Below are 57671 nucleotides of genomic sequence, written 5' to 3' on the forward strand. Positions count from 1 at the left end.
GGGCACGAGCCGCGTCGGCGAAGCCACCGGTTGGCGCTGGGAGGCGTACGGGGACGCCCAGATGACCGTTCGACCGGGCGAGCGCTGTCCGCGCAGTGGCACTTGGCTGCCCACGTTGCCGCTGGGGCGCCCGAGTACTTCCATGCGCAGGTGCGGCCCACGCGCATGGAGGCCGGGCGGCCCGTACTCAAGTTCGGCTTGCCCAGCGCGGCGCAGGAAAACCAGGTCGTGTGGACGTGGATCGGTGCGTAATCACACATCGCGTTAGGCTGCATCGATTTCGCGCATCTTCCCTGCGAAGGAGGCGGCGCGCTTCTAAAGTTGCGGGATGCGCCACGCCTTGCGCGCGGCGCATCCGTCTCTGGCGCTTACTTGGCGCTAAGCACCAGATGCGCGTTCACCTTCACCTCGGCGCCGATTACCGAGGTATCGGCGTACTCGCCGCCGCCCACGCCGAAATCCAGGCGCTTCACGGAGCCGGTGACATCGAGCGTGGCGCCCGTGCCCTGCGGTTTGAAGCTCACGTTGAGGCTTATGGGCTTGGTCACGCCGCGCAGGGTGAGGTTCCCGTCCGCCACTACCTGCGCGCCGTTCTGGCGAAAGCCGGTGGTGACGAAATGCGCCTTGGGGAATTTCGCCACGTTGAAGAAGTCCGCGCCGGGCAGGGCGGAATCGCGATCGTTGTCGCCGGTTTTTGCGCTGGAGAGATCCACTTCCACATCGAACTTGGAGCTGGCGAGCTTGGCGGCGTCATAGCTGATGGCGGCGGTCCATTTGCTGAAGCTGCCGTCGAACGCCTGGCCCTGGAAGCTGCTGGTAAAGCCGAGTTTGCTGCCGGCCGGCTGCACCGTGTATTCGGCGGCGCTGGCAAGGCCCGGCAGCGCCAGGGCGAGCAGCAGGGGCGCGATCAAACGAGGTTTGAAAAGCGCGGGAGCGAGGTTCTTCATGTGCGGTCTCCTTGGGAGGTGGCATCGGCGCGCACGCGGCTAAAGGGGAGCATGCGGCGCAAGGTGTTGTCGCGATCGAACAGGTGATGCTTGAGCGCACCGCCCACGTGCAGCACCAGCACCGCCACCAGTATCCAGAACAGCTTTTCGTGGATGCCGTGCGCGAGATGGCGCATGTCCGGGTTGGCGGCCGCGATCGCGGGCAGGTTGAACAGCTTGAAGAACTGCAACGGCTTGCCGGCGACGGAGTTGAACCACCAGCCGCTCAGCGGCAACGCCACGATGAACAGGTACAGCAGGCCATGCACCGCGTGCGCGGCCAGTTGCTGCCAGCGCGGGGCGGGATCTTCAGCGGGGCGGCGATCGCCCATGCGCCACAGCAGACGCAGCAGGAACAGGGCAAGCACGGTCAGGCCGATGGATTTGTGCAGGGCCAGCCAATTGATCTTCTGCATAGGCGAACTGGCCAGATCCATGGCCAGGCCGAACACACCGTTGCCGAGAATCAGCAACGCCGTGGTCCAGTGGAAGAATTTGGCGACCGAGCCCCATTGGCGGTCGTTACTGCGCAAGCTCATGGATGCTCCTTGTTCGTTGAGTCGTGTTTATCCTCGATGGCTTCCAGCACCAGCCAGATGCTGACGTTGTGACCGATCGAGTTGGCATTGGCGGTGATGCCGAAATCATCTCGCTGCAACTGGGTGGTGGCGGAAAACCCCACGGCCGTATGCAGGCCATAGATCGTTGCACCGAGTCGATTGAAGGTGAATGACACCGTCACCGGGCGGGTGACGCCGCGCAAATTGAGGTTGCCATGGAGCAGGCCGTGCGTGCTGTCGGTCTGCTCCACCGCGGTACTGACGAAATGGGCATAGCGTGCGGTCGCGCTGTCGAGAAAGGCGGGCTTGAGCACGGCGGCGTTCCACTCGGCATCGCCCATGTCCAGGCTGGCCAGGTCGATGTCCAGTTCGGTGGACGACTGGCTCCAGTTGTCCGGGTCGAAGCGCAGCCAGCCCCGGGCGATATGCAGTCGGCCAAAGGGACGCGAAAAGCCGTTGTGATCGATACTGAAAAGGATCTGGCTGTGGGTGGTGTCGTAACGGAACATCGTGGGCGCCGCGTGCGCAGCCGCGAGCGGCAGCCAGGCGCAGGCCAGCGCGAAGAACCATCGATTGAACCGGCGTAGATGTGACATGGGCGAAGCATGGAGGAACGCCCACGCAGGCGCCAGCCGCCATGCCGGAACGGATTGTTTCCACGGCGCGCCTTTCACGCAGCCTTGATGCGGAGGCGCCGATACCGCCTAAAGCCTGTGGCCGCTGCGCGCGTTCTGGCATCATCCTCTGTCTTGGGGGAGACCATGCTGCCGTCCTTGCTGCTCAGCGCCTTCCTGTTTGCCAACATGCCCGTGCCGGCTGGCGCGGTGGCTGGCCCTGTCTCCGCGCCGGCACCGGCGCCGACGGCCGCCTTGCCCACACCGCAGTTTCGCCGCTATGGCACCGCCGAAGGCTTGCCCAGCAGCAGCGTCTACACGGTGGTGCAGGCGCCCGATGGCGCCATGTGGTTTGGCACCAAGGGCGGTATTGCGCGCTATGACGGCGTGGGCTTTAAGGTGCTCCGCCATGGGGAAGGCGACGCCCGGTCGTTGTTCAACAACGGCATTTCCGCGCTGGTGTTCGACCGCAGCGGCTCGCTCTGGGCGGGCGGTCTGGAGGCTGGACTCAACCGCTACGACGAGCGCTCCAACACCTTCGAGCATTGGGGGCACGACGCCAACGACCCGGCCAGCCTGCGCAGCGACAAGGTCTGGACGATGGCGCAGACGCCCGATGGCGTGCTGTGGGTGGGCACCGCGCAGGGGCTGGATCGCATGCGCCCCGATGGCCGTGGTTTCGATCACGTGGATATCAGCAGCCCGGAGAACGGTCCGGTCGGCACGGTTGGCGCGCTGTTCGTGGACCCGCGCGGCCAACTGTGGATCGGTGGCGAGAACGCCATCTATCGGCGCGATGCGGCAGGTGCGATCCATACCATCCACACCGAGTCGCCGGATCAGCCGATCGATGCGTGGCGCATCGAAGGCGACGACGCGCAGGTTCGCGTGTCGTCCTCGCATGGCCTGTTCCTGATCGGCGCCGACGATATCGCGCGGCAGGCCGGTGCCGGCGAACTGCCCGAAACCAATATCCTCAGCAGCGTGCGTGACCAGGCAGGGCGCCTATGGGTGGGCACGCAGCACGGGCTTTATTTGCAGAACGGCGCCGGCCGGCCGATTCAGGCGGTAACCGATCAACCACTGGTCTACGGCAACCTGCCGGGCACCTGGGTATGGCAGATCCAGTCCGACAGCGAAGGTGGCCTGTGGATCGCCTTGCTCGATGGCGGCGTGGGTTACCTGGCGCCCGGCTGGAACAGCGTGAGCCGTTTCACCCACGTGCCGGACGACGAACGCAGCCTGCGGGACTCGATGGCGTCGGCGGTGGCGCGTGGCAGTGGCGACACCATCTGGGTGGGCGAGCGCCGCGGTCGCGTGGATCGGCTCAAGCCGGCCACCGGTGAGGTCGAGCACGTGCTGTCGGGGCTGCGCGGTGACGTGGTGGGCTTGACCGAGGATCCCTCGCAGCGATTGTGGATCACCGTGCAGGGCGCCTTGTTCCGCTATGACAAGGGCAAGCTCGACCTGGTCAAGGCGAGCGGGCAAGGCATGAAGCACCCGCTGGAGGTCGAGGTCGGCCCTGACGGCAAGTTGTATGCGCGCACCTTCGGCGAAGGTCTGTTCCGGGTGGATCAGGACACCCTTGCCGTGACGCCGGTGCCGTTTGTCGATGCACAGGAAAAGGCGCGCTGGGGCAGCCAGATCACGCTCAAGAACGGCACCTTCTGGTACGCCAGCGACGGCGGCATGATGCGGCTGAATCGCCAGTACTCCGCCTTCGAGCCGGTGCCCGGCGTAACGGGCGACAAGGCGGTGGACGCGTTCGACTTTACCGACGATGGCCTGTGGATGGCCCGCCCCGATGGCCTGGAGCATTACCACTATGACGGCGACGGGCTGGCGCTCGATGACAAGATCGATGCCGCGCATGGCTGGCCGTCGATCAACGTGGTCGACCTGGCGGTGGACAAGTATCACCGCGTGTGGGTATTCGGTCGCGACGGTCTGTGGCGCTTCGATCCACGCAACAATCGCTTCCATGAACTTGGCCTGCAAGATGGCCTCAGCAATGGCGAGTTCCTGCGCGGCTTCAGCCGTACGGCGGACGGCACCATTTACGCACCCACACTGGGCGGCGTGATGGGTTTCAACCCCAATCGCATCGACGCCAGGCTCAAGCCACCCGCGTTGGCGATCACGCGCGTCAGCGTTTTGCGCGATGGGGTAAAGCGCGAGTTGGTCATACCGCCATCCGGCGAGCTGTCCTTGGGCTGGAAGGATCGCGGCCTCAATGTCGAATCGCGGGTGTTCTCGTACGTGGACCCCGCCGCCAACCGTTACCGTTTCCGCCTGAAGGGCGTGGATACCAGCTGGATCGACACGGGCACCCGCGGCGAACGCGACTTCGCTGGCGTGGGTACCGGCGATTACACCTTGGAGGTGATGGCGGCGGGTGCCGACGGGGTGTGGACGCATTTGCCGCAACCGCTGCACCTGCATGTGCAAGCGCCGCCGTGGGCGCGCTGGTGGGCCTGGTGTATGTATGTGGCGCTGGCGGCCGTACTGGTGTGGCTGGGGTTGCAGGCGTGGCGCCGTCGCCTGGCGCAGCGGCACCAGATCCAGTTGGCCGAGCAGCGCAGTCGCATGGCCGAACAGGCCAGCGCGGCCAAGACGCAGTTCCTTGCCACGCTAAGCCACGAGATCCGCACGCCGATGACCGGCGTGATGGGCATGGCCGAGCTGTTGCTCAGCACACCGCTCAGTCATACCCAGCGCGAGTACGCCGAGGCCATGCAGCGGTCCGGCGGCATGTTGCTCAAATTGCTCAACGATGCGCTGGATCTGGCGCGCATCGAAGCCGGCAAGCTCGAGCTGGAATGCACGCCGTTCGATCCCGTAGGCCTGGTCAACGATGTCGCGCAGTTGGAGCTGGGGCAGGCGCGCGCCAAGGGGCTGCGTTTCCAGGTGGAGATACCCGACGAATTACCGCATCGCATGATCGGCGATGCGCTGCGCATCAAGCAGGTGCTGTTGAACCTTGCCAACAATGCGTTGAAGTTTACCGAGCGTGGCAGCGTGATCTTGCGCGTGCGGCGTACCGACGACGGCGTGTGCTTCAGCATCATCGATACCGGCCCGGGCATTCCCGAATCCAGTCAGGCACGCCTGTTCCAGCGTTTTGAGCAAATCACCGGCCCGCAGCGCCGCGCGGGCAGCGGATTGGGCCTGGCGATCTGCCGCGAGCTGGTCGCCATGATGGGTGGCAGCATCGAGCTGGAGTCGAAGGTGGCCCACGGCAGCAGTTTCCACGTATGTCTGCCCTTGACGGTGGCGCACGAGCCACTGGCGCCGGCGTTGGCGCGCGGCGACGACGATGTGTCCGAGCAATGGAATGTGCTGCTGGTGGAGGACGACCCCATCGTGGCGGCGGTGATACGCGGGCTGCTCGAGCGTGTGGGTCATCAGGTGCGCTACGTAGCCAACGGCTTGGCCGCTCTGGCCGAGCTGGCGCAGGCGCCGTGCGATGTGATGCTTCTGGACCTGGATTTGCCGGGTATCGACGGCTTTCAGATTGCGCGCTTGATTCGCCAGCGCGAGGAAGCGGGCCATCGCATGCCAATCGTGGCGATTACCGCGCGCTCCGGTGGCGATGAGGAACTGCGGGCACGCGAGGCCGGCATGGATGGTTTCCTGCGCAAGCCGCTCACGGGTGAGCAGTTGTTGGACGCAATTCGCGCCCAGTTGGCCAACGTCATCGACGTGGCGGGCAGTGCGGCCTGAGCGCCGCAGCGCTTACATATCGAATTTGTTGACCTCGAAGCCGCGTCGCTTGTACTCGGTCCAGCGCGTGCGTGAACCATCGCGCTCGGCCGGATCGGCGGCAACCACCTCCAGCACGCGGTCGTAGCGGCCAGGTGCGCATTCCTCGCGCAGGTTGATCAGCAAAGGACGATCGGCCGTTTCGATGCCCGGGGGCACGATCAGCACGGCGGTGTACTCGTCGTCGTCGTCGCCGGCCAGCTGATGCGTGATGAAGCCATCCGGGTCGAACTCCCACAGCAGCTCGTCGATGGCTTCGGCCTGGCCAAAGTCGCGGGCCAGCACCAGCGAAGGCTGCTGCGCGGCGAACGCGCGCTTGGCCAGTTCGCATACCAGCAACAACGGTTGCTCGCGAAAGCGCGGCTTGTCGATCAGATAGAAGTCGGCGCGAGGCATGAGATGACGGCTGTGAGTGGAGAGGAGGGAGAGAGGGCCGGGGCCCTCTCTCGTGGCTCACTGCATGGACTTAGGCGGCGCTGCGGTCGATCAGCCACTGCACCAGCAGCGGCACCGGGCGACCGGTGGCCAGGCCCTTGCGACCTTCGTCCCAGGCGGTGCCGGCGATATCCAGATGCGCCCAGCGCTGGCCTTCGGTGAAGCGCGCAAGGAAGCAGCCGGCCGTGATGGCGCCCGCGTTCTTGCCGCCGATGTTGGCGACGTCGGCGAAGCCCGACTCCAACTGCACCTGGTAGTCGTCCCATAGCGGCAGGCGCCATGCGCGATCCAGCGTGGTTTCACCGGCGGCGATCAGCTCGGCGGCAAGGTCGTCGTGCTTGCTCATCAGGCCGCTGGCGTGCTTGCCCAGTGCGATCACGCAGGCCCCGGTGAGGGTGGCGGCGTCGATCAGCACCTTCGGCTGGAAGGTCTGCGCGGTATAGGTAAGCGCATCGCACAGGATCAGGCGGCCTTCGGCATCGGTGTTGAGCACTTCGATGGTGAGGCCGGAAAGGCTGGTGAGCACATCGCTCGGACGGTAGCTGTCACCGTCGGGCATGTTTTCCACGGCCGGCACCACGCACACCAGGTTCACCGGCAGGCCCAGCTTCACCGTGGCCACGAAGCTGCCGAGCACGCCGGCGGCGCCGCCCATGTCGAACTTCATTTCTTCCATGCCCGGGCCCGGCTTGAGGCTGATGCCGCCGGTGTCGAAGGTGATGCCCTTGCCGACGAAGGCATACGGCTTGTCGCCCTCGACGCCACCCTTGTATTCCAGGATCACCAGCTTGGGCTTGTTGGTGGAGCCACGGCCCACCGCCAGCAGCGAGCCAAAGCCCAGTTCGCCCATCTTCTCGTGGTCGAGCACGGTGCAGTTCACCTTGTCGTGCGCGGCGGCGAACTGTTCGGCCTGGGTGGCGATGTAGGCCGGGTTGCAGATGTTCGGCGGCAGGTTGGCCAGTTCGCGGGCGAAGCGCACGCCTTCGGCCACGGCGGCAGCCTGCTGCAGGCCTGCCTGGGCGTCGTCGTTGGCGACGAAGGTCATGGCGGCCAGCTCCGGCTGCGCGGACTTCTCGCGCGGCTTGAACGTAGCGGTGTAGCGATAGGCGGCGTGGTCGGCGGCAAGGGCGGCGGTACGCACGCGCCAGGCGGCGTCATGGCCGGGCACGTCCACTTCGGTGAGGAAGGACACGGCGCTGTCGATCGGCAGGCGACCCAGGGCGCGGGCTGCCTCGTTATTGACCTTTTGGTAGCGTGCACCGTCGAAGGTCTTCTGCGTTCCCAGTCCAATCACCAGCACGCGCTTGGCTGCGACACCCTCGGGGGCGAACAGTACGGCGGTGGTGCCGGCCTTGCCGTTGATGTCCCCGCTTTCGACCTGGCGCTTGATGGCGCCGTTCGCGGCGGTGTCCACGCGAGCGGCGGCACTGGTGAGCACACCGTTCTCATAGACGCCGACCACCACGCAGGGGGTTTCGACGGTTTCGGGAGCGGCGGAGCCAAGGCTGAACTGGAGAGTCATGAAGATGTCCTGCAGAAAGGTCCGGTACGGCCCGGACAGGCTAGACTTGGGGTTTGCCGGTCCCCAAAGGGGGCGGCACGGAGCCCTTCATCTTATCGCATGTCGAGAATCTGTCCCCATGAGCCGGATGAGAGCACGTACACTAGACGGTCTTTTCCCGCGCCGGGACGGTTCCGGCTGGGCGGGCCACGGCGTGCGTGAGGGCTGGTTCTGAGCATCCTCGATCGATATTTCCTCCGAGAGCTGGCGCAGACCATCGCCGCCACCGCGATCGTGCTGCTGGCCATCATGGCCGGCACCTCGTTTGCGCACGTGCTTCAGCAGGTTGCCAACGGCAGCTTTCCCGCCAGCGTGATGTTCCAGGTGCTGGGGCTGAACATGCTGGATGGCCTCACCACCCTGTTGCCGCTGGCTGCCTTCCTGGGCGTGCTCAATGGCCTGGGCCGCATGTATCGCGAAAGCGAGATGCACGTGCTGGCCTCGTCGGGCATGGGTGCCGCGGGCCTGTTGCGCCCTATGTCCATCCTGGGCGCCAGCGTGGCCATCCTGGTCGGCCTGGTGTCGATGTGGCTGGGTCCGTGGGCGGCGCGCACCTCCGACCAGTTGGTGGCGGAGGCCAATCGCTCCGTGATCGCCGCCGGCCTGGATGCCGGTCGTTTCACCGAGCTGCCGGGCAAGGGGGGCATCATTTTCGTGGACGCCCTGAGCCGCGATGGCAGCACGTTGGGCAACACGTTCATCGCCACCGAGCGCACCGGCAAGGACAACGTGCCGCATGTGAAGCTGGTGACCGGCAAGCACGGCCAGCTTTATCAGGAGACCGACGGCAACGGCCGTTTCCTGGCGTTGTGGAACGGCTTTCAGTACGACATCCCGTTGGGCGCGGACAACTGGCGCAAGATGCAGTACGAGCGCAACGATGCCTCGCTGTCCAGCATCCAGTCCGACGACGACAGTGAAGATCCAGCGCACTCGCTGACCACCCTGGCGTTGTTGCGCGTGGACAACCCCGACGCGCGCGCCGAGTTCGCCTGGCGCACCATTGCGCCGGCGATGACCCTGGTGCTGTTGGCGCTCGCATTGCCCATGTCGCGCCAGAGCCCGCGTGAGCCGCGTTTTGGCCGCATGTTCCTGGCAGTGCTTACCTTCTATCTCTATTACTTGCTGCTGGCCCTGTGCCGCGGCCAGATCATCAAGGGTCACTGGCATCACTCGGCCCCGATGTGGGGAGTGACCTTTGTCGTGTTTGGCATGGCCGCCTGGATGTTCCGTAGCCAATACATCGAGCGCAAGCCGCGCAAGGCGGGTGCCTGATGGCTAGCTTGCGCATCCGCCGCGTCGACTGGCTGGTCGGCACCTCGGTGCTGGCCTCGATGCTGATGGTATGGCTGGTGATTACCGGCCTCGACGCGGTGGTGCAGTTCCTGCGCCAGCTCGGCAACGTCGGCAAGAACGGTTACACGGTGACCAACGCCGTGGTCTACGTGCTGGTGACCTTCCCGCGCCGCCTGTACGAAATGTTCGGCAACGCGGCGCTGATCGGCGGCTTGCTGGGCTTGGGCGGCCTGGCTTCCACCAACGAGATCACCGCTTTGCGCGCCTGCGGCCTGTCCAAGCTGCGCATCGCCGCATCCGCGGTGGGCGTGGTGGCGATTCTGATCGTAGGCGTGGTGATCCTGGGCGAAACCGCGGCGCCGTGGGGCGACCAGCAGGCCCAGGCCATGCAGTTGCGCCTGAAGACCAACAACGTGGGTATGGGCGGTTCTTCGGGCCTGTGGGCGCGCGATGGCGATCGCATCATCAATGCCAAGGGCTGGATGGCGCATCGCACCGGCACGCACAGCACCGTGCAGCTGCACGACGTGCGCGTGTTCACGCTGACGCCGGATGGCCAGGTCACTCGCTTTGACTGGGCCAAGACGGCCGAGCACGATGGTCGCCAGTGGGTAATGGCCGAGGTGCGTTCCACCACGTTGGATGAGCAGGGTACGCACAGCACCACGGCGGCGAGCCAACGCTGGGATTCCAGGCTCAATCCGCAGGTGCTGGAGCAGTCGGTGATCCAGCCGCAATACCTGCCCATGCGCGACCTGCGCCGCAATATCAGCTACCTGGAACAGAACGGGCAGAACCCCGGCGTATACGCCATCGCCTTCTGGGCGCGCGCGTTGTACCCGCTGAACGTGCTGGTGCTGGTGCTGTGCGCCATGCCGTTCTCGTTCGGCACGCTGCGTTCGGGTGGCCTGGGCAAGCGCATGTTCATCGGCATGCTGTTGGCCATCGGCTGGTACTTCCTGCAGAAGGCCATGGTGAACTTCGGCACCGTCTACGGCGTGCCGCCGCTGCTGGCCAACCTGTTGCCTGCGGTGATCCTGGCGGTCATTGCATGGCTGTACTTCCGCAAGCACGGTTAGCGTGCGCAACCGGCAGGAGCGCGCATCGGCGCTCCTGCAACGGGCTTCACTCGTCCGTAGCGGACGTGTGCGACTGCGCATCCGCCACGAACTGACCATCTTCGGCCAGCCGCGCGAACAGGCCGCCATGGCGGATCAGCTCGTCGAAGCGCCCCTGTTCCACCAGCCGTCCTTGATCCAGTACCAGGATCAGGTCGGCGTTGCGCACGGTGGACAGGCGGTGGGCGATCACGAAGGTGGTGCGGCCTTGGGTCAGGCGATCCAGGGCGCGCTGGATGCGTACCTCGGTGGCGTTGTCCAGCGCGCTGGTGGCTTCGTCAAGGATCAGGATGGGCGCATCCTTGAGCATGGCGCGGGCAATGGCCAGGCGCTGGCGCTCGCCGCCGGAGAGTGAGCGACCGCGTTCGGCCACCATGGTGGCCAGCCCTTCCGGCTTGCGCGCGATAAAGGCGGCCGCTTCCGCAGCAGCCACGGCCTGTTCGATGTCGGCCAACGCCGCGTCCGGATTGCCCACGCGCAGGTTGTCCAGGATCGAGCGGTAGAACATGCCCGGTTCCTGGAACACCACGCCGATATTCTGTCGCAGCGACTCCAGCGTCACATCACGCACATCATGTCCGTCCACGGTCACTCGTCCCGCGCTGGGATCGTAGGCGCGATAGAGCAGGCTCAACGCGGTGCTCTTGCCGGCGCCGGTGGGGCCGACCAGCGCCACCGTGCTGCCTGGGGCCGCGCGAAAGCTCAGGTCGTGCAGCGCGGGTTGTACCGGGTCGTAGCCAAAGCTCACCTGTTCGAACACCACTTCGCCACGCACGCGCGGCAGCACGAGGGCGCCGGGCTGGTCCTCGATCTCGGGGCGACGGTCCAGCACCGCGAAGAAATCGCGCAGCGACTGCGTCTGGAAGAACATGCTGGAGATGAAGGTGGCGAATTGCTCCAGTCGTCCGATCAACAGCATCGAAAAGCCGACGAAGCTCACGATGCCGCCCACGCTGATCTCGCCACGTGCATGCAACGCGGCGCCCAGCGCAAAGATCGCCACGATGGTGAGTGTGCTGGCGGCGCGATTGAGCACCGACAGAATGGCCCAGCCACGCAATACCGGATACTGCGCATCGAGCACGCGACCCATCATGTCGCGCAGCGCGCGCGACTCCGCCGCCAGGCGCGTGAAACTCTGCACCACCGTGACGTTGCCGAACACGTCGCCCGCGCGGGTGGCGATTTCGTGGTGCAATTCCTCCACCTCGCCCTGCGCCTTATGCGTGCGTTGCACCGCGACCGCGTTGAAGATCGAGAAGCACAGCAACAGGGCGATCATCAGCAGGGCGAGTTTCCAGTTCAGCCACAAGGCCACCGGCACCATCACCACGATGGAGAGCAAGGTCGCCAGATGCTCGCGGAAAAAGCTCAGCCACAGGCCGAACAGATTGGTCACGCCGTTGTTCATGATGCGGCCTAGCCGGCCGGTGTGGTATTCGCCATGAAACGCCTGTGGCAGCGCCGCCGCATGTTCAAAGAACAACGCGATGGCCGCCAGCCGGCGCCGATGCGCCAGTCGATCCGCGTGCAGCGACACCCACACATTGGCCACCACGCCAAACAAGCCCACGGCCGCCCACAGCGCGATATAACGCGAGGCATGGCCCTCGCCCGTGGCGGCCAGCGCATCCACCACCTTGCCGAACAGCATCGGCTCGAGGAAGAACACGCCAGCCAGGGCCAGGTTGGCGATCGCCAGGGTGATCGCCAGGCGCCGCTCGGGCGCGAGCAGGCCGATGACGCGTAGGTACAGACGCAGGAACGACATGCCGCAGCCCCCGTGGCCATGGGCCGTCCAGGCGGCCACCGTGGTGACAGGCTAGCCGATGGACCCGGCGCCGTCAGCGGCTTGCGATGGCGAAACAGAGCAAGCAAGCTGCGTGCTTGCCTTTTCGCCCGAGTGAACCCCGTGGAAACCATCGACCTGCGCAGCGACACCGTCACCCGTCCCACCCTCGCCATGCGTGCGGCCATGTTGGACGCGCCGGTGGGCGATGACGTGTACGGCGAAGATCCCAGCGTGAATGCCTTCCAGCAGCATCTGGCCGATGAACTGGGTTTTGAGGCGGCATTGTTCGTGCCCACCGGCACGCAATCCAACCTGCTGGCGTTGATGGCCCATTGCGAGCGCGGCGATGAGTATCTGGTCGGCGCCGATGCCCACACCTACAAGTTCGAAGGCGGCGGTGCGGCAGTGCTCGGCTCTATCCAGCCGCAGCCCATTGCGCATGATGTCGACGGCACCCTGCCGCTGGACAAGCTGGCGGCGGCCATCAAGCCGATCGATCCGCACTTTGCCCGCACCCGCCTGCTGGCGCTGGAAAACACTTGGCATGGCCGTGTGCTGCCGCTGGACTATTTGCGTGCCGCGCAGGCATGGGCGCGCGAACGTGGGCTGGGCTTCCATCTGGACGGCGCCCGCTTGTTCAATGCGGCCGTGGCCAGCGGCGTGCCGGCACGCGAGATTGCCGGCTTGTTCGACAGCGTGTCGGTGTGTTTCTCCAAGGGCCTGGGCGCGCCGGTAGGTTCGGTGCTGGTGGGCTCGGCGGTCTTGATCGACAAGGCGCGCCGCTGGCGCAAGGTCGCCGGTGGCGGCTGGCGCCAGGCCGGCATGCTGGCGGCGGCCGCGCAGTTTGCGCTGGAGCACCACGTGGCGCGCCTGGCCGACGATCATGCGCGCGCCGCGACGCTGGCGGCCGGGCTCGGCGAGATCCCGGGGGTGCATCTGCTGGGCCACTTTACCAACATGGTGTTCGTCGATGTGCCGGCCGAACGGCTGCGCGATCTGGACGCCCATCTGCGCACCGCGGGGGTGCGCATCAGCATCGGCTATTTGCCGACGCTGCGGCTGGTGACGCATCTGGACGTGGACGATGCCGCTGTCACGCGGGTGATCGAGGCGTTCCGCCGCTTCTTCGCTTAAGCCCTTCAGGTCACGACGGTGCGTGCCTGGAGAGCCGGGCATAGCCGTCGAGCGCGGGCGCGGGACGACGGTGCTCGACCTGCACCGCCGTTATGCGCGCCGGCTCAGGCTTCGCGCCGATCGAACTTGCGGATGAAGTCACGTACCTGCGGATACACCGTTTGGCGCCAGCGGCGGCCACTGAAGATGCCGTAGTGACCGGCGCCTTCCACCACGCGATGCGCACGGTGTTCGGCGGGAATGCCGCTGCACAGGTCGTGTGCGGCTTCGGTCTGGCCCAGGCCCGCGATATCGTCCAGTTCGCCTTCCACGGTGAGCAGGGCGGTCCGGGTGATCGCCTCGGGCTTCACGCGCTCGCCCGATACGTCCCACAGGCCGCGCGGCAACAGGAATTGCTGGAACACGGTGGCGATGGTGTCGAGGTAATACTCCGCCGGCATATCGAGCACGGCGTTGTATTCGTCGTAGAACTTGCGGTGCGCCTGGGCGTCGTCTTCGTCGCCGCGCAGCAGGTTCTCGTAAAAGTCCCAGTGCGAATTGACGTGGCGGCCCGGGTTCATGGCGATGAAGCCGGCGTGCTGCAGAAAGCCCGGATACACCTCGCGACCGCTGCCCGGATAGTTGGGCGGCACGGTATGGATCACGTTGCCCTTGAACCAGCTCAGCGGCTGCGTGGTGGCGAGGTTGTTCACGCCGGTGGGGTTGCTGCGCGGCTCGATCGGTCCGCCCATCATGGTCATGCTGAGCGGCGTCTCTTCGCCGCGCGCGGCCATCAGCGATACCGCGGCGAGCACCGGCACGGTGGGCTGGCACACCGATACCACGTGCACCTTCCGCGCGCCGATGAAGCGGATGAATTCCTCGATGTAGGCGACGTAGTCGTCCAGATGGAACGGGCCGGCGCTGGTCGGCACCATGCGCGCATCCACCCAGTCGGTGATGTACACCTTGTGGTCGTGCAGCAAGGTGCGCACGGTGTCGCGCAGCAGCGTGGCGTGGTGGCCCGACAGTGGGGCCACCACCAGCACCACCGGATCGTTCTTGAGCTTCTCGATGGTGTCCGGATCGTCGCTGAAGCGCTTGAAGCGCTTGAGCTGGCAGAACGGCTTATCCAGCACCACGCGTTCGATCACGGCGATTTCCTGGCCGTGCGCGGTGACCTGCGGCAGGTTGAACGCGGGCTTCTCGTACTCCTTGCCCAGCCGATGCAGCAGCTCGTAGCCGGCGGCCAGTCGCGGTGCACCCGGCAGGTGCGAGAGCGGGCTGGTGATGTCGCTGAACATCTTGGCGCTGGCTTCGGCGTAGTGACTCAGCGGGCCAAGGAAAGCACGCTGCCACTCGTGGATCTGATAAAGCATGCGGCGGAACCGGAGGCGTCGGAAGGGCAATATCTTACCCGGTTTGGGTGGCGCGTGCTGCGCTGCCGCATCGTCTCAGGCCATTTTGAATCAGTTGCTTAGATTCACTGGTCTGGTCTTATCTGGTCCGGTAGTGGTCTGGTGGTGGCGTCAGCCCAGGCGGCGCAACTCGGTTCCGGCGACACGGTCGTGTAGAGCGCGTTGGCGCGGATCGAAGGCGGCCATGCCGAACCACAACGCCCACGCAATGGCCGCGGCCCAAAGCGCGCCCCGCACGCCCAGCCAAGGCGCCAGGGCGAGCAGGAGCAGCGGCGCAGCCGCCACCAGTAGACGCACCAGGGCTTGCGAGAGGGACAGCGCATGGCCGCTGCCCGTGGTCAGGCGAATGCGCCACGGCCGCATGCCCAGGGTCTGGCCCCCGCGCAGCCATGAGGCCAGGAAATACGCCGAGATCACCGCGCCTTGCAGCGGCTGGTACCACCAGGCGATATGCACATGGCCATCGTCGGTGACCACGCCGCCGCCCGTGAGTCGCTGGCAGAGGTAGCCCACCACCATCACGATGGCCAGCACGGCCAACTGGTCGTAGACCAGTGCGATCAGTCGGCGCCAGAGTGGGCAGATCGGCGCGGTAGTAGCGGCGTGTGGCGGGGTCACTATGGCATTCCCGTGTCGATGGAAAGCTTGCACGCGAGGAAGCCCGCGGCGAGCATCGCTTCCATGCAGGATGAAACCCCAAGTATTACCGAAGCGGACCGTCGCAGCATCGATGCCTTTGTGGAACGGGTGTGGTCGGAAGATGGCCTCGCCGATCGCACGCTGGATGCGTATCGCCGCGACCTGGAAGGCCTGGCCCGTTGGCTGGCGGCGCGCGGCCTGAGCCTGCGCACCGCGCAGCGCCAGCATCTGTCGGCGTATCACGGCAGCCAGCCGGTGGCGGTGCGTTCGCTGGCGCGGCGGCAGTCGGCGTTCCGGCGCTACTACGCCTTCCTGGTGCGCAACGAGCCGGGTTTTGACGATCCCACGTTGTTGATCGAGCGCCCCAAGACCCCGCGCAGCCTGCCCAAGGCGCTGGCCGAGCGCGAAATCGAAGGCCTGCTGGATGCGCCGGACAGCGCCAGCACCCTGGGCCTGCGTGATCGCGCCATGCTGGAGCTGATGTATGCGTCGGGCCTGCGCGTGTCCGAACTGGTCGAGTTGCCGCTGGCGTCGCTGAACCTGCGCCAGGGAGTGGTGCGCGTGACAGGCAAAGGCGGCAAGGATCGGTTGGTGCCCATCGGCGAAGTTGCCGCCGAGCGCATCGAGGCGTATCTGGCGCAGGCGCGTCCGGCGCTTGCCAAGGGGCGCCAGCCGGCCGCGCTGTTCCTGAGCAATCGTGGCGAGGGCATGACCCGCCAGATGTTCTGGACGCTGGTGAAGCGCTACGCGTTGCAGGTGGGCATCGTGCCCAAGCGCATCTCCCCGCATGTGCTGCGCCATTCGTTCGCTACGCACTTGCTCAATCACGGGGCTGACCTGCGCGCCTTGCAGATGCTGCTGGGCCATAGCGCGTTGAGCACCACCCAGATCTATACCCTGGTGGCGAAGGAAGGGCTCAAGCGGCTGCACGCGCAGCACCATCCGCGCGGGTGATTGGCCGTGAGCGGGCATGCCAAAGGCCCGACGGAACCGTTCAGTCGCCTATGCGAGAATGCCTTGTCCCCAACGTTTCCGACGAGCGGAAACGTGCACCCACGAGGTTTGTGATGTCCAAGAAATGGTTGCTGGCGCTGTGCTTCAGCGTGTTCGCCCTCAACGCCTGCGCTGCGCCGGACGATGCCGCCACCGGCCCGGAAAGCGTGGTGCGCAAGGCCGTGCTCTCGCTGGAGCCCAGGCTCAGCATCGACTCGATCAAGCCGGCGCCCATGCCTGGCTATTACCAGGTGATCGCCTCTGGCCAATTGGTGTACGTCAGTGCCGATGGCAAGTACCTGGTGAACGGCGACCTGATCGACGTCGGCGTGAAGAAGAACCTCAGCGATGCGGGTTGGGCGGAATTCCGCAAGGCGGAGCTGGCCAAGCTGCCGGCAACGGATCGCATCGTGTTCGCGCCCGCCAACCCGCGTTATCGCGTGACGGTGTTCACCGATGTCACCTGCGGTTATTGCCGTGAGCTGCACAAGCATATGGCCGAGTTCAACAAGGCCGGTATCGCGGTGGAGTACGTGGCATGGCCGCGCGAAGGCGTGACCAATCCGCTGGGCGGCAGCACCGACACTTATAAAGAGATGGTGTCCGTGTGGTGCGCTGCCGATCGCAAGACGGCCTTCACTGCGGCCAAGGAGGGTAAGACGCCCAAGGCCGCCACGTGCACCAATCCGGTCAAGCAGGAGTTCGACCTGGGCCTCAAGCTGGGCGTCAATGGCACGCCGGCCATCATTTCCGAGGACGGCACCATGCTCGGCGGTTACGTGACGCCAGACCAGCTCTTGCAGCTGCTGGAAAAGGACAAGAGCAAGGCCAAGGGCGGCTGAGTCCGCTGTTACGTTGGCGCCAGTGAAAAGGCCGGACTTGCGTCCGGCCTTTTCGTTTCAGTCGATGCCCAGCTTCTTGAGCTTGTAGCGCAAGGCGCGGAAGGTGATGCCCAGCTTCTTGGCCGCCGCGGTCTTGTTGTAGCGCGATTCTTCCAGCGCTTTGATGATGGCGGTGCGCTCGAGATTGCTGATGTAATCGTCAAGGCCGCCATCGGCGCTGGGCGGGGCCATGGTCGGTGTCGGCGCAGCAGGCATCACGCCAGGCATCGCCGGTGCGGCGGCCATGGCGGGCGCCGATTCGCCCACACGCTGGCTGCGCTGCGGCAGCATCAAATCGCTTACGTCGATCTGGTCGCCATCGCACATCGCCATGGCGCGTTCCAGGATGTTCTCCAGCTCGCGCACATTGCCCGGGAAATCGTAGGACTCCAGCGCCTGTTGTGCGGCCGGCAGCAGGCGGCCTATAGCGCCGCCGCTCTTGGTGGCCAGCTGGCGCAGCACGAAGCTGGACAGCAGCGACACGTCGCCACGACGCTCGCGCAGCGGCGGCACGCGCAGCTCGATCACGTTGATGCGATAGAACAAATCCTGGCGGAACTGACCCTGCTCGACCAGCGCGGCAAGGTTCTTGTGCGTGGCCGAGAGGATGCGCACATCCACCGGCACTTCTTCGCGCGCGCCGATCGGGCGCACGGCCTTCTCCTGAATCGCACGCAGCAGCTTCACCTGCATGTGCAGCGGCAGCTCGGCCACTTCGTCCAGGAACAGGGTGCCGCCGTGAGCCGCCTGGAACAGGCCTTCCTTGTCGCCCACCGCGCCGGTAAAGCTGCCCTTGCGGTGACCGAAGAACTCGCTCTCCATCAGCTCGGAAGGAATCGCGCCGCAGTTCACCGGCACAAACGGGCCGGTGGCGCGCGGGCCTTGTTCATGGATGAGTCGGGCCACCAGCTCCTTGCCCACCCCCGATTCGCCGGCGATGTACACCGGCGCCTGGTTGCGGGCGAGCTTGGTGATGGTGGAGCGCACCTGCTGCATGGCCGGCGATTCGCCGATCAGGCGCTCCTGTCCATCGGGCTTGGCGGCGCCCTGGCCGCTGCGCTTCTCTTCCGCCAGGCGTAGCGCGGTGCGCACCAGACGGCGCAGCATTTGAATGTCTACCGGCTTGGAAACGAAGTCGAAGGCGCCGGCTTTGAGCGCACCGACGGCAGCGTCCACGTTGCCGTAGGCGGTAATCATGGCGACCGGCGTATCCGGATGCTCGGCCGAGATCAGCTCGACGATCTCATGGCCGGTCCCATCCGGGAGGCGCATGTCGGTGAAGCACAGATCGTAGTGCCGCTCGGCGAGCGCGCGACGGGCTTCAGACACGGTACCCACCGCATCGACCAGCAAGTCCATGCGGCCGAGGGTGATGGTGAGAAGCTCGCGGATGTCGCGTTCGTCGTCAATGACCAGAACGGTCTGTTGGCTCATGTCGTCACGATGGGCTGAGGGCCGGCCTAGGATAGCTGTCCGCTACGCAAGGGGCAAAGTCTGAAACTGCGTAGCGCGCCGGACTCAGTGAACGACGGCCTCGGGATGGCCCAGGTGGCGATCGAAGAATTTCACGATAACTGTATACGCCGCCTGCGATTCCGGCAGTTCCGGGTCGGAGAAAAACGAGTGCCACATGCCTTCCCATACGTGCAATTCGGTGGGCACTCCGGCCTGGTCAAGCAGTGCCTGGCTGCGCAGCACGGAGCTCAGGGCCATGTCGCGCGTGCCGGAAATCAGCAGCGTGGGGGGAAATTGGGCCAGCCATGCGGGGGACAGTCCGGGAAATACCCGCGGATCGCGGGCGTTGGTGCCCTTGAAGTAGGGCAGTTGCTCTATTCGCAACGGCTGGATGGGCGCGGGAGCGCCATTGAGCAGCGGTGCAACGTAGGTCGAATCACCTTCCATGTTCACCAGGGAGCCGCAAAAGGTGCCGATGGCGCCCGGTACCGGCAGCTTGTGGTCGATCAGTCGGGCCACCGCTTCGCCGGTAAGCACGCCGCCCGCGGAGCAACCGTAGATGCCGATATCGGTCGCCTTGTGGTGCTTGAGCAGCTCGCGATAGACCGCCTCCACATCCTCGCTGGCGGCGGGAAACACGTGCTCGGGGGCCTGGCGGTAATCCACCGAGATCACCTGGATGCGTCCCAGGCTGGCGATCGGAATGGATTCGACCAGCCCGCCGCTGTGCGCACCCCACAGGAACGCGCCGCCGTGCAGGTTGATCAGCACACGCTCGCGGTTGCGCGGCGTGATGCCTTGCGCAGGCTCGATGACATCCACGCCCACGCCGGCGATGGTGTCGTGGTGTGTCTTCACCGGATAACGCTTGGCCATGCGGGCGGCGCGGTCGCGGTTGAGCTGGTCGTAGAACGCACGGCTCTGCTCGATGGGCGCCGTGATGGGCGGTGCCTTGCCACCAGCGGCGAGCATCTGCGGAAAGAACCGGCGCGCCTCGGGCGAGGCCAGCACGGAGTAGGGCAGCGTGGCGGCCGGCGCCTGGATGGTGCCATCGGCTTCCACGCGCGGTGTGGTCTCTTGCGCTGCGGTTACACCGGCGATCACCAGCATGAGCGGTACGAGCAGGCGGATCATGGTTGATGCTCCGGTGTCGGCTGGGTGGTTTGCACGCTGCCGGCAGTGAGTGCCTGCATGTTCAGATAGACGCCATTGGTCCAGCCAAAGCCGACCACGTTCTCGCTATAGCCGGCGCTGACTTTTACATCGGCGTTGCCCAGGACCATGTTGTATTTCTCACGGATGGTGCCGTCGTCCGCCAGCCCCTGATCCACCGTGGCCATGAACTTGCCGGCGATGCGGCGGGCATCGTCGTGGAAGCCATAGGCGTCCAGGCCCGATACCGCCAGCCAATTGGTCGGCGCCCAGCCGAACGGCTCGCCCCACTGCACGCCGGCGGCCCGGTTATCCATGCTCAAGCCGCCCTTGCGTTCGAACACCGGCAGCGTTTTGCGCACGGCCTGCGCTTGCGCCGGCGAGGCCGCGCCAGCCCAAAGTGGGTAGAACGTGGTGACGTAGGGATAGGGGGAGGGCTTGCCGGCCACGACGTCGTAATCGCGATACATGCCGTCCTTGGGCTGCCACAGGTATTTGTCCATCGCCGCCTTGCGCGCGGCGGCGGCCTTGGACCAACGCCCGGCGTCCGCTGTGTGGCCCAGTTGCAGGGCGAAATCGTGCAGATCGCGCTCGTAGCGATAGAGCAGGCTATTGAGGCTTACATCGGCATAGTGATGATTGGAGCCGCCGAACGGGCCGTAGTGCGCGTTGGTATCGAAGCCCGATTCGCGCATGGCCCGGTCGCCACGGTAATAGTCCGCGGTCAGGCGATAGCCATCGAACCAGGCGCCGGCACATACCTTCGAGGCGCGCACGTCGCAGCTGCTCGCCTTCAAGGCCGCTGCTTCGGCATCACCCGGATGTTCGGAAGCCTTGATGAGATAGCCCGGATCGTCCTTCGCATGAGCGCGCAACCAGCGGATCACGCCCACGTAGTAGGCGCTGTCGCGCGCTTCCAGCACGGGGCCCTCACCGAGGTCGAAGTAACGCGCCAGGCCGGTATCACCAGCGAGGTGCTCGGGGCGCGTCCAGATACCGTAATTGCGCACGGCGAGCGGGTAGGCCTGAGCGAGCCAGTGGCGCCGGGCTTCGGCGTTGGGGAAGCTCTGCGGGTCATCGAGCACCGCTGTCATCATCGCGGTGAGGAACGGCGGTTGCGAGCGACTGAGGTAATAGGTGCGATTGGCGTTGAGCACGCCCCCGTAGTGCGCCACTTCAAACAGTGCGTTGTCCACCATGTCCTTGGCCAGTTCGGTGCGATGGTCGGCCACCAGCCCAAGCACGATGAAATAGCTGTCCCAGCCGTACATTTCGTTGAAGAAGCCACCGGGAACCACGTAAGGGCGCGGTAGATACAGCAAGCCCTGCTGCGCCAGCGCGGTGGCATCGATGTCGCCCAGTCGATCCACTTTGCGCGGCAGCGGCTTCACTTCCACGCCGCAGCGCTTGCCGATATCGGCCTGTGCGGGCGGAAGTGCGAAATCCACCGGCACGTAGAGCACCGGATGATTGGCGACCTTGCTGTCGGTCAGCGCGGCGCAGTCGTCCATCGAGCGTGTGAGGGTGCTCCAGGCACGGTCGATGTAGGCACGCGTCTTGGCTGCATCCGGCGCGGCGGCGCAGGCCGTGCCGGTGATGCTGCACGTGAGCGCGAACGCTGCCACGCGCAGGGCGATACGTTGCGACCGGCATGCGGCGCGTGCGGAGAAGAATCCAGTCATGTCGGCTCCTTAGTAGGTCTCGGGGAACGTGGGTGCACGCGAGGGCATGCGATGCAAGATCACCTTGCCGTAAGCATCGCGTTCGAGCGTGATGTCCAGGTATTCGCCGCGCAGGGCCACGTGCCGCAGCGTCATGGCGCGCCACTGCGCGGGCAGCATCGGCTCGTAGGCCTCCACCAGGCCGGGTTCCTGCAGGCGCAGCCCGGTGAAGCCGTAGAGCAGGTTCTGCAGGAAGCCGCCGCTGGCGGTGGTGAAGTAGCCGGTGTTGTTGCCTGCGGTCTCGGTGCGCACATTGAAGGGCGGCTTGAGTACCTTGGCAGTGAGGTTGCGTTGGAACCAGTCGGCGGCGGCCGCCGGGTCGCCCGCGGTGGAGGCGGCAATCGACAGCGGTGTGAAGCCCATGCTGTTGGGATCCTTGCTGGAACCCTCGATCGGCGCGATGGCATAGGCATAGTTGCGTCGCCGCGTGGACGGGTCCATCGGTACGTCCAGCGAGGGATAGCTCAGCATCGGCAGCGAGCTTCCGCCCCACGAATCGATGTCGTGGGGCACCGAAGCGTCGAAATCCAGGTGATGGCCGGCTTGCGCATCGAAGGGGATAACCAGCCCATGCGCCACCTTGCGCCATTGCGGATCGCTGGCGGCACCGAGTTCGCGTGCGGCTGCATCGGCAATCTGCAAGGCCTTGCGCGCGGAGAGATTGGTGAAGGTGTCGTTGGGCACGTCGTTGTAGTCCTCGTCCACCGAGGCCACATGTTCGATCGCATAGCCTGATGTGCCGACGACGGGGCTGGCGCGACTCACCCAGAAATCGGCGACCGCGCGGATCACCGGCCAGCCGTGGTCGGCGAGCCAGCGGCGGTCGTGGGTGGCGAGGAAGTACTGCCACTGTGCGATGGCGATATCCGCGTTGACGTGGATCTCGCGCTCGTCCAGCAACTGAGCCGAGTGCGGCGTTTGCGAGCTGCCATTGTCCGGATCGGCTTCCCACGGATACATGGCGCCGCGCAGGCCACGCGCGCGCGCCCGCTGTTGGGCCTGCGGCAAGCCATGACTGCGAAACATCGCGAGCGATCTGGCACGCTCGGGATGTAACAGCAGCAGGGCAGGAAACACCCAGGAGTCACTGTCCCAGAACACATGACCGGTGTAGCCCGGTGTCATGCCGCAGGCGCCGATAGGCCATGCGGTGTCCGGCGCGGCATTGACCAGCAGGTAATACAGGTCCGAGTGCACGATCTGTTGGGCCCGGGCATCGCCATCGATCACGATGTCGGACTGCCACAGGGCATGCCATGCGGCGCGGTGCTCGGCCAGCAAGGCATCGAAGCCGTGGCGCCGCGCGGCCATCGCCAGCGCGCGATTCTCTTTGGCATCGCCGCCCCAGCCCTCGCGCGACAGCGCCACGATTTTGTGGAAGACGTAGCGTTGCCCCTTGCGCACGGGTACGCGCATGTCCAGCGAGAGCTTATAGTCGCTGCGATACAGCGTTACGTCGCGTGGCGTGAGGCCTGCGGGCAGGCTCACCGCCACCGCCTGGGCCATGCGTGCTCCGTGCGCCGCGCGCCCGTCCAGCCACAGGGTGAGTTCGCGTACGTCGCCATCGGCGGCCAGCACCTGGGTGTCACCCGCGTACCACACAGCCGCGCGATCCGCTCGATCGGGCGGCTGTGCTTGCAGGCGTTGCTGGTTGGCGGCCAGCGCTTCCATCAGCGACGGTCCATCGAGCGTGGCCATGGCAAAGCGCGGCTGGTGCGGCGCCCACAGATCCAGCGGAAACGACAGTTCGATATCGCCGTCGAAATCAGGCGTGAGCGCGAGCTGCGTGGCGGCAAGGTGCGGCGCGGCCTGACTGACCAGGCTGGTGACCTCGATCTGCGTGGCCTTGTGACCATCCACGTAGCGATAGCTCGTGCTGAGCGTGCCGTCGTACATGTCCAGCACTTGCTGGTAATCGCGAAAGCGCGCGGGTGAGAGATCGACCTGATTGAGCCAGAACGTGCCGGCATGCGAAGGGCCGGTGCTGTAGTCGATGGCGCTCCATCCAGGCACGGCGGCCGGGCGTGAGACATCGCCGGGGGTGTAATCCATGAGACCGGCAAGAAAGCCGAGGTTGCCTTCGGTGCCGCGCGGGCCGGTCAGCGTGGAGGCGTAGCCGTTGCCGAGTTGGCCCGGAAAATACGTCGCCCAGTTTGCGGCGGTGGCGGTGAGGCGGAAACTCGCATCGCTGGCATGGGTCTGCCAGGTACATACCGCGGTGAGGAGGAGAGCAAGGCAGCGGCCAGGTACATGCATGACGACTCCGTGGGAAGGCGCGAATGTCCCGCTCGATGTCCTTATTCGGCGGAAAGCGGCATGGCGTCCGATTCGGCGGGCACCATGCGATCGGTTTCGCGCTTGAAGAAGAACAGCGTGACCAGTACCAGGCCCATCGGCACCAACGAGAAATAGAACGCGTGGATGCCGCCAAAGCTGGAGAACACCAGCGCGGTGATGCGCGAGCCCAGTGTGCCGCCGAGCGCGGAGAAGATCACGATCAAGCCGGTCATGGCTGCATGCGACGGCTTGGGCAGGGAACTCAGTGCCACCGAATTGATCACCGGGTAGATCGGCGCCATCAGCAGGCCGATAAGGGGAATCAGATAAGCGGCGAGCGGGGCGTTGAACCAGCCGACATCCGGCGTGACGCGCGCCTCATGGGCCAATGGCAATACCAGCAGGATCAGTACGCCCATGCCCACCACGCATAGGTTGAGCAGCACATGCCAGGGCATGCGGCGCAGCAGCTGGCCGGCGACGATACGACCCAGTGCGGTGGCGCCGGCGAGAATGCTCGCCATCTGGATGCTCATCGCGTTCGGCAGCTTGAGAATCTCGTTGTTGAACGTGGGCAGCCAGGTGCTGAAGCTCTGCTCAATCAACACGTAGAGAAAGGCCGAGAGCAGGAACACATAAACCAGCGTGCGCATCAGCAGGCGATACATCTGGCGCAGCGCACCCCCGAGTGAAACGACCATATCGCTACGTGCAGCGGATTCGTCCAACTGCGCGCCAGCGAGCAGCAGCACCGTACCGAAGCACATGGCGGCCAATACCCAGTACACATTGAACCACGAGGGGTTGGCCGGGTCGGCGTGATTGATGAATGCGCTGAACAGCCAGCCGCTGGCGAGTACGCCCAGCATGAACAGGCCTTCGATGGTGTTGGTGAGGCGGCCGTGCTCGGCCTTGTCGCTGGTCAAAAGTCCAATGGAGGAATACACGGCGACCTTGGCCAGGGCAAACGACACACCCACGCAGGTGAACAGTAATTCCGTGGTGTGGAAGCTCGGATACAGCGGCATCAGCACGCAGGCGCCGCCAACCACCACCAGCGAAAGCATCATCGCGCGGCGATAGCCCAGGCGCGGCAAAAACGAGGCCACCAGGAACGAGGTGATGGCGATGGGCAGGTCTTTGAACAGTTCCAGCAGGCTGGCCTGCGGCTTGTCGACGCCGAAGGTATGGATGGACTGCAGGATCACCGTGCCCACGCTGTTCAGCAGGATCGCGAAGACCATGTAAATCGTCGCCAGCGCAACGATCATGCGGTACCGGTTCATCCCCACCTCGCGTAGCGGCTTTACTAAAAAGGTTCCTGGCCGCCACGCTACGGGCGGCCAGGAACAGTCGAGGGAAGTGCCTCTCTTACGACATCAGAACTTGTACTTGACCTGGAAATTCACCTCGCGACCTTCCAGCGGACGCGCCAGGATTACACCACCGGCACCAGCGGCCGAGCCGAAGATGCGCGAGTTGCTCTCGGTCAGGCCCAGCTGATTGGTGATGTTGGTGCCTTGCAGGCGCAGCTCCCACGTCTTCTGGATGTCGGCGACAATACCGAAATCCAGCGTGTAGTACGTGCCCAACTGCTGCAGACCCGTCTGATCCTGCGTATGCGGGCCCACATGGGTGTAGGTGACGAAGGCCATCACGTCACCCCACGAGAACGGCATGGTGTAGCTGGGCGTGAACATGTAGCGGAACTTGGGCTGACGCTGCAGCTGCACCCCGTTGATATAAGCGCAGCCGTTGCCGGTGACCTGGTTCACATACGGGATGCAGGCGGCGTAGTGGCTGTAGTGGCCATCCAGGTAATTGGCGACCAGCTGCAGCTTGAGGTTCTCTACCGGCGTCACCGCGCCGACCATGTTGATGCCCTTGGAATCGGAGCCATATAGCAGCGGCGAGCCGACCGGCACGCCTTCGCCGTTGGTGGGCTGATACGGCAGGCCACTGAACTGACGATGGTAGGCGCTGATATCCGCGTAGACGTACTTGTTCTGGAACTTGTAGCCGAATTCGAAGTTCTGGACCTTCTGCAGCGGCGGCGTGTTGCCGGTGGTGTTGCCACGCAGCGCATTGTCGAAGTCGCCGAAGTGGGCACCCTTGTTGGCACGGGCATATACCGACATGTTGTCGGCCAGCTCGTAGTTCACACCCACCGTCCACGACGTATGCGTCTTGTTGTAGTCGGTGGTGGCGAAGGTGCCGTTGCATACGGGCACTTCGTTGTCATACAGCGTGAGCGGATTGCCGTCGAGATTCTGATTGGTCAGGTTGCACACGCGCAGCGAGGAATCCTGGTTCTCGATGCGTGCGGAGGCATCGATCAACCAGCGGTCGATGCGCCACGAGTCGGACAGGTAGAACGCCTTGTTGGTCGAGCGGCCGCTTTCGGTGATGTTGTACGAGCCGTAGTCGAGCAGGCCCTGGTAGTCCGTGAGCTGATAGGTCTTGCCGTCCGTGCCCACGTAGCTGACCTTGATCGGGCGCGCGTTGGGCGTGTTGGTCATCAGCATCTGGTTGCCCAGATTCCACGCATCGTCGTCGGTGTAGTGCGCCAGGTAGACACCCGCCGTCAGCGTGTTGCCGTCGAACAGTTCCTTGCTTAGGCGGAAGTCGTTGTTGATGTTCTTCAGGTGCTTGTGGATGTACCACCAGCCCTGGTGGATCACGCTCTGGTTCGGGTCTACCGCGCCGCCGCCATTTACATAGGTGGCCGTGGCCGAGCCCGGCGGGAGCTTGAAGCCACCGAAATCGGTACCGAGGTTGTAAAGCTCATCGGTGAGGCTGGCCGGGTTGGTACCGGAGAACAGCGCGTTGGTGTCGGCGTCGCCGCCGTTCATCAGGAACTTGTCGGAGAGGTTCCAGCCGTCGCCCAGGTCGTAGTCGAAATTGAAGCCGAAGAAGCTGAACTTGGCGCCGCGACCGTTGGCCAGGTTGGCGCTCGTACCGCCGCCCGGGTAGCCGGGCAGGTTAACGTGCTGGATGTCCTTGCTGTAGTACGTATCGGTCAGCGGATCGAAGCCCGGGTACGCACTGAAGTTGTCGCTGCCGCGCTGGATCAGCGGAATCGGCGTGATGAACTGGTTGCGGTCGTTGAGCTGACGCGCATAGAACACCAGCGTGCCGTTATCCATGTCGTGCGACAAGGTGGCGGTGAACTGGCCGCCCTTGTCCGCCGAGTAACCGGGACTGCGCACGCCATCGGAATCGCGGTAGAAGCCGCCGATGCTGCCGTACCACTTGTCGGCGATCTTGAAGCCGAGGAAGGCGTCGGTACGCCACAGGCCTTCGCTGCCGTAAGTGACACCGATGCTGCCGCTGGGTACATCGGTGCCCTGCTTGAGGATGAAGTTGGCGGTGGCGCCCATCTGGCCGTCGCCGTACACCACGGACGGGCCGCCCTGCAGGATTTCGGCGCGCTCCACCGTATCGTCCAGGCGGAAGATCGAGGTGGTTTCGAAGAACGACAGCGTGGGCATGCCGTACAACGGCGAGCCCATCATCTGCGTGGTGAAGAACGGCGCGTCGCCACCGCCCGGGAAACCGGCGATTTCGATATTCGCGCCGGTCTGGCCGCCGGTGGATTCGGGCCACATGCCCGGCGAGACTTTCAGCAGGTCGGCCGTGCTCTTGGGGTTGGCCATCTTGATGTCGGCCGCGCTGACGCTTACCACCGAGTAGCTGGCGTCGATCTTCTTCAGGCCGCCGGCCGCCGAGGTACCGGTCACCACCACCTGATCGAGCGTCTTGGCCGACTTCTGGTCGGATGCCTGGCCTTTGGCCGGCGCGGAATCCTTGGTGGGCGCCTGCGCGCTGGAGTTAGCGTCCTGCGCGTAGGCTGCGCCGGTCGCGAGAGCTGCCGTGATAGCCACTGCCAGCCATTGCCGTGTGAAGTGCTGCCTGTTCATTCGTGCCTCCCCGCCCGAAAAATGGGCCACTTATTTGTTGGAATGCGACGCTTCGGCACGTTAGGCCGTTGCGTTGTCTTGGTTTTCTACGTAGTCCCTGATGCGGAACGCGGTCAGGCCGGGCAGCACGGTGTCTGCCTGATTGAGGGCCTCGCTATGGCCAATACCGATGGCGACCATGCCCGCAGCACGGATGCTGGCGATGCCTGCGGCGGCGTCCTCGACGCCCAGGCAAGCGGCCGGTGCTACGTTCAAACCCGCAGCGGCGGCCAGGAAGATTTCCGGATCCGGTTTGGAACGCTCGATCAACGCGGCGTCCACGATGTAGTCGAACAGTTCCGCGATGCCCAAGCGTTCGAGCAGCAGCGTCGCGTTGCGGCTGGCCGAGGCCAGGCCGACACGCAGGCCTGCGGCACGCACGTCCTCCACCGCTGCGCGCGCACCGGGCAACAGCTGGTCCGGGCCGAAGCTCGCGATCTGTTCGCGGTAGTAGTCGTTCTTGCGCTCGCAGAGCGCTTCCTTCTCGGCGTCCGAGTACGAGCGCGGCGCCTGTTCCAGCAAAATTTCCAGGGAGCCGAGTCGATCCACGCCCTTCATCCGCTCGGCCGTGGGCTCGTCGAACGGTGCGCCGATCTCCTGCGCGAGGCGCTCCCATGCCGCGCGATGCACCACGGCCGTATCGGCGATGACGCCGTCGAGATCGAAGATGACCGCGCGCAGCGCCGCGTGCTGGCGATGCGGCAGCGACAGGTGTTCGCCGCGCTGCAGGTGCACGGGCTGGCCGGCGTGGCGGAAGCGCAGGGCGTCGCCGCTCAGCAAGCGGTACTCCACGCCGGTGGCGTTCACCGTCACGCGCAACTGCGCGCCCTGCCAGTGCACGCCGAAGCGGTAGCTGCGCCATGCATCGGGCAGGCGCGGCGACAGGGTGAGTTCACCCGCGTGGATGCGCACGCCGCCGTAGCCCCAGCCCAGGGTGAGCCAGCTACCCGCCATCGCCGCCATGTGCACGCCGTGCGCGGCGTTGCCGTGCAGATCGTCCAGATCCACGCGCAGGCTGTCCTGGAAGTAGTGCCACGCCTTGTCCATCGCACCGACTTCCGCCGCCAGGATGCCGAAGGTGGAGGCGGACAAGGTGGAGTCGTGCGCGGTGACGCCTTCGTAGTATTGGAAGTTGCGACGCTTGGCCGCGACACGCACGTCCTCACCGGCCAGCACCAGCGACAGCACGGTATCGGCCTGCTTGCACACTTGATGGCGATAGATGGTGAGCGGATGCAGTTCCAGCAGCAGCGGTCGCTTGCTGTCGCCGGCAGGGCGGGGCGGCATGCGCGGCTTGTCGAGGAAGGTGTCGTCCTGGGGGAAGATGCCCAACGCGGCGTCTTCGCCCAGATACATGGCATCGGCTGCGCGCTGCCATTGCAAGATTTCGAACGGCTCCAGGTCAAGGCGACGCGCCAGTTGCGCGTAGGCCTCCGGGGCACTGTCGGCGAGCCAGCGAGCCACCTCGGCAGCGTGGCGCAGATGCCGCTGCGCCATGCGATTGGTGTAGTGGTTGTTGTCGACCAGCGCGGTGTACTCGTCCGGACCGGTGACGCCGTGGATGCAGAACGCACCCTGGCGACGCGGGTTGAAATGGCCGATATCCAGCCAGATGCGCGCGGTCTCGAACAGCATTTCCGCGCCGTATTCGCGCAGAAAATCCATGTCGCCACTGGCGTCGATGTAGTGGCGGATGGCCCAGGCCACGGCTGCGTTGATGTGGTACTGCGCCGAGCCGCTGGGGAAATAAGCCGAGCATTCATCGCCGCTGATGGTGCGCCATGCGTACAGGGCGCCGCGTGCGTGATTGAGTTCGCGGGCATGGGCCCGGGCGCGTTCGAGCGTGCCGAAGCGATACATCAGCATGCCGCGCGCCAGTTCCGGTGCCAGCGTCACCAGGGTGGGCAGCATGAAGGCTTCGGTATCCCAGAAATAGTGGCCTTCGTAGCCTTCGCCGGTGAGTCCCTTGGCCGCTGTGCTGCCACTGCCGTCGCGGCTGCTGGACTGGAACACGTGGAACAGATTGAAGCGCAGCGCCTGTTCGCTGCGGGCGTCGCCCTCGATGGCGAGGTCGGCGTGCTCCCACAGGCGGGTGAAACCGGCCGCGTGCTGCGCGCTCAGGGCGGCGTAGCCGGCGGCCTGTGCGTGCGTGAGGCTGGCGTGCGCGCGCGTGAGCAGGGTGTCGTCCGACTCGGTGCCGTGCGGCTCGCTCCAGGCGTAAGCGACGTACTTCTCCAGGGTCACCGCCTGGCCCGGGGCCAGCGAGCCTTCGTACACCTGCAGCACACCGTGCTGCGCCAGGTTGGCGAGACGGAAGTCCAAGCTGTGGTCGATCACGGCGTGCTGCTGCACGCAGGCCACGCGGATGCCGCTATGGGTGGTCTGTTGCAGCACGTAGGCGCGTGTTTCGTCGGCGGCGCTGCCACGCGGCGCAAAACCGCCGTCGAGACGCGTGCCGATGCGCGGGTCGTCACCTTGTTCGGTGGCGTGGCGTGCGGTGGAAATGGCCGATTCCAGCGTGATCGGGCCGGTGTAGTCGACCGAGCGCACGCAGTAGCGGATGGCGAGCAGGCCCGGATGATCCAGGCTGGCGATGCGCTCGGCCTCGATCAGCAGCGTGGCGCCTTCCGGCGAACGCCAGCGGAGTTGCCGGCGGTAGCAGCCGTTGCGCAGATCGAGCTGACGCTCGAAGTGTTGCCATTCGCCTTCACGCAGGCGTACCGGGGTGTCTCCCAGGCGCAGATGGATGCGGGTGCCGTCGGCGACCGGAATGCGGGTATCCGTGTGGGCGGCAAAGCCGGGGAAGCGCTCGTGGTACTCGATAGGGGTGCGTTCCCAGGCGGCCGCCAGGAAACAGCCGTGACTGGGGCTGTCATCCTCTTCCAGGCCGCCGCGCACGCCCAGTGCGCCGTTGGCGACGGCGAACAGGCTTTCGTCCTGCGCAAAGGCGGCCGGGTCGGCATGGTGGCTGGTCACCATCCAGGGATCGCAGGTTGCACCCTGCGTCGGCAGCGTCACCGTGGCCGTTTCTTGATGCTCCAACACGCTCTCCCCAGGGCTTCGATCGTAGTGCCTATCGCGAGATCCTGCGTCTGGCGCGGCTCGCAATTTCTATTGGGCGCGGAGCTTGGCAGTAATTGATATCGATATCAAGGTATCGATATCAATTGTTGTATCGCAGCATAGTTGCGATTGTTATCGATATCATCGATGGTGCGCGCGCAGCCGCCGAGGCGTAGGAAATTCAGGGCTTGCGGCTCGGGATGAAGGAAATAGCGGGTGCTCGTGCTGCCGTGCAGCGTTGGACGCATGACGCGCAAACCGGGACACTGTGGTCCGTTGCCACGGTCGGCCGTTGTGCTGAAGCGCTGCACAATCCATCACAAGACATTGGGGCAAGGTCTTGAGTCGTCTTCACAAGAAGTCACCGGGCGCCACGTCGTCCGCCAGTCTCACCATGGCGGATCTGGCGCGGGTAGCCGGCGTATCGAAAATCACCATTTCGCGGGCGCTGAGCGACAGCCCGCTGGTGAACAAGGAAACGCGCGAGCGCCTGCAGGCGCTCGCGCACCAGTTGGGCTACAAGCTCAATGTGAGCGCGCGCAATCTGCGCTTGCGGCGCAGCCATACGGTGGCGGTGATCGTGGAGATGAAGCCCTCCAATGACCGCACCATGCTCGATCCCTATCCGCTGGTGTTGCTGGGCGGTATTTCCCAGGAACTCACCGCCAACGGCTATAGCGTGCTGCTGACCACCCGCCAGGGTGCTACCGCCGCGGCGGTGCAGGCCGCCGATGGCTTGATCCTGCTTGGCCAGGGTTCGCGCCAGGACGCGGTGCGCCGCTTCGACAAGCTCGGCTTGCCGATGGTGGTGTGGGGCGCGCCTGGCGAGCGCGACGAGCACATTGTGGTGGGCAGCGACAATCGGCAGGGCGGCAGCGTGGTCGCCGAGCATTTCATCCATCAGGGGCGGCGCCATCCGGTATTCGTGGGTAACCCCAACCATCCGGAAATCTTCGAGCGGCTCAATGGGTTCGTGGATGCGCTGGCGGCCCACGGGATCAAGCCGCTATTGATTCGCCGTGATGAGTTCACCCTGGCCTCGGGCATGGATGCGATGCATTCGCTGGTGGAGCGGCAGGTACCTTTCGATGCGGTGTTTGCCTGCAGCGACCTACTGGCGATGGGCGCCATCCGTGCGCTCAATGAGATGGGCCGTTCGGTGCCGGGCGACGTGTCGGTGGTGGGTTACGACGATATGCCGCTGGCCGCCAGCTTCCTGCCGCCGCTGAGTTCGGTGCGGCAGGATTGGCAGGAGGGCGGCACCTTGCTGGCGCGCAAGGTGCTCGCGCTGATCAATGACGAGACGGCGCAGTCCGAGACGTTGCCGGTGGAATTGATGGTGCGCGCGACCTGAGTCCGACTCAGCCGGTGGCTGCCGCGTCGCCGGTGGCGCGGCCGGCGCGTGCCGGCGTGAGCACCAGGCGGAAGCAACTACCGCCGCCCGCCACGCGCACGTATTCCAGCGAGGCCTGGTTCGCCTCGCTCATCTGGCGGGCCAGGTATAGACCCAGGCCAGTGCCGTATTCGTGGGTGGTGTAGAACGGCTCGAAGATCTGCGCGGCCACCTTGGGCGCGATGCCCGGGCCGCGATCGATCACTTCGAGGATGGGCACGCCGTGTTCGCCATGGCGTGCCACCACCATCACGCGTGCCGGCTCACCGGGCATGCGGCCGTAACGCAGGGCGTTCTGCACCAGGTTCCACACTACTTGCTGCAACTGCTGCGGATCGGCCACGGCGGCCACCGGCGTGCTGGCCTGGATCACCCGCAGCGAGTCCTCGCCCAGGTCGTTGCCTTGGCGATACTCCTCCACGAATTCATTGGCCCACAGGCCCAGGTCCAGCGTCTCCGGGCGCGAACGCTCGCGGCGGGACAGCTGCAGGATGTTCTCGATGATTTCGTTCAGGCGCACGCAGTGGTTATTGATGATCTCCACCATGCGCTGATCCGTGGGTGGCAGGTCCTTGGATTCGGCCAGCAACTGGGCCGAGTAGCGGATGGCGGCCAGCGGGTTGCGGATTTCATGCGCGATGGATGCCGACAGCCGCCCCAGCGAGCTGAGCGTGAGTTCCTCGGCGCGGCGCGACACCAGCGAGGTGTCGTCCAGGAAGATCAGTACGTGCGAATCGTCGTTGGGCGCCAGGCGACTGAAGCGGGGCACCACTTCGGGCACGCCGTCGGCAAGCTGGGTGGCTGACTCGTCCAGTTTGCCCGAGGTCATCCAGTGGTACAGGCGACGGGAAAGCTCCGGCGCTACGCGGCCCAGGTCGCGCTGGTCGGCGGCCGGGTTGCCCAGCAGCATCCAGGCGGACTCGTTCATCTGGTGGACGCGGTTGGCGTCATCCACCAGCAGCACGCCGGTTTTCATGCGGCGAATGATCAGTTCGTTCACCTGGGCGAGGTTGGCCAGGTCGACGCCGCGCTGCTCGGCCAGCGCCTCGCTGGCGCGAATTTGCCGGCTGAGCACGTAACACAGCACGGTGATGGCGAAATAGGCCAGGCCAAACAGGCTCGATTCCAGCAGCTCCCGATCCATGCCGGTCTGGCCGTGCTGCATCTCGAACACCGCGTGGCCAATCACGCCCAGGGTGGCCAGCGCCGCAAAGAAGCAGGACAGGCGCAAAGGCAGAATCAGCGCGCCGGCGGCCAGATTCACCGCCAGCATCATGGCGATGCCGATACGGGCGTCGTGCATGGTGGTGATGGCCAGTACCGCCGCCATGATGTCGACCACCAGGGCGCCTGAGACGATCCAGCGGATCCACGGGGTGGAGCGCCGGGTCAGTGACAGCAGGCCCAGGGCGAACAGCAGAAACACCACCGCCACGCCGCGCGCCAGGCCCACATCGGTCAGCTTGGGCCAGCCCAGGGCATTGGGGCTGAGTGCCAGGCCCACGTAGACCAGGGCCTGGGCCAGGCGGAAGCAATTGAGGAAGAGAAGCTCGTGCCGCGCAACCTCGGGGGCCGGGCGGGCATGGGGGTACGCGGGTTGCATGGTGCTGGACACGCGGCTGGGCTCTCTCGGCTGGGCCGGCGGGACGGTCCGACCCAGTATAGACGCGCGCTTCACGGACGGTAGGGGGTGGCCGTCGCCGGGATGCCGGCGGGGCCCCGGCCGGCGCGCCCCTTTCCATCGGGGGCCGGTTCCGCGAAAATAGTTGGCCGTATTGCGCGGTTTTCGTCATGTCGACAGGCAGACGGCGGCGCACTGCATCCGGCAGCGCTCGTACCGCCGTCGTTCCCCTGACCGCCCGGGCCCCACAGCCCGACGCGGCCGCTTTGTTTCCCCCGTTCGCTCGAGGTATCGAATGAATTTCCACGAGTACCAGGCCAAAGAACTGTTCGCGAAGTACGGCATTGCCGTTCCGCCGGGCAAGGTCGCCAACTCTCCCGATGCCGCTGTCGACGCCGCCAAGCACCTTGGTGGTTCGCAGTGGATGGTTAAGGCACAGATCCACGCAGGTGGCCGCGGCAAGGCCGGCGGCGTGAAGTTCTGCAAGAGCCTCGATGATGTGCGCGCTGCCGCCAAGGGCATGCTGGGCACCAACATGGAAACCTACCAGTCCGCCGGCCGCGCGCTGCCGGTGAACCTGGTGCTGGTGACCGACGCCACCAATATCGCCAAGGAACTGTACCTGTCGATCCTGGTGGACCGTGACACCAAGTCCGTTTCGTTCATCGCCTCCAAGCACGGCGGCGTGGACATCGAGCAGGTCGCCAAGGACACGCCGGAAGACATCCACACCATCGTGGTGGATTTCGTCGAAGGCCTGCAGCCGTACCAGTGCCGTCAGCTCGGCTTCGCCATGGACCTCAATGCGAAGCAGGTCGGCCAGCTGACCAAGATCATGCTGGGCCTGTACAAGCTGTTCAACGAGAAGGACCTGGCCCTGGTCGAGCTGAACCCGCTCGCCATCCTCGAGGACGGCAACCTCGCCGCGCTCGATGGCAAGGTCAACTCCGACGACAACGCCGAGTTCCGCCACCCGGATCTGGCCGCCATGCGCGACCTGACCCAGGAAGACGCCGCTGAGGCCGCTGCCGTGCAGCACAACCTCAACTACGTCACCATGGACGGCACCATCGGCTGCATGGTGAACGGCGCGGGTCTGGCCATGGCCACCATGGACGTGATCAAGCTGGCAGGCGGCGAGCCGGCCAACTTCCTCGACGTCGGTGGCGGCGCCACCAAGGAACGCGTCACCGAGGCGTTCAAGCTCATCCTCTCCTCCGACAAGGTCAAGGCCATCCTGGTCAACATCTTTGGCGGCATCGTGCGTTGCGACCTGATCGCCGAAGGCATCATCGCGGCCGTGAAGGAAGTGGGTCTGAAGATCCCCGTCGTGGTTCGCCTGCAGGGCACCAACGTGGAGCTGGGCCGCGAACTGCTGGCCAACTCCGGCCTGGCGATCACGCCGGCCGACGATCTCAACGATGCGGCGCAGAAAGCCGTGGCTGCGGCCAAGGCCTGAGGAGCAATTGAACCATGAGCGTTCTCGTCAATAAGAACACCAAGGTGCTGGTGCAGGGCTTTACCGGCCAGCAGGGCACCTTCCACGCACAGCAGGCGCTGGACTACGGCAGCAAGGTCGTGGGCGGCGTTACCCCGGGCAAGGGTGGCACCGAGCACATCGGTCTGCCGGTCTTCAACTCGGTGGCCGAAGCCGTCGACGAAACCGGTGCCGATGCCTCCGTCATCTTCGTGCCGCCGCCGTTCGCGGCTGACTCGATCCTCGAAGCGATCGACGCCGGCATCAAGGTCATCGTGGCCATCACCGAAGGCATCCCCGTGCTGGACATGCTGCGCGTGAAGAACGTGCTGCAGCAGCACCCGGAAACCGTGCTGATCGGTCCGAACTGCCCCGGCATCATCACCCCGGGCGAGTGCAAGATCGGCATCATGCCGGGTCACATCCACAAGCCGGGCAAGGTCGGCATCGTGTCCCGTTCGGGCACGCTGACCTACGAAGCCGTGTTCCAGACCACCAACGAAGGCCTGGGCCAGTCCACCTGCATCGGCATCGGCGGCGACCCGATCAACGGCCTCAGCTTCATCGACTGCCTGAAGTTGTTCCAGGACGATCCGCAGACCGAAGGCATCATCATGGTCGGCGAAATCGGCGGCAGCGCTGAAGAAGACGCCGCTGAGTTCATCAGCGAGTACGTCAAGAAGCCGGTCGTCTCGTTCATCGCAGGTGCGTCGGCCCCGGCCGGCAAGCGCATGGGTCATGCCGGCGCAATCATCTCCGGTGGCAAGGGCACGGCGGAAGCGAAGTTCGCCGCGTTGGAGAAGGCGGGCGTCACCACGGTGAAGTCCCCGGCCGACCTCGGCAAGACCCTCGCCGCTTTGATGAAGAAGTAATCGCGTCGTTTCTGAGCGATATAAAAAGGGCCGCAGCAATGCGGCCCTTTTTTTTGTGGGAGCGTCTTGGTCAACGCGACTGGCGTAGCCCGTGGGTGGCGGCGCGTACCAGTGCATCAGTCACGGTGACGAGGGTGCTGGAGCGAATGGCCCAGTGCTGCCAGTACAGCGGCACGTCCAGCCAGCGGTTAGGCGCGATGGCTTTGAGCGTGCCTTCGGCAAACGCTTCTTTCACCATGGATTCGGGCGCCATGGCCCAGCCCAGCCCCAGCGCGGCACCTTCCACGAACGCGGTGGAGGAGGGCAGATAGTGCATCGGTGGTGAGAGACGGGCCCGGGTGACACTGTGGATGAAGCGCCACTGCAGGGCATCCTTGCGGTTGAACACCAGCATGGGGGCGGTGGCCAGCGTGCCGGCATTCACGCCCTGCGAAAAATGGCGCGCGACAAAGGCCGGTGGCGCCACGGGCAAGTAGCGCATGATGCCCAGCTTCTTCACGCTGCAGCCTTGCACCGGCCGCGCTTCGGCGGTGATGGCGCCGAGTACCGAGCCATCGCGCAGCAAATCGGTAGTGTGGTCCTGATCGTCCACGCGCACATCGAACAGCAGGCCGTGTTTCTGGTGCAGGGGTGCGAGCGCGGGCAGGAGCCAGGTGGCGAGCGAGTCGGCATTCACCGCTACCGCGACGGAGTCAGGTGCCTCGTCGTTGCCGGCGACGTGAAAGTCCGCCAGCGTTTCCGCTTCCAGTCGGCGCATCTGCTGCACGCTGCGCAGCAGGCGTTCACCGGCTGGCGTGGCGCGGCAAGGTGCGCGACGCAGAATCAGTACCTGTCCGAGGCGATCTTCCAGCGCCTTGATGCGCTGTGAGATGGCCGATGGCGTGAGCGAAAGGCGCTGCGCCGCCAGCTCGAAACTGCCCTCGTCAAGCACCGCCGCAAACGCTGCCAGCTGGGGATTGAGCAGGCTCATGGCATGGACCTCTCATTAGGAAAGCTAAAGTGCCATAAGAATAATTAGTTTTACTGAATACGTCAGGCGCGGCACAGTGAACGCCTTTTCGAGGGTTTCTGTCATGTTTTCTACGGCTTACCTGGCCGGGCTCGGTGCGGGTGCCGGCCTGATCATCGCTATCGGCGCGCAAAACGCCTTCGTATTACGGCAAGGTCTGCAGCGTCGCCATGTGGGCGCGGTGGTGTTGGTGTGCATCGTGGCCGATATCAGCCTGATCCTGCTGGGCGTGGCTGGCATTGGTTTGATGGTGAAGGAGCAGCCCGGTTTGCTTCAGTGGCTGCGCTTCGCCGGCGCGGCGTTCCTGAGTGCCTATGGTGTCTTTGCATTGCGCCGGGCATGGCAGGGCGAAAGCGGCTTGCAGCCGACGGGCGAGGCGGCGGCCAGCCGAGGTCGGGTCGTGCTTGCCTGCCTGGCGTTCACTCTGCTCAATCCACACGTCTACCTGGACACCGTGGTGTTGCTGGGCAGTCTGTCCACCCATTACGACGGCGACGGGCGCTGGGTGTTTGCGGGCGGCGCGGCAACCGCGAGTGTGCTGTGGTTCCTGGCCCTGGGCTACGGCGCGCGCCTGCTTTTGCCGGTATTTCGCAGCCCGCTCGCCTGGCGCGTGTTCGATGTGGCGGTGGCGGTTTTCATGCTCACCCTGGCCGCGCTGCTGATCTTGCAGCCGATGGGCTGAGCCAAGCGGCGGCAACGCCTCGGTTATCATGGGCATTCCCCTGATGACGGATTGGCCGGCATGCCCTCGTTACGTTTCGCCCTCGCGCAGTTTGATTTTCAAGTTGGCGCCGTCGCCGCCAATGCGGCTCGGGTAGGTGACCTGATAGCGCAGGCGCGCGAGGGTGGGGCATCGCTGGTGGCGTTCCCGGAGCTGACCCTGAGCGGTTATCCCCCGGAAGATCTGTTGCTGCGCCCCAGCTTTCTGGTGGCTTGCCAGTGCGAGCTCAACGCGCTGGCAGGCGCCACCAACGGTATCGCCGCGCTAGTAGGTCACCCGCACAGCGAGGGCGAGGTGTACAACGCCGCCAGCCTGCTGCGCGGCGGCAGTATCGAGTGGACGACGCACAAGCAGGCGTTGCCCAACTACGGTGTATTCGATGACAAGCGCTATTTCCGGCCGGGTCACGACAGTGCGGTGGCAACGATCGACGGCGTGCGGGTGGGCGTGGTGATCTGCGAGGACATCTGGCAGCCCGAGCCGGCCGCCAAGGCGGCCGCGGCAGGTGCCGAGCTGATCCTGGTGATCAATGCATCGCCCTGGGACGACGCCAAGCAGGCCGAGCGCGAGCAAGTGCTGGCCGCACGCGCCCGTGAAACCGGCTGCGCCATCGCCTACGTGAACATGGTCGGTGGCCAGGATGAGGTGGTGTACGACGGCGGCTCGCTGCTGGTGAATGCCGATGGCAGCCTCGCCGCGCGCGCGCCGAGCTTTGTCGATGCCCTGCTGTGGGTGGAGTTCGACAGCGCCACGCGCACGTTGCGCGCCGAGGATTGGCCCGTGGCGGTCGATGACTCGCTGGAAGCCACGCTGTACAACGCGCTGGTGCGCGGCATTCGCGACTACATCGACAAGAACGGGTTTTCCGGTGTCTTGCTAGGCCTTTCAGGTGGCATCGATTCGGCATTGACCCTGGCGCTGGCCGTGGATGCGCTGGGGCCTGAGCGTGTTACGGCGGTGATGATGCCTACGCGCTATACCTCGCAGTTGTCGCTGGATGGCGCGCGCGCGCAAGCGGAACAGTTGGGCGTGGAATACCACATCATCCATATCGAGCCGATGGTGGATTCCTTCCTCGACGCACTGGCACCTGCGTTCGCCGGCAAGTCGGCCGACACCACCGAGGAAAACCTGCAATCGCGCACGCGTGGCGTGACGTTGATGGCGCTGTCCAACAAGCACGGGCGCCTGCTGCTCGCTACCGGCAACAAAAGTGAGATGGCGGTCGGCTATGCAACCTTGTACGGCGACATGTGTGGTGCCTATGCGCCGCTGAAGGACGTCTACAAGACGGTAGTGTATCGCCTGTCGCGCTGGCGCAACGCGCATGCGGCCCGGTTGGGCGGCAGCGAGGCGATTCCGTCCGCTGTGATCGATCGCCCGCCGTCGGCGGAGCTGCGTGACAACCAGATCGACCAGGATTCGCTGCCGCCCTACGATGAGTTGGACGCTATCCTCGCGCGCTTTATCGAAGGCGAGCAGTCGCAGGCCGAGATCGCCGCGCAAGGCTTCCATGCCGATACGGTGCGCCGTGTGGTGCGACTGGTGTTGCTCAATGAGTTCAAGCGCCGCCAATCCGCTCCCGGTCCCCGCGTGACCACCCGCGCCTTCGGCCGCGAGCGTCGCTATCCGATCACCTCGGGTTGGAAGTAAAGCCGGCGCCAGCGCCTATGGCGGCGAGCTGCAGGCGGCGTCACCGCATCGCGGCGATCAAGCGCCATAAAAAAGCCGGCAAGCTCGCGCTGCCGGCTTTTTTCATGCCCGCCCGAGGGCGGGCCGTGTCATTTCTATCAATGATGGCCCGAGAACGGAATCAACTTGCGGATCAGCGAGGGCGAGTGCGGCCACTTCGCGTCCTTCAGGTACGGATGATTCGGGTAGTTCATGGCGAGCACCTGGCGGGTCTGGTCGGCCAGCGTCTTCTGGTCCATGCCCAGGTAGCTGCGGGTCAGAATGGCCAGCGCGTCACCGGTCTGCGGAGCCTGCTGGTAGTGCTCTATCACGTACTGGGCGCGATTGGCCGAGGCGATATAGGCTTTGTTGCGCAGGTAGAACTCCGCGACATTGATCTCGAACTGGGCAAGCAGGTTACGCAGGTAAACCATGCGCTGGCGCGCGTCAGCGGTGTAGGCGCTGTCCGGGAAGCGGCGCGACAGTTCCGAGAAATCGTCAAACGACTTCAGGTTGAAGCCCTGGTCACGGCGGGTTTCCGGCTCGCCCGACTGCAGAAAGCGCTCCATGGCGCCGCCCGTACGGTCAAAATTGATCAGACCGCGCAGGTAATAGGCATAATCCACATGCTTTTGGGTCGGATACGTCTTGATGAAGCGGTTGATCGTGGAATAAGCGTCGTCCGGCTGGTTGTCCTTGTACTGCGAGTAGGCCAAATCAAGCTGGGCCTGCTCATTGAAGTCACCGGACGGGAAGCGCGCGATCAGACGCTGGTAGGATTTGGTCGCCGCCGAATAGTCGGCGTGCTGCATGGAGTCGTGGGCCTTGGCGTAGAGCTTGTCCACCGGCAGGGTATCGTTGTTGTCCTTCTTGTGGCCGAACATCGAGCAGGCGCTCATCGAAACGGCGATGGCGAGCACGACAAAGACTTTGAAAGCCGGCAGCTTGGTTACGCGCATGAGAAAGGGTTCAGATGTTTGATCGAAAAGGGATGATAGCCGAAACCGCCGGTTGCTCGGGCACCAGGCCATGACGACGATTCGCCATGAGGCCAGCGTCCCCCTGTCTGCCGCAGGTCGGAGGTTCGACCAGGCGTTGGCCGAGATGTTCCCGGACTACTCCCGCTCCCGACTCACCAGCTGGATCAAGGCCGGCGCGGTGACCCTGGATGGCGCCGTGGCGCCGCCCCGCCAGCTGTTGCGGGGTGGGGAAAAGGTGCGCCTGGAGGCCGAGTTGGAAAATGAGGTGGAGCTGGCGCCGGAGGCCATCGCGCTCGATATCGTCTATGAGGACGAGCACCTTCTGGTGCTGAACAAGCCGGCCGGGCTGGTGGTGCACCCGGGTGCGGGCAATAGCGCCGGCACCGTCCTGAACGCCTTGCTGCATCACGATCCGGCCCTGGCCCAGCTGCCGCGTGGCGGCATCGTGCACCGGCTGGACAAGGACACGTCGGGCCTGATGGTGGTGGCCAAAACCCTCCCCGCCCATACCGCCCTGGTGGACATGCTGTCCCGCCACGATGTGGAGCGGCAGTACGAGGCCGTGGTGCTGGGCACCCTGGTGGCCGGTGGCACCGTGGACGCCCCGATCGGTCGCCATATGGGCGATCGCCTGCGTCAGGCCGTGCGCGACGAGGAGGACGGCAAGCATGCCGTCACGCATTACCGCCTGCGCGAGCGTTTCCGGGCCCACAGCCTCATTCAGTGCAGCCTGGAAACCGGCCGTACCCATCAGATTCGCGTGCATATGGGGCATATCGGACATGCCCTGGTCGGCGATCCGCTGTACGGCGGCGGCCTGAAGCTGCCCAAGGGGGCCAGCGCCGAGCTGGTCGCGGCCTTGCGCGGCTTCCGTCGCCAGGCGCTGCATGCCGAACGCCTGGCGTTCGAGCACCCGGTGACCCATGAACCGATGTCCTTCAGTGCCCCTCGTCCCGCCGACCAGCAGGCGTTGATCGACGCCCTGCGGGAGGATGCCCGTCACGCCGACCCGGATGACTGGTCCTGAGCATCGGTGCCTGACCCAGGCGCCATGGCTTGCGCCTGGGTTATGTCCCTGCCAAATACCTGGCAGTCCGTGTCCAGGCTGCTGGGTATAGTGGCGCGGTTGGTCCATTGAGAACGGGGGAGTATCTGTGCAGGGAAGGACAGAACATGGGGCGAAGTACCTGCAGGCGCTTTGCCTGCTGCTGATCCTGCTGGTTGGCATGGGGCTGAGGCTAGGTACCGCGGCGCATACCGAGGTGGACCATCCGATTCGCAATGACGCGCGCGAGTACGTGGCTTATGCCTGGAACGCCAAGTATGAGGGCGTGTATTCGCAGGGCATGGGTCCGATCTTGGGGCAAACCAACGTACCACTGACCCCGGATGCCTTTCGTCCACCCGGTTATCCCATGTATCTGAGCATGTTTCTGCAAGGACAGCTGGACACCGGCTTTGTGGCGCGAGTGGTTCATGCCCAGGCGTGGATGGCAGGGTTGACCTTGCTTTGCTCGACGTTGTTGGCCATGGCTTTGCTAGGGGCTTGGCCGGGGTTGGCACTGGGCATGCTGGTGGCATTGAGCCCCCATCAGAACGTCTATGTGGCCTATCTGCTCAGCGAAACTTCCTTCGGCTTTGCATTGATGGCGGCGCTGTCACTTGGCGCGGCATGCGCGTGCGTCAAGTCCCCCCGTTGGCGCATGGTGCTTGCATTGGCTTCGGGTCTGCTGTTTGGCGCTGCCTGCCTGATCAGGCCCACGCTCAACCCATGGGTACCCGCTTTGCTGCTATTGCTGGTGCTGCCCGCCGTGCGGCGTTTTTGGCGCGAAATCGCCACACTCTCGCTGGGCTTCGCGCTGGCGATGTCGCCTTGGTGGGCGCGCAACGAAATCACCCTGCATGAAATGAGCAGCCCGCAGCTCATGCTGTTGAACGTAGAGCAGGGTAGCTATATCGACTTGATGTACGACGGGCGGCCGGAGACTTACGGTTCGGCGAATAGGTTCGATCCCGATGCTGTAAAGGCGGCATCCAGCTGGTCAAGCCTGCTCGAGAGTTTGGGCGCCAAGTTCGCCAGCCATCCGGTGGCCATGCTGCGCTGGTATCTGTTCGGCAAGATTTTCTGCTTCTTTTCCTGGTCGTCGCCTGAGGGTTGGGGGGACATCTATGCCTATCCGGTCCTTAGCTCACCGTGGTTGAACGACCCTCGGTACATGGTCATCGCCTCGCTGATGTCGGGTCTGCATGCACCGCTGATGGCGTTCGGCATGCTGGGTATGTTGCTGGCGTTTCTGCCGGCGACACGCCGTCTATTCGGTGCATCGCGAACGGATGCGCTGCGATTGCTCGCTTTGCTGCACCTGTTCGCGGTGGGTGTGCACATGGTTACGCAGCCTTTTGCGCGCTACAGCGTGCCGTTCCGGCCCGTGAGCTTCTTGCTGGCGGTGTTTGCGCTGGTGTGGTTGTACCGGCGCTACCAAGAACATCGCGGCCAGCAGGCGCAGACCGTGGCGAGCCATGCTTGACGGCTGGCTGATCCCCGAGTGGCCGGCGCCTTCGCGGGTGCGCGCGGCGGTCAGCACCCGGCAGTTGCCGGGGCATTCGCCGGCGCCCTATGAGCGCTTCAACCTGGGCGCGAATTGCGGCGATGCACTCGATGCGGTGCGGGCCAACCGGGCCTTGGTGCCGACCATGCTGGGCCTGGCTCGCGAGCCTCATTGGCTGCAGCAGGTGCACGGTGTCGACGTGGTGGATATCGACGACCCGGGGCTTCAGGCGACCCTGCGGGCGGATGCCTCCATGACCACGCGCGCGGGCGAGCCATTGGCCATTCTTACCGCCGACTGCCTGCCAGCTCTGTTCTGCACCCGCGATGGCGGCGCCGTGGCGGCGGCGCATGCGGGCTGGCGCGGTTTGCAGGCCGGCGTGCTGGAGGCTGCGGTGAGGGCACTGCCGGCGCCCCCGTCGGAGGTGATGGCGTGGCTGGGCCCCTGTATCGGGGTGACCAGCTACGAGGTGGGGGAGGAAGTGCGCGAGGCGTTCCTTATGTCAGACCAGGGGGCGGATAGCTGCTTTCACGCCACGCGCCCCGGGCATTGGCTATGTGACCTGGCAGGCTTGGCCCGCCGCCGATTGGCGGCGGCAGGTGTCGCCGCGGTGTGTGGGGGCGGTTTCGATACCCGTACCGACGCCCGGTTCTATTCCTATCGGCGTGACGCCGCGCAAAGCGGACGCTTTGTCAGCCTGGTCTGGCTGGAGTCCTAGGACATAACCGGTTCCTTGGGTAGGCGGAAGTTGACGCAAGGCTGACGTGAGCGCAAATTATTGCGGTGGCATCGCAAAAGGACGGGGCCTGTGGGGCGATGCTCATCCCCGAGTCAGCCGCATTCCAAGGAGGTCGCATGAAACGTAGTCATGTCGTCATGCTCGTCGGCGCGTTGTCGGTAATGGCGGGTGCCGCGGTGGCATCTACCGGATCGCTTACCGAGTTTCGCCCAAAGGTATTGCCGGTGTTGGTACAGGTGAGCTCCTCCGGCAAGGTCACGTCGGCTTCGCCGGCTTACCCACTCGATCGCCGATTCAGTCGTCTGCTCGATCAGAGCCTGGGTGAAATGATCACCAAGCCTGCCTATGAGCGGGGCCGCGCGGTATCCAGTCAGTTCGTGATCAACCTGGCCCTGGAGGTTTCTCCGCGGGAGCAAGGTGACTACGACGCCAAGTTTGTCTACGTCTCCACGCAGCCGGTGCCGTTCGGCCTGTGGCACTGGGTGCATATCGATGGCTACCAGTTGGCCCTTGCCGGTCCGAACGACCGCATCAACCGCTACGACCGCCCGCATATCGACCCACCGGAAAACCGCGCGCCGGTGCAGAGCACCCGCGATCTGGCACCCACTGGCTCGGCTGCCGCGACGGGCGGCAAGCAGGGGCGCTAGTGAAAGGATCGCCGAACCCGCCGCCGGGGCGGGCTCGGCAGTCCGGGCTAAGAGCCGGCCAGGCGTGTGAGGAACCCGTTGCGCCAGGCGGTGATGTCCTGTCTCTCCAGTACATCCATCATGCGGCGCCAGCGCATGCGCCGTTCTTGCAGCGGCATGGTGAGTGCGCGCTCCAGCGCCTCGGCCACTTCCTCGGTATCGGCGGGATTCACCAGTAGCGCATCGCCCAATTCCTGCGCAGCCCCTGCAAAGCGCGAGAGCACCAGCACGCCCGGATCATCCGGGTTCTGGCTGGCGACATATTCTTTGGCCACCAGGTTCATGCCATCGCGCAAGGGGGTGACCAGCCCCACGCGCGCCGCACGGTAGTAGCCGCTCAGCAGGCTGTGCGGAAAGGAGTTGTTGACGTAGCGGATGGGCACCCAATCGGGCGCGGCGTACAGCCCGTTGATATGGCCGGCGCTGCGTTCCAGCTCGCGGCGAATCTGGCGGTACTCCGGCACACCGCCGCGAGAGGGCGGTGCGATCTGCAGGAAGCTCACCTTGCGGTGCAATGCGGGCGAACGCTCCAGCAGGCGGGCATAGGCCTGGAATCGCTCGGGCAGGCCTTTGGAGTAATCGAGCCGGTCTACACCGATGATCAGGGCGCGGCCTTCCAGGCTCTGCCGTAGATGGTGAATCTCCTCGTGCTCATGGGCGTGGCTCGCCGCCTCGGCCACCTGACGGGTATCGATGCCAATGGGAAACACCTCGGCGCGAAAACCGTGCCCGCCGGGCGTGTGCAGGCGGCCATCGCGGCGCATGCTGGCGCCGATCTCGTGCAAGAAATACTCCTCCAGCGCGCGCCGGTCGCGTGCCGTATGAAGGCCCACCAGGTCGTAGCTGGACAGGGTTTCCAGCAGCTCCTGGTGGTGAGGCAGGGCAATCAGCAGGCCCGCCGCCGGCAACGGCGTGTGCAGGAAGAAGCCAATGCGATTTCGCAGGCCGCGCTCGCGCAGCATCGCGGCAAGTGGGATCAGGTGATAGTCGTTCACCCACACCGCATCGTCGGGGCCGATCAACGGGAGCAGTTGTTCGGCGAACAAATTGTTGACGCGTAGATAGCCGGCCAGATGCTTGCGGTTGTAGTCGACCAAATCGGGGCGGTAATGCAGCAAGGGCCACAGCGTACGGTTGGCGAAGCCATCGTAGAATTCGTCATGGTCGCTGCGGGAGAGATCGATGGTGGCGTATGCCACCTCGCCGTCCTGCCGCCGGTGAAGTCCGGTGCCCGCGTGGCGCGCGATCTTTCCGCTCCAGCCGAACCACAGCCCACCGCGTTCCTGCAGGGCGGCGCGCATGGCCGAGGCCAGTCCGCCCGTGGCGGTCTGGTCAGGCAGGGCCACGCGGTTGGAAACCACCACCAGGCGGCGTGGGACGCTTGGGCGCCCAAGAGACATCACAGTGCGTCCTCCCAGCGCCGCGACAGGCGCATGGCGGCCTGGATCAGGCCGACCATCGAATAGGTTTGCGGAAAATTGCCCCAGTGCTCGCCGGTGGCCGGTGCGATGTCCTCCGACAGCAGGCCCAGCGGATTACGCTGGGTGAGCATGTGCTCGAACATGGCGCGGGCGCGTTGCGTGCGGCCGGTGGCGGCAAGCGCGTCGATGTACCAGAACGTGCAGATGTTGAAGCTCGTTTCCGGTGCACCGAAATCATCGGGGGCGATGTATCGGAACAGGTAATCGCCGCGTCCCAGCGCCTCGCCGATGGCATCTACCGTGGCGATGAAGCGCGGGTCCATGGCGTGGATAAAGCCGATATCGGCGAGCAGCAGCAGGCTCGCGTCGAGGTGCTCGCCATCGTAGGCATCCACAAAGGTGCCCAGGCGTTCGTTCCAGGCGTGTGCTTCGATGCGTGCATGCAAGGCCTCGGCCTCGTTGTGCCAATGGCGCGCGCGCTCGTCCAGGCCTAGTTCGGTGGCGATGTGAGCCAGTCGTTCGCAGGCAGCCCAGCACATGGCGGCCGAATAGGTGTGCACGGCGGCGCGTCCACGGAATTCCCACAGGCCCGCATCGGGCAGTTCGGCCATGCGCAATGCCATGGCGCCCATGCGTTCCAGGCGCTGGAAGCTCAACTCATCGCCTTGGCGCTCGAGCCGGCGATCGAAGAAGGTCTGTGCCGCGGCCAGCACCACCGATCCGTACACATCGTTCTGGCGCTGGCGCCAGGCATCGTTGCCGACGCGTACCGGGCCCATTTGACGGTAGCCCGCTAGGCTGGCTACCTGCGTCTCGGTCAGCTCGTGCTCGAAGGTGATGCCGAATACCGGCCCCACTTCGCGTTCGCCATCAGCGGCCACCAGATTGAATACGTAGCGGATGTATTCCTCCATGCTGCGCGTGGCACCCAGGCGGTTGAGCGCACGCACGGTAAACGCCGCGTCGCGCAGCCAGCAGTAGCGGTAATCCCAGTTGCGGGCGGAATGGGGCGATTCGGGAATGGAGGTGGTAAGTGCGGCCACGATGGCGCCGGTGGCTTCGTACTGGCACAGCTTGAGCGTGATCGCCGCGCGGATCACCGCCTCCTGCCACTCGTACGGCACCGATAGATTGCGCACCCATTCGCGCCAGTAATCCAGTGTGCGCTCAAGCGTGTGGTGGATGAAATCGGCGGCGCTATGGGTCAGCGTTTCGTCCGGCCCGAACACGAAGTGCGCAGGGCGCTCCAGGATAAACGGCAGGCCGCGCTCGATCATCACCGAGGCGACATCGCTGGTCAGTCGCTGCACCACGTCGCTGAGCAGAAACCGGATGTGGTTGCTGCCGGAGGTGGTTTGCGGCGCACGCGCACCGTACTCGCACAGCGGGCGCAGCAGCACGCGGATGCGAGGGGCGCCGCCCAAGGGACGCACGCGGCGAGCGAGCAGCACCGGGTGATAAAAGCGGCCACGCGTGCGGAAGCGCGGCGCGTAGTCCACGATCTCCACACCGGCGCCATGCTGGTCGTACAGCCGGGTCACCAGAACCGCCGTGTTGGGAAGGTAGTGCTGTTCGGCGCGCTCGAAATCCTCGAGCTGGATGGTCCAGTCGCCACCTTCGTGCTGGGGCGACAACAACTGGCAGAAACTGGCATCGCTGTCGAAGCGGGGCAGGCAGCCCCAGACGATGCGTCCGCGACCATCGATCAGGGCGGCAACACTACCGTTGCCGATGACGCCCAGGGCCAGGCTGGCCTGGGTGTCAGGTGCTTCCTCCGGGGGGATGGGCATGCGAGAGGGCTCCATGCTTGAGTGCGTACAAGACGCGGAACAGCCAGGCGCGCGCAGCAGCGGGCTCCGGCAGCGAATATTGGGCAACGCTGGGTTTGCGCGCGCCGATGCGCACGCTGAAGCCCCGCTGCCGATGGGCGGCGGCGAAGCCGTGCTCGTCGGTCAGGTCGTCGCCCACATACACCGGTATGCGGCCGTGGAACGGTCGGTTGGCCAGCAGGCCCTCCACCGCCTTGCCCTTGTCCATGCCTTCCGGCTTGAGCTCGATCACCAGGCTACCCATTTGCATCTCGTAGCCCTGCAGGCGAGGCAGCAGTGCCTCGATGCGCGCGCGCAGGGCATCGAAGCGCCCTGGCGCGGTACGGCAATGCAAGGCGATGGCGATGCCTTTGTCTTCCAGCGTGACGCCGGGCAAGCCGGCCGCCACGGCGCCCGCCAGTTCGCGCACCAGCACGCGCCGTGCCGCGCCAATATGCACACCGCGATAGCGACCATCCGGGCCGCGCAGTTCCAGCCCGTGCAAACCTGCCATGGCCCAGCGCGGATGGCAGAACAGGTCGTCCAGGTCGTCCAGGCTGCGCCCGCTGACCAGGGCGAGCGCGCCATCGAGCGTGCCGTGCAAGTCGTCCAGCAATTCGCGCAGGCGCGCATCCACGCTGACCTGATCGGGACGATCGGCAAAATCGAGCAGGGTGCCGTCTACGTCGAGGAACAGCGCCCAGCGATCATCCACGCCGGGCAGCGGCGGGGCCGGAAGGGGCAGGCGAGCGGACATGGTGGGCAAGGGGGCAGGCGATAACACGGTTGTCAGCCTATCAAGGCAAATGTGAAGGCGATCTATGGGTGGCGTACACGACTGAAGAAGGGCCAACCGCGGCAGCATGTCACGCTTGAATCGTGCCATGCCGTCCGCATCTCGGCGGGCAGTGGCGGCGCGGCCGCCAGATCCTATTGACGAGGGGGATAGACCCATGCGGATGGACAAGCTTACGTCGCGCTTCCAGCAGGCGCTGGCCGACGCACAATCGATCGCCGTCGGGCGCGACAACAACATGCTCGAACCGGTGCACGTAATGGCTGCGCTGCTTGAGCAGCAAGGCGGTTCGACGGCGCCGTTGCTCACGCAGGCACAGGTGAATGTGCCGGCACTGCGCCAGCGCGTGAACGAAATGATCGAGCGACTGCCGCGCGTGAGCGGACAGGAAGGCAACGTGCACGTCGGCAACGAATTGACGCGCCTGCTCAACCTTACCGATAAGCTGGCGCAACAGCGTGGCGACCAGTTCATCGCCAGCGAACTGTTCCTGCTGGCGGCCCTGGAAGACAAGGGGGAGCTGGGTGCGGCGCTCAAGGCCGCCGGTGCCAACAAAGCCAACCTGGAAGCCGCCATCGACAAGCTGCGCGGCGGTGAAAAAGTGCAAAGCGAAAACGCCGAAGAGCAGCGCCAGGCGCTGGAGAAATACTGCATCGACCTCACCGCGCGCGCCGAGTCGGGCAAGCTCGACCCGGTGATCGGCCGCGACGAGGAAATCCGTCGCACCATCCAGGTGCTGCAACGTCGCACCAAGAACAATCCGGTGCTCATCGGCGAGCCGGGCGTCGGCAAGACGGCCATCGTCGAAGGCCTGGCGCAGCGCATCGTCAAGGGCGAGGTGCCCGAAGGCCTGCGCGATCGCCGCGTGCTGGCGTTGGATATGGGCGCACTGATTGCCGGCGCGAAGTTCCGCGGTGAGTTCGAGGAACGCCTTAAGGCGGTGCTCAATGACCTTTCCAAGAACGAAGGTCAGATCATCCTGTTCATCGACGAGCTGCACACCATGGTTGGCGCCGGCAAGGCGGATGGCGCGATGGATGCGGGCAATATGCTCAAGCCCGCCCTTGCGCGCGGCGAACTGCATTGCATCGGCGCCACCACACTGGACGAATACCGCAAGTACATCGAGAAAGACGCAGCGCTGGAGCGCCGCTTCCAGAAGGTCTACGTGGGCGAACCCAGCGTGGAGGACACCATTGCGATCCTGCGCGGCCTGAAGGAGCGCTACGCGGTGCATCACGGCGTGGAGATCACCGACCCCGCCATCGTGGCCGCGGCTACGCTGTCCAATCGCTACATTCCCGATAGGCAGCTGCCGGACAAGGCCATCGACCTGATGGACGAGGCGGCCTCGCGCATCCGCATGGAGATCGACTCCAAGCCGGAGGAACTCGATCGCCTGGAACGCCGCCTGATCCAGCTCAAGATCCAGCGCGAGATGCTGAAGAAGGAAACCGACGAGGCGTCCAAGAAGCGCCTGGCCGATCTGGACGCAGACATCCAGAAGCTGGAGCGCGAGTTCTCCGACCTCAACGAAATCTGGAAGTCCGAGAAGGCTGCGCTGCAGGGCGCGACCAAGGTGAAGGAGCAGATCGAAGCCGCGCGGGTGGAGCTGGAAGCCGCCCAGCGGCACCAGGATTACGCCAAGATGAGTGAGATCCAGTACGGCAAGCTGCCGGAACTGGAAAAGCAGCTCGCCGCCGCACAGGCCGCCGAAAAGCAGGATTTCAAGCTGGTGCAGGATCGCGTCACCGAGGAGGAGATCGCCGAGGTGGTGTCGCGTTGGACCGGTATTCCGGTGAGCAAGATGCTGGAAGGCGAACGCGACAAGTTGCTACATATGGAAGACGCCCTGCACAAGCGCGTGGTGGGCCAGGACGAAGCCGTTCATGCGGTATCCGACGCCATTCGCCGCGCTCGCGCGGGCCTGTCCGATCCTAATCGTCCTTATGGTTCGTTCCTGTTCCTGGGGCCCACGGGCGTAGGCAAAACCGAGCTGTGCAAGGCGCTGGCCGAATTTCTGTTCGACACGCAGGATGCGATGGTGCGCATCGATATGAGCGAGTTCATGGAGAAGCATTCCGTGAGCCGACTGATCGGCGCGCCCCCGGGTTATGTGGGTTACGAGGAGGGCGGCTACCTCACCGAGGCGGTGCGCCGGCGTCCCTATAGCGTGATCCTGCTGGACGAAGTAGAGAAAGCGCACCCGGATGTCTTCAACATCCTGCTGCAGGTGCTGGACGACGGTCGCCTCACCGACGGCCAGGGCCGCACGGTGGACTTCCGCAATACCGTTATCGTGATGACCTCCAACCTGGGCTCGCAAATGATCCACGAGCAGGCAGGCGACAGCGAAGCGGACTACATGCAGATGAAGGCGGCGGTGCTGGGCGTGGTGCAAGCGCACTTCCGTCCGGAGTTCATCAACCGTCTTGACGAGCTGGTAGTGTTCCGTCCGCTGGAGAAGAAGCAGATCCGTGCGATCGCCAAGATCCAGCTGGCGTATCTGGAGAAGCGACTGGCCGAGCGTCAGCTCAAGCTGGAGATCAGCGAGAAGGCGCTGGACCTGCTGGGCAACGTGGGCTTTGACCCGGTGTATGGTGCGCGACCGCTCAAGCGAGCTATCCAGCAGCAGCTGGAGAATTCGCTGGCGAAGCAGATCCTGGAAGGACGCTTTGTTTCCGGGGATACGGTGGCGGTGGATGCCGAGCAAGGGCATCTGACGTTTCACAAGCCATGATGCGGCCCCATTGAAGTGATGCGTGATGAGCGCCCGTCTTGCGAGAGCACGGCGGGCGCTTTGCTTTTGAGGCTTGGGTTTGCACCGTCGCCGCGACCCGAGCGATGACATGGGGCACATGGCCCCATCGTTTCGACGTCTGTTACCATGCCGCTCGCCTGAGGTGACCACCGGTGCTGTACCGGTGGTTGAAACGGGAATCCGGTGCGGCGCTGATGCGCCTAGTCCGGAGCTGCCCCCGCAACGGTAGGCGAACGGTGATCCCTGGTGGTCGCCGGAACGGCATCCAAGCCACTGTGCATTCAACGCATGGGAAGGCGCTGTTCCGCAGGACATGACGTCCTCGTTCGTAAGCCCGGAGACCGGCCTCAAGGTACGACCAGACAGGCGGTGGGCCATGTCATGGATGCCGTGCCTTGCTGCGCGGCCGCCATCGCTCCTTCCGCCTGCCTGTTTTCCGAGTTACCCGCGCGGGCAGGCGCGGTCAAGGAGCAGTGTTTTGGCCATCCAAGTTACTTTCGTACGTCGCGCCGTGTTGGCGTCGGCGCTGTTGTCCGTGCTTACCCCGGCCTTCGCCGATAGCGCCACCGACCTCGACAGCGTGGTGGTTACCGCCACGCGAACGGCGCAAACGCAGGATCAGACCCTTTCCGCAGTGACGGTGATCGACCGTGCCGATATCGAGCGTCTGCAGCCATCGTCGCTGGCGGATCTGTTGCGCGGTACCCCCGGCCTGCAACTCGCCAACAACGGCGGCCCCGGTAAATCCACCAGCGTGTTCCTGCGCGGCACCGAATCGGATCACGTGCTGGTGTTGATCGACGGCATCAAGATCGGCTCGGCCACCCTGGGCACGGCCGCCCTGCAGGACATCCCCGTCGAACAGGTCGAACGTATCGAGATCGTGCGCGGCCCCTTCTCCAGCCTCTACGGCTCGGAGGCCATCGGTGGCGTGATCCAGATCTTCACCCGCCGTCCGGAGGGGGCCTTCGTGCCGAGTTTCATGCTGGGCGTGGGCAGTTACGGCCATCTCAGCGGTTCGGCGGGTCTGGCGGGTAAGGTCGGTAATGGCTGGTATGCGCTGGAGGCCTCGCATGACCAGACGGATGGCATCAACGCTTGTCGTGTCGGTGCGTTGGAAGCCGGCGCGGGTTGCTTCGCCGATCAGCCGGACAAGGACGGCTATCGCAACAACGCACTCACGCTGCAAGGGGGCTATCGCTTCGACGAGCAGTGGGATGCCGATGCGCGCGCCTTCCGCAGCGAGGGTCACAATTGGTACGACGGCAGCTATTCCGACTATGCGGAAAGTGCGACCCAGGTGGTCGGCGGCCGTGTGCACTATCGGCCGAGCCAGGCGCTCACTTTCACCCTTAGCCTGGGCACCAGTGGCGATTTCAGTAAGGATTATCTGCACGGCATCTACAAGGATCGCTTCGATACGCACCGCGATGTCGGATCACTCCAGGCCGATGCAGCCGTGTGGGGCGGTGTGCTGACCGGCGGCTTCGACTGGCAGCGCGATGCTGTGGACAGCACCACGACCTACGCCGTGGATAGCCGCATCAATCGGGGCGTGTTCGCCCAGTGGCAGCAGACGTTCGGACGCCAGTCGCTGCAGGCCAGCGTGCGCCGCGACGACAATAGCCAGTTCGGCGGCAAGAACACGGGTAGCCTGCTGTGGGGTTGGGATTTCACGCAGACCCTGCGGCTTACGGCCAGTTACGGCACTGCGTTCAAGGCGCCGACCTTCAACGAGCTGTATTACCCGTACTACGGCAACCCCAACCTGAGCCCCGAGAAGTCGCGCAATATCGAGTTGGGCCTGCGCGGCAGTTATGGCTGGGGTTACTGGTCACTCAATGCATTTCGCAACAACGTCTCGGACCTGATTACCTACGACGCCGCCACGGGTGCGCCAGGCAACGTGGAAGATGCACGCATTCGTGGCGCGGAAGCCGTGCTGAGCGGGCATGTAGCCGGTTGGCTGGTCACCGGCACGGCAACCTGGCTGGACCCGCGCGACGAGTCGAACGGCTACCACGGCAACCTGTTGCCGCGCCGCGCGCGCCAGTCGGGGCGTGTCGACCTGGATCGGAGCTTTGGCGATTTCAGCATAGGCGGCACCTGGTACGCGGCAGGCCGTCGTTACGATGATCTGGCCAATCGCCATGAGCTGGGCGGTTACGCCACCACCGATCTGCGCGTGGCCTACGCGATCACGCGCGAGTTGAAAGTGCAGCTTGCCCTCAACAACGCGTTCGCCAAGAACTACGAAACCGCCTGGTATTACAACCAGCCGGGGCGCAACGCCATGCTGACCCTGCGCTACCAGCCCGCACTGTGACACGCACGCGGGACCGGACGATCCGGTCCCGCGTTTTCCATCGATCTGGAGTAACGAGATGACGATATCCCGTGGTTCCCGTTTTGCGGTACTTTCGTTAGGTCTGGTGGCGGTGATGGTCGCCACGCGCTTCAAGCACTTTGGCGATGTGCTGCACCTGCCGGATGCCTCCATGGCGGTGTTCTTTCTCGGCGGCATGTACCTGCGCCGGCACGCGATGTTTGTGCTGCTGGTGCTGCTGGCGGTGGCGCTCGACTGGGTTTCGATCCGCTATGCCGGGGTGAGCGATTTCTGCGTAACGGCCGCCTATGCGTTTCTGCCGTTGGCTTACGCGGCGTTGTGGTATGCCGGGCGTTGGTACGCGCCGCGCCTGCGTGGGCGGGTGGGGTCGCTGGTCGGCGCATTTGCCGTCGCTTGGATGGCGGCGTGCGTGTCCTTTGCCATCTCCAATGGATCGTTCTACTGGCTGGGCGGGCGCTATGCCCACCCGCATGTTGGCGAATACCTGGCGCGTCTGTGGCAGTGGGGGCCGCTATTCGTGCGTACCACGTTGAGCTACGTCGCGGTGGCGCTGGTGTCGCATGCCATATGCGCACGTATCGCGGCACACTCTCCGGCAACCCATCAGCACGAGGTTGGCGCATGAGCGACACCGAACAAGGCCAAGGCGAAACGACGCCCGAGCAGCGTCATCGCGAACGCATGCAGCGCAAGAAGGAACTGGTCGACCGCAAGATCGCTCGTGCCACCATCGAGCGCGGCGTCTTGGTGGTCAACACGGGTAACGGCAAGGGCAAGAGCTCGTCGGGCTTCGGCATGTTGGCGCGCTCGCTGGGGCATGGCTTTCATTGCGGCGTGGTGCAGTTCATCAAAGGCAGCTTTTCGACGGGCGAGGAAGCATTCTTTCGCCGCTTTCCCGACGAGCTGGACTATCACGTGATGGGCGAGGGCTACACCTGGGAGACCCAGGACAAGAGTCGCGACATCGCCGCCGCTGATGCCGCCTGGACGATCGCCGCCACGATGCTGGCCGATGCGCGCTATGACTTTGTCTTGTTGGACGAACTCAATATCGCCTTGGTGAAGGGTTACCTTGACGTGGACAAGGTATGCCATGCCCTCGCTACGCGGCCGCCGCAGCAACATGTGGTGGTTACCGGCCGCGGTGCGCCCGATGCTTTGGTAGAGCTGGCCGACACGGTGACGGAAATGCGCCTGGTCAAGCATGCGTTCCAGGCCGGCATCCGCGCCCAGAAGGGCATCGAACTCTAAGTGGCGACCATGACTGAACAAGCGCATACCTGTCCTGCCTTGCTGGTTTCGGCACCGGCCTCGGGCCAGGGTAAAACCTCGGTGACCGCGGCGTTGGCGCGTTGGCATACCCGAGCGGGCAAGCGCGTGCGCGTATTCAAGACGGGCCCGGATTTTCTCGATCCGATGGTGCTTGAGCGTGCCAGCGGGGCAGCGGTATATCAGCTCGATCTGTGGATGGCGGGCGAAGACGATGTGCGCGCGCGCTTGCATCAGGCGGCCGGCGAGGCCGATCTGCTGCTCGTGGAAGGCGTGATGGGTCTGTTCGACGGCGGGCTGTCCAGCGCGGACTTGGCGCAGCGCCTTGGCCTGCCGGTGCTGGCCGTGATCGACGGCTCGGCCATGGCGCAGACGTTCGGCGCCATCGCGCTGGGCCTGGCTCGCTACGCCGAGGGTCTCACGGTGTACGGTGTGGCGGCCAATCGTATCGGCAGTCCGTATCACGCGCAGTTGCTGGCGGGGAGTTTGCCGTCCGAACTGCGATGGCTTGGCGCCTTGCCGCGCGAGACCTCGCTGGCCTTGCCCGAGCGTCACCTTGGTCTGGTGGCCGCTCATGAACTGGACGACCTCGATGCCCGGCTCGATGCCTTGGCCGATGCCTGGGCCATGCATGCGACACCCGACCTGCCACCGCCGGTGAGTTTCTTTAGCCACGCCAGTCCGGCGATACCGTCGCTGTTGCATGGTGTTCGCATTGCCGTGGCGCGGGATGCGGCGTTCTGCTTTCTATACCCGGCGAATCTCGATTTGCTGCGCGCCGCAGGAGCACAGTTGGAGTTCTTCTCGCCGCTGGCGGGTGATGCGTTGCCGGCATGCGACGCCGTGTGGTTGCCGGGCGGCTACCCGGAATTGCATTTGACCGTGTTGGCGCAACAGGCCGCGCTGCGGCAGGCGCTACATGCGCACGTGGATGCAGGCCGGCCCGTGCTGGCCGAGTGTGGCGGCCTGCTATATGCCTTGGACACATTGGCCGACGCGGACGGCCACACGTATCCGATGGCCGGTTTGTTGCGCGGCACCGCACAGATGCAGCGGCGACTCGGTGGCTTGGGCATGCAGAGCGTGGCCTTGCCGGAGGGTAGCCTGCGAGGGCATACCTTCCACTATGCGTCCGCTGTCTTGCTGGATGCGCCGCTGGTGCAGGCCACCAACCCGGACGGTGGCCCGAGTCGCGAGGCGGTGTATCGCCGTGGACGACTCACCGCGAGCTTCGTGCACTTCTATTTCCCCTCCAATCCGGAGGCGGCGCAGCGGCTGTTCTTGCCGTGAGTCAGGCCTTCGTCGCGCTGGCGGCCGTAGCGCTCGATGCGTGGCTGGGTGAGCCGCGGCGGGCGCATCCGCTGGTGGCGTTCGGTGGCCTTGCGCGCATGGTCGAGCAGCGCTGCTATGCGCAGCATCGCATCGCTGGCGTGTTGGCATGGACCATGGCGGTGCTGCCGTGGGTAGTGCTGATGGGGTGGCTCGCCGCTTGGCTGCATGCACGGCATCCCTGGTTTGGATACGCGCTGGATGCGGTTTCGCTGTACTTCGCCATGGGTTGTCGCAGCCTTGGTGAACACGCGCTGCCCGTGGCGCAGGCGCTGCGAGCGGGCGATCTGGCTGCGGCGCAGGCGGCGGTGGCGCGCATGGTGAGTCGCGATACCGGATGGCTCGATGCCACCCAGGTGGCGGCTGCGGCGACCGAGTCGGTGTTGGAGAACGGCAACGATGCGGTATTCGGCGCCTTGTTCTGGTTCGCACTGCTCGGCGCGCCGGGCGCGGTGCTCTATCGGCTGGCCAATACGCTGGATGCGATGTGGGGCTATCGCACGGCGCGTTACGAACGGTTTGGCTGGGCGGCCGCGCGTATCGACGATGTGCTGAACTACGTGCCGGCTCGCCTTACCGCGCTGAGCTATGTCTTGTTGGGCAATACGTGTGGCGCGTGGCGCTGCTGGCATTCGCAGGCGGCAGCCTGGGATAGTCCCAATGCAGGGCCCGTCATGGCTGCGGGGGCAGGGGCGCTCGATGTTCGGTTGGGCGGTGCGGCGCCCTATGACGGCGTCTGGGAGTCGCGGCCGATCCTGGGTCAGGGCGCCGTGCCCGACGCGCAAACCATTGTGCGCGCCTGGGGGCTGGTTCGTCGCACACTGATTTTGTGGTTGCTGGTACTGGGCTTGTTCGCTTTGATACGCGGAGGTTCCCATGCTTGAGCACGGCGGTCGCTTGCGGCGCGCGGCGCGCGAGTACGGCAGGGCGGTGGAGCATTGGGTGGATCTTTCCACCGGCATTAGCCCATGGGGGTGGCCGGTGCCGGTGATTCCCGCATGGGCCTGGCAGCGCTTGCCGGAAGACGATGATGATCTGATCGAAGCGGCACGGGACTATTACTGTGCGCCCCATGTATGGCCCGTAGCCGGCTCGCAGGCGGCCATCCAGCACTTGCCGAGATTGCGTGGGCGGTCGCGGGTGGGGGTGATTTCACCGGGATACGGCGAACATGCGTATGCATGGCGCGCTGCAGGGTACGCGGTGGTCTCGCTGCCTGCCCGCGCCTTGCTCGAACGGGTGGCCGAGTTCGATGTCGTCGTGCTGATCCACCCCAACAATCCGGGCGGCGAGCGCTTTGAGCATCGCGCCTTGCTCGCCTGCCATGCGTCGCTGGCGGCACGAGGTGGTTGGCTGATCGTGGACGAAGCCTTCATGGATGCCTCGCCGCAGGAAAGCCTCTGTCCGCAGTCCGCACGGGAAGG

General features: G+C 65.1%; 45 protein-coding genes and 1 riboswitch (1 of these 46 running past the window's edge). Of the genes, 23 read left to right on the forward strand and 22 right to left on the reverse strand.

Annotated features, from left to right (window positions below; translation table 11 throughout):
- Positions 1-252: hypothetical protein (locus JHD67_RS22335; protein WP_233171759.1), on the forward strand; the 252-nt coding region annotated here is incomplete at its 5' end.
- 116 nt (positions 253-368) lie between these two features.
- On the opposite strand, the gene JHD67_RS08960 is transcribed toward JHD67_RS22335, so the two are convergent.
- The 3 genes from JHD67_RS08960 to JHD67_RS08970 are packed head-to-tail and all read right to left on the reverse strand — an operon-like array spanning position 369 to position 2142.
- Positions 369-947, reverse strand: coding sequence for a YceI family protein (locus JHD67_RS08960; RefSeq protein WP_199098835.1), 579 nt, complete (start codon positions 945-947; stop codon positions 369-371).
- Positions 944-1525: a cytochrome b gene (locus JHD67_RS08965; RefSeq protein ID WP_199098836.1), complete on the reverse strand. Its 582-nt coding sequence runs from the start codon at positions 1523-1525 to the stop codon at positions 944-946. The genes JHD67_RS08960 and JHD67_RS08965 overlap by 4 nt, the downstream gene beginning before the upstream one ends.
- Positions 1522-2142 (reverse strand): YceI family protein, encoded by a 621-nt coding sequence (locus JHD67_RS08970; RefSeq protein ID WP_199098837.1) that lies wholly within the window; start codon positions 2140-2142, stop codon positions 1522-1524. Before JHD67_RS08970 ends, JHD67_RS08965 begins: the two co-directional genes overlap by 4 nt.
- 165 nt (positions 2143-2307) lie before the next feature.
- Here JHD67_RS08970 and JHD67_RS08975 point away from each other — a divergent pair, with 165 nt between their 5' ends.
- On the forward strand, positions 2308-5883 hold the full coding sequence (locus JHD67_RS08975; RefSeq protein WP_199098838.1) for a hybrid sensor histidine kinase/response regulator: 3576 nt from the start codon (positions 2308-2310) through the stop codon (positions 5881-5883).
- A 12-nt stretch (positions 5884-5895) separates the two neighbouring features.
- Here the strand turns inward: JHD67_RS08975 and JHD67_RS08980 are convergent, their stop codons facing one another.
- Both JHD67_RS08980 and JHD67_RS08985 read right to left on the reverse strand, forming a co-directional pair.
- Positions 5896-6318, reverse strand: a complete 423-nt coding sequence (locus JHD67_RS08980) for a DNA polymerase III subunit chi (protein ID WP_199098839.1) — start codon at positions 6316-6318, stop codon at positions 5896-5898.
- Between the two features lie 70 nt (positions 6319-6388).
- Positions 6389-7879 (reverse strand): leucyl aminopeptidase, encoded by a 1491-nt coding sequence (locus JHD67_RS08985; RefSeq protein WP_199098840.1) that lies wholly within the window; start codon positions 7877-7879, stop codon positions 6389-6391.
- Between the two features lie 216 nt (positions 7880-8095).
- Here JHD67_RS08985 and lptF point away from each other — a divergent pair, with 216 nt between their 5' ends.
- Together lptF and lptG are read left to right on the forward strand one after the other, a co-directional pair.
- Positions 8096-9193: an LPS export ABC transporter permease LptF gene (gene lptF, locus JHD67_RS08990; protein ID WP_343214346.1), complete on the forward strand. Its 1098-nt coding sequence runs from the start codon at positions 8096-8098 to the stop codon at positions 9191-9193.
- A complete protein-coding gene (gene lptG / locus JHD67_RS08995; protein ID WP_199098841.1) occupies positions 9193-10293 on the forward strand; it encodes an LPS export ABC transporter permease LptG in 1101 nt (366 codons plus the stop codon). Before lptF ends, lptG begins: the two co-directional genes overlap by 1 nt.
- 46 nt (positions 10294-10339) lie before the next feature.
- On the opposite strand, the gene JHD67_RS09000 is transcribed toward lptG, so the two are convergent.
- A complete protein-coding gene (locus tag JHD67_RS09000) occupies positions 10340-12103 on the reverse strand; it encodes a glucan ABC transporter ATP-binding protein/ permease (protein WP_199098842.1) in 1764 nt (587 codons plus the stop codon).
- 141 nt (positions 12104-12244) lie between these two features.
- Between JHD67_RS09000 and ltaE the strand changes: the two genes are divergently transcribed.
- Complete coding sequence (gene ltaE / locus JHD67_RS09005; protein ID WP_199098843.1) at positions 12245-13258, forward strand: low-specificity L-threonine aldolase; 1014 nt, start codon at positions 12245-12247, stop codon at positions 13256-13258.
- Positions 13259-13362: 104 nt separating this feature from the next.
- Here ltaE and phaZ read toward each other — a convergent pair whose 3' ends face one another.
- The gene (gene phaZ, locus JHD67_RS09010; protein ID WP_199098844.1) at positions 13363-14616 is read right to left on the reverse strand and encodes a polyhydroxyalkanoate depolymerase; all 1254 of its coding nucleotides are present in this window, start codon (positions 14614-14616) and stop codon (positions 13363-13365) included.
- A 150-nt stretch (positions 14617-14766) separates the two neighbouring features.
- Positions 14767-15273 carry an RDD family protein gene (locus tag JHD67_RS09015; RefSeq protein WP_343214342.1) on the reverse strand — a complete coding sequence of 169 codons (507 nt, stop codon included), beginning with the start codon at positions 15271-15273 and terminating at the stop codon, positions 14767-14769.
- A gap of 63 nt (positions 15274-15336) precedes the next feature.
- Here JHD67_RS09015 and xerD point away from each other — a divergent pair, with 63 nt between their 5' ends.
- Together xerD and JHD67_RS09025 are read left to right on the forward strand one after the other, a co-directional pair.
- Positions 15337-16248 (forward strand): site-specific tyrosine recombinase XerD, encoded by a 912-nt coding sequence (xerD, locus tag JHD67_RS09020; RefSeq protein ID WP_199098845.1) that lies wholly within the window; start codon positions 15337-15339, stop codon positions 16246-16248.
- Positions 16249-16361: 113 nt separating this feature from the next.
- Positions 16362-17129, forward strand: coding sequence for a DsbC family protein (locus JHD67_RS09025; RefSeq protein ID WP_199098846.1), 768 nt, complete (start codon positions 16362-16364; stop codon positions 17127-17129).
- Positions 17130-17186: 57 nt separating this feature from the next.
- Here JHD67_RS09025 and JHD67_RS09030 read toward each other — a convergent pair whose 3' ends face one another.
- From JHD67_RS09030 to JHD67_RS09065, 8 genes are all read right to left on the reverse strand, one after another.
- A complete protein-coding gene (locus JHD67_RS09030; RefSeq protein WP_199098847.1) occupies positions 17187-18602 on the reverse strand; it encodes a sigma-54 dependent transcriptional regulator in 1416 nt (471 codons plus the stop codon).
- Positions 18603-18686: 84 nt separating this feature from the next.
- Complete coding sequence (locus JHD67_RS09035; protein ID WP_199098848.1) at positions 18687-19757, reverse strand: alpha/beta hydrolase fold domain-containing protein; 1071 nt, start codon at positions 19755-19757, stop codon at positions 18687-18689.
- Positions 19754-21457 (reverse strand): trehalase family glycosidase, encoded by a 1704-nt coding sequence (locus JHD67_RS09040; protein ID WP_199098849.1) that lies wholly within the window; start codon positions 21455-21457, stop codon positions 19754-19756. The genes JHD67_RS09035 and JHD67_RS09040 overlap by 4 nt, the downstream gene beginning before the upstream one ends.
- A gap of 9 nt (positions 21458-21466) precedes the next feature.
- The gene (locus tag JHD67_RS09045; RefSeq protein WP_199098850.1) at positions 21467-23752 is read right to left on the reverse strand and encodes a glycoside hydrolase family 65 protein; all 2286 of its coding nucleotides are present in this window, start codon (positions 23750-23752) and stop codon (positions 21467-21469) included.
- A gap of 41 nt (positions 23753-23793) precedes the next feature.
- Positions 23794-25059, reverse strand: a complete 1266-nt coding sequence (locus JHD67_RS09050; protein WP_233171760.1) for an MFS transporter — start codon at positions 25057-25059, stop codon at positions 23794-23796.
- A gap of 93 nt (positions 25060-25152) precedes the next feature.
- Positions 25153-27693: a TonB-dependent receptor gene (locus tag JHD67_RS09055; protein WP_199098851.1), complete on the reverse strand. Its 2541-nt coding sequence runs from the start codon at positions 27691-27693 to the stop codon at positions 25153-25155.
- 60 nt (positions 27694-27753) lie between these two features.
- Positions 27754-30777, reverse strand: coding sequence for a beta-phosphoglucomutase (gene pgmB / locus JHD67_RS09060; RefSeq protein WP_343214343.1), 3024 nt, complete (start codon positions 30775-30777; stop codon positions 27754-27756).
- Between the two features lie 104 nt (positions 30778-30881).
- On the reverse strand, positions 30882-31043 hold the full coding sequence (locus JHD67_RS09065) for a hypothetical protein (protein WP_199098852.1): 162 nt from the start codon (positions 31041-31043) through the stop codon (positions 30882-30884).
- A gap of 146 nt (positions 31044-31189) precedes the next feature.
- On the opposite strand from JHD67_RS09065, the gene JHD67_RS09070 reads away from it, so the two are divergent.
- On the forward strand, positions 31190-32149 hold the full coding sequence (locus JHD67_RS09070) for a LacI family DNA-binding transcriptional regulator (protein ID WP_199098887.1): 960 nt from the start codon (positions 31190-31192) through the stop codon (positions 32147-32149).
- A gap of 7 nt (positions 32150-32156) precedes the next feature.
- On the opposite strand, the gene JHD67_RS09075 is transcribed toward JHD67_RS09070, so the two are convergent.
- A complete protein-coding gene (locus JHD67_RS09075) occupies positions 32157-33791 on the reverse strand; it encodes an ATP-binding protein (RefSeq protein ID WP_199098888.1) in 1635 nt (544 codons plus the stop codon).
- A 313-nt stretch (positions 33792-34104) separates the two neighbouring features.
- On the opposite strand from JHD67_RS09075, the gene sucC reads away from it, so the two are divergent.
- Complete coding sequence (gene sucC, locus JHD67_RS09080) at positions 34105-35268, forward strand: ADP-forming succinate--CoA ligase subunit beta (protein WP_199098853.1); 1164 nt, start codon at positions 34105-34107, stop codon at positions 35266-35268.
- Between the two features lie 14 nt (positions 35269-35282).
- Positions 35283-36158 carry a succinate--CoA ligase subunit alpha gene (sucD, locus tag JHD67_RS09085; protein WP_199098854.1) on the forward strand — a complete coding sequence of 292 codons (876 nt, stop codon included), beginning with the start codon at positions 35283-35285 and terminating at the stop codon, positions 36156-36158.
- 70 nt (positions 36159-36228) lie between these two features.
- Here sucD and JHD67_RS09090 read toward each other — a convergent pair whose 3' ends face one another.
- On the reverse strand, positions 36229-37128 hold the full coding sequence (locus JHD67_RS09090; RefSeq protein WP_199098855.1) for a LysR family transcriptional regulator ArgP: 900 nt from the start codon (positions 37126-37128) through the stop codon (positions 36229-36231).
- Positions 37129-37231: 103 nt separating this feature from the next.
- Between JHD67_RS09090 and JHD67_RS09095 the strand changes: the two genes are divergently transcribed.
- Positions 37232-37849, forward strand: a complete 618-nt coding sequence (locus JHD67_RS09095; protein WP_199098856.1) for a LysE/ArgO family amino acid transporter — start codon at positions 37232-37234, stop codon at positions 37847-37849.
- A 60-nt stretch (positions 37850-37909) separates the two neighbouring features.
- Positions 37910-39541, forward strand: coding sequence for an NAD+ synthase (locus tag JHD67_RS09100; RefSeq protein ID WP_199098857.1), 1632 nt, complete (start codon positions 37910-37912; stop codon positions 39539-39541).
- A gap of 137 nt (positions 39542-39678) precedes the next feature.
- Here the strand turns inward: JHD67_RS09100 and JHD67_RS09105 are convergent, their stop codons facing one another.
- Complete coding sequence (locus JHD67_RS09105) at positions 39679-40518, reverse strand: outer membrane protein assembly factor BamD (protein WP_199098858.1); 840 nt, start codon at positions 40516-40518, stop codon at positions 39679-39681.
- A 70-nt stretch (positions 40519-40588) separates the two neighbouring features.
- Between JHD67_RS09105 and rluD the strand changes: the two genes are divergently transcribed.
- The 4 genes from rluD (at position 40589) to JHD67_RS09125 (ending at position 44477) form a co-directional block, all read left to right on the forward strand.
- Positions 40589-41566, forward strand: a complete 978-nt coding sequence (gene rluD, locus JHD67_RS09110) for a 23S rRNA pseudouridine(1911/1915/1917) synthase RluD (RefSeq protein ID WP_199098859.1) — start codon at positions 40589-40591, stop codon at positions 41564-41566.
- 127 nt (positions 41567-41693) lie between these two features.
- The gene (locus JHD67_RS09115; protein WP_199098860.1) at positions 41694-43067 is read left to right on the forward strand and encodes a hypothetical protein; all 1374 of its coding nucleotides are present in this window, start codon (positions 41694-41696) and stop codon (positions 43065-43067) included.
- Positions 43060-43806, forward strand: coding sequence for a peptidoglycan editing factor PgeF (gene pgeF, locus JHD67_RS09120; RefSeq protein ID WP_199098861.1), 747 nt, complete (start codon positions 43060-43062; stop codon positions 43804-43806). The genes JHD67_RS09115 and pgeF overlap by 8 nt, the downstream gene beginning before the upstream one ends.
- A gap of 137 nt (positions 43807-43943) precedes the next feature.
- A complete protein-coding gene (locus tag JHD67_RS09125; protein WP_199098862.1) occupies positions 43944-44477 on the forward strand; it encodes a hypothetical protein in 534 nt (177 codons plus the stop codon).
- A gap of 47 nt (positions 44478-44524) precedes the next feature.
- On the opposite strand, the gene otsA is transcribed toward JHD67_RS09125, so the two are convergent.
- Genes otsA through otsB form a run of 3 tightly spaced genes read right to left on the reverse strand, consistent with a single transcriptional unit; the run spans position 44525 to position 48529 of the window.
- Entirely contained in the window at positions 44525-45916 is a 1392-nt protein-coding gene (otsA, locus tag JHD67_RS09130) for an alpha,alpha-trehalose-phosphate synthase (UDP-forming) (protein WP_199098863.1), read from the reverse strand.
- Entirely contained in the window at positions 45916-47727 is a 1812-nt protein-coding gene (locus JHD67_RS09135; RefSeq protein ID WP_199098864.1) for a glycoside hydrolase family 15 protein, read from the reverse strand. The genes otsA and JHD67_RS09135 overlap by 1 nt, the downstream gene beginning before the upstream one ends.
- Entirely contained in the window at positions 47699-48529 is an 831-nt protein-coding gene (gene otsB, locus JHD67_RS09140) for a trehalose-phosphatase (protein ID WP_343214344.1), read from the reverse strand. Before otsB ends, JHD67_RS09135 begins: the two co-directional genes overlap by 29 nt.
- 169 nt (positions 48530-48698) lie before the next feature.
- Here otsB and clpB point away from each other — a divergent pair, with 169 nt between their 5' ends.
- The 7 genes from clpB to cobD form a co-directional block, all read left to right on the forward strand.
- Positions 48699-51281 carry an ATP-dependent chaperone ClpB gene (gene clpB, locus JHD67_RS09145; RefSeq protein WP_199098865.1) on the forward strand — a complete coding sequence of 861 codons (2583 nt, stop codon included), beginning with the start codon at positions 48699-48701 and terminating at the stop codon, positions 51279-51281.
- A 144-nt stretch (positions 51282-51425) separates the two neighbouring features.
- Positions 51426-51667, forward strand: a riboswitch (cobalamin riboswitch).
- A 113-nt stretch (positions 51668-51780) separates the two neighbouring features.
- Positions 51781-53628 carry a TonB-dependent vitamin B12 receptor gene (btuB, locus tag JHD67_RS09150; protein ID WP_233171761.1) on the forward strand — a complete coding sequence of 616 codons (1848 nt, stop codon included), beginning with the start codon at positions 51781-51783 and terminating at the stop codon, positions 53626-53628.
- Positions 53629-53686: 58 nt separating this feature from the next.
- Positions 53687-54274 (forward strand): hypothetical protein, encoded by a 588-nt coding sequence (locus JHD67_RS09155; protein WP_199098866.1) that lies wholly within the window; start codon positions 53687-53689, stop codon positions 54272-54274.
- Complete coding sequence (gene cobO, locus JHD67_RS09160; RefSeq protein ID WP_199098867.1) at positions 54271-54900, forward strand: cob(I)yrinic acid a,c-diamide adenosyltransferase; 630 nt, start codon at positions 54271-54273, stop codon at positions 54898-54900. The genes JHD67_RS09155 and cobO overlap by 4 nt, the downstream gene beginning before the upstream one ends.
- 9 nt (positions 54901-54909) lie before the next feature.
- Entirely contained in the window at positions 54910-56208 is a 1299-nt protein-coding gene (locus JHD67_RS09165) for a cobyrinate a,c-diamide synthase (RefSeq protein ID WP_199098868.1), read from the forward strand.
- Positions 56205-57131 carry an adenosylcobinamide-phosphate synthase CbiB gene (gene cbiB, locus JHD67_RS09170; protein ID WP_199098869.1) on the forward strand — a complete coding sequence of 309 codons (927 nt, stop codon included), beginning with the start codon at positions 56205-56207 and terminating at the stop codon, positions 57129-57131. Before JHD67_RS09165 ends, cbiB begins: the two co-directional genes overlap by 4 nt.
- Positions 57124-57671, forward strand: partial view of a threonine-phosphate decarboxylase CobD gene (gene cobD, locus JHD67_RS09175; protein ID WP_199098870.1) — the 5' portion only. The gene runs 451 nt beyond the window's last position; the window shows 548 of its 999 coding nt (coding positions 1-548); the start codon lies at positions 57124-57126; its stop codon lies beyond the right edge, outside the window. Before cbiB ends, cobD begins: the two co-directional genes overlap by 8 nt.

Origin of the sequence: Dyella sp. ASV21 (genome assembly GCF_016428975.1) — a bacterium.
Classification (GTDB): domain Bacteria; phylum Pseudomonadota; class Gammaproteobacteria; order Xanthomonadales; family Rhodanobacteraceae; genus Dyella.

Coding starts and splice junctions, on each gene's coding strand:
- JHD67_RS08960 (WP_199098835.1), bottom strand. CDS start 947: ATGAAGAACCTCGCTCCCGCGCTTTTCAAACCTCGTTTGATCGCGCCC.
- JHD67_RS08965 (WP_199098836.1), bottom strand. CDS start 1,525: ATGAGCTTGCGCAGTAACGACCGCCAATGGGGCTCGGTCGCCAAATTC.
- JHD67_RS08970 (WP_199098837.1), bottom strand. CDS start 2,142: ATGTCACATCTACGCCGGTTCAATCGATGGTTCTTCGCGCTGGCCTGC.
- JHD67_RS08975 (WP_199098838.1), top strand. CDS start 2,308: ATGCTGCCGTCCTTGCTGCTCAGCGCCTTCCTGTTTGCCAACATGCCC.
- JHD67_RS08980 (WP_199098839.1), bottom strand. CDS start 6,318: ATGCCTCGCGCCGACTTCTATCTGATCGACAAGCCGCGCTTTCGCGAG.
- JHD67_RS08985 (WP_199098840.1), bottom strand. CDS start 7,879: ATGACTCTCCAGTTCAGCCTTGGCTCCGCCGCTCCCGAAACCGTCGAA.
- lptG (WP_199098841.1), top strand. CDS start 9,193: ATGGCTAGCTTGCGCATCCGCCGCGTCGACTGGCTGGTCGGCACCTCG.
- JHD67_RS09000 (WP_199098842.1), bottom strand. CDS start 12,103: ATGTCGTTCCTGCGTCTGTACCTACGCGTCATCGGCCTGCTCGCGCCC.
- phaZ (WP_199098844.1), bottom strand. CDS start 14,616: ATGCTTTATCAGATCCACGAGTGGCAGCGTGCTTTCCTTGGCCCGCTG.
- xerD (WP_199098845.1), top strand. CDS start 15,337: ATGCAGGATGAAACCCCAAGTATTACCGAAGCGGACCGTCGCAGCATC.
- JHD67_RS09025 (WP_199098846.1), top strand. CDS start 16,362: ATGTCCAAGAAATGGTTGCTGGCGCTGTGCTTCAGCGTGTTCGCCCTC.
- JHD67_RS09030 (WP_199098847.1), bottom strand. CDS start 18,602: ATGAGCCAACAGACCGTTCTGGTCATTGACGACGAACGCGACATCCGC.
- JHD67_RS09035 (WP_199098848.1), bottom strand. CDS start 19,757: ATGATCCGCCTGCTCGTACCGCTCATGCTGGTGATCGCCGGTGTAACC.
- JHD67_RS09040 (WP_199098849.1), bottom strand. CDS start 21,457: ATGACTGGATTCTTCTCCGCACGCGCCGCATGCCGGTCGCAACGTATC.
- JHD67_RS09045 (WP_199098850.1), bottom strand. CDS start 23,752: ATGCATGTACCTGGCCGCTGCCTTGCTCTCCTCCTCACCGCGGTATGT.
- JHD67_RS09050 (WP_233171760.1), bottom strand. CDS start 25,059: ATGAACCGGTACCGCATGATCGTTGCGCTGGCGACGATTTACATGGTC.
- JHD67_RS09055 (WP_199098851.1), bottom strand. CDS start 27,693: ATGAACAGGCAGCACTTCACACGGCAATGGCTGGCAGTGGCTATCACG.
- JHD67_RS09065 (WP_199098852.1), bottom strand. CDS start 31,043: ATGCGTCCAACGCTGCACGGCAGCACGAGCACCCGCTATTTCCTTCAT.
- JHD67_RS09070 (WP_199098887.1), top strand. CDS start 31,190: ATGGCGGATCTGGCGCGGGTAGCCGGCGTATCGAAAATCACCATTTCG.
- JHD67_RS09075 (WP_199098888.1), bottom strand. CDS start 33,791: ATGCAACCCGCGTACCCCCATGCCCGCCCGGCCCCCGAGGTTGCGCGG.
- sucC (WP_199098853.1), top strand. CDS start 34,105: ATGAATTTCCACGAGTACCAGGCCAAAGAACTGTTCGCGAAGTACGGC.
- sucD (WP_199098854.1), top strand. CDS start 35,283: ATGAGCGTTCTCGTCAATAAGAACACCAAGGTGCTGGTGCAGGGCTTT.
- JHD67_RS09090 (WP_199098855.1), bottom strand. CDS start 37,128: ATGAGCCTGCTCAATCCCCAGCTGGCAGCGTTTGCGGCGGTGCTTGAC.
- JHD67_RS09095 (WP_199098856.1), top strand. CDS start 37,232: ATGTTTTCTACGGCTTACCTGGCCGGGCTCGGTGCGGGTGCCGGCCTG.
- JHD67_RS09100 (WP_199098857.1), top strand. CDS start 37,910: ATGCCCTCGTTACGTTTCGCCCTCGCGCAGTTTGATTTTCAAGTTGGC.
- JHD67_RS09105 (WP_199098858.1), bottom strand. CDS start 40,518: ATGCGCGTAACCAAGCTGCCGGCTTTCAAAGTCTTTGTCGTGCTCGCC.
- rluD (WP_199098859.1), top strand. CDS start 40,589: ATGACGACGATTCGCCATGAGGCCAGCGTCCCCCTGTCTGCCGCAGGT.
- pgeF (WP_199098861.1), top strand. CDS start 43,060: ATGCTTGACGGCTGGCTGATCCCCGAGTGGCCGGCGCCTTCGCGGGTG.
- JHD67_RS09125 (WP_199098862.1), top strand. CDS start 43,944: ATGAAACGTAGTCATGTCGTCATGCTCGTCGGCGCGTTGTCGGTAATG.
- otsA (WP_199098863.1), bottom strand. CDS start 45,916: ATGTCTCTTGGGCGCCCAAGCGTCCCACGCCGCCTGGTGGTGGTTTCC.
- JHD67_RS09135 (WP_199098864.1), bottom strand. CDS start 47,727: ATGCCCATCCCCCCGGAGGAAGCACCTGACACCCAGGCCAGCCTGGCC.
- clpB (WP_199098865.1), top strand. CDS start 48,699: ATGCGGATGGACAAGCTTACGTCGCGCTTCCAGCAGGCGCTGGCCGAC.
- JHD67_RS09155 (WP_199098866.1), top strand. CDS start 53,687: ATGACGATATCCCGTGGTTCCCGTTTTGCGGTACTTTCGTTAGGTCTG.
- cobO (WP_199098867.1), top strand. CDS start 54,271: ATGAGCGACACCGAACAAGGCCAAGGCGAAACGACGCCCGAGCAGCGT.
- JHD67_RS09165 (WP_199098868.1), top strand. CDS start 54,910: ATGACTGAACAAGCGCATACCTGTCCTGCCTTGCTGGTTTCGGCACCG.